Raw genomic sequence first — 56,290 nt, 5'->3', positions numbered from 1 at the left:
GCATCCGCTCGGGATCCACGTAGCGGCTGTAGCGCCGGTCGCGGGTGACGGCGGCCCCGTCGTACCGGAGACGGTCGTAGTTGTCGGCGATGGTGACGATGCGGTGCCCAGGGTCTCTTCGCACCGGGATGCCCCATTGTTGGGCCAGAGCACGCTCGATGCGGTCGACGACGTGCTGGACGGCGTGCTCACCGGCGGCGGGATCGGTCAGATCGCGGCGGGCGAGGGCGTCTTCCAGTTGGGCAGGCGTCAGGTAGGTCATGGCTGGTGGTGTCCTCACGGGAGCAGGGAGACGGGAAAAGAGAAACCCCCGGTTGAACCGGGGGTTAGCTCGTGGTCTCCTGCGCCCGCGAGGGCGCGACTGAGATCAGCGCACGACAGAACACCCACCGGTCACCCGGGGGCAGCTAAATCGCCTCGCCACAAGCCTCACCCACCCAGTGTAAGCCACTGGACTACCCATTTCCTTTGACGCCGTCGCGTCATGCCGGACACCGGCCGCAATGGGCCGTCCGGAGCCGCGCGGCACAGTCGTGCACGACGCTGCGTCATGGCGTTTCGATCAAACCCTTCGACTGCGCGGCGTTCGTGCCGATCGCGGCCGTGTCGTTGTAGTCCGACCCTTCAGCTCCGGGGCTTTCATGCCGATGAGGGCGGTGTCGTTGCGGCCCGAGCCTTCGGCTCCGCGGGTGCCGTGTTGTTGCGGTCCGATGCTTTCGGCTCCGCGGCCTAGTGCCGGCCCGGACCGTGTCGTCGTGGTCCGGCTCTTCGGTTCCCGGGCTTGTGCGCCGACGCGGGCCGCGCCGTTTCGGCTCGGCCCGCGGTGGCCACAACCCATCAGGCCGCGGCGCGGATCTCGGCCTCGATGCGGCGGCGGAGGTCCTCGACCTGGATGCCGGATTCGGTCAGGACCAGCACGCCGAGGCCTTCGCCTTCGCGGATCAGGCCGAGTAGTACGTGTTCGGTGCCGATGTGTTTCTGCTTGAGTCGGAGCGCCTCGCGCAGCGACAGCTCCAGGACCTTCTTGGCGCGTGGCGAGAACGGGCCACCGGTCAGGTACCGCCGACGGCGGAAGCCGAACAGCCCGCGAGAGTGTGTCCGGGTCGGCGGCCGCAGGGCGCCTTTGCCGAACGATGCTTCGACCGCCTTGCGTACCGCGTCCAAATCGATCCCGATCTGCCGCAGGGCCTCGGCGTCGGCGTCCCCGAGCGCTCGGCGACCGACGTGGGTCTCGATGCGGCTGCGTACGTCGTCGGCGGTGACGCCGGCCTCTCGGAGCACCCGCCCGGCGACGCCACCGCCGGCGCCGTCCGGCTTGTCGTCGAGCATCGCGAGCAGCAGGTGCTCGGTGCCGACCTTCTCGTGCCGCAGCGCGTGCGACTCGGCCACAGCCCCCTTGACCACTGCCCGCGCCCGGTCGGTGAACCGCTCGAACATCACGCCTCCTGTGACGGTCGCACTACCGGACGCCCGGCGTGCTTCTTGTGTACCGCCTGCCGGCTCACTTCGAGCGCGGCGGCGATGTCCTGCCACGACCAGCCCTGCGCACGCGCGTTGTCGACCTGCACCGTCTCCAGACTTTCCAGGAGCCGGCGCAGGGCCAACACGGCGCGCAGGCCGACCTTGGGGTCGGTGCTGCTGGCGGCCGCGGCTAGGTCCACTGCCTGAGTCATGATGTCAATCTACGTTGACGCGGTGGCTTGTGTCAACTCGGGTTGACAAGCTGCAGCGGCTCGCCCGTCTCCATGAGCGTCTTGAGGTTGGCGATGATCTGGGGCCAGCCGGTGTTGATGGCGCTGAGGACGGCACTGCCCGGCGCGAAGCCGTCGTGGATCACCGTCAGTTTGACCGCGTCGCCGGCGGGCTCGAGCTCGAAGGTCACAGTGGACCGTGCCTCGGCGGCGAACGTGGCGCGGTCGGCCTCGGCGATGCCGGACGCTTTCGCCCAGTCGTCGGTGAAGGTGTGCCAGGTGTACGAGAGCTTCGTGTGCGGCTCGGAGGCGACGACCACCTGCGCCGGGTCGGAGATGCGGGCGCCTTCCGCGTGCCACGTCATGGGGGAGCCTTTCGACCAGTCCGTCTCGAACTCGACGCCCCAGTAGCGCTTCGTGAAGGCCGGGTCGGTCAGCGCCTGCCAGAGCCGCTCCGGCGTGGTGTTGATGTACGTGGTGTAGACGAACTCGGGCCTGCTCATCGGCGTCTGCTCCAATGCGGTCTTGAGGTCGGCGAGGGTTTGTGCGCGGCCACGGTCGTACCTGCTGATCCAGCGGTCGGCGATCGCGTTGACCGGCGCCGCGTTGAGGTAGTGCAGCTTTTCGCGGCCGCGCCGGACCGTCGTGACGAGCTCGGCGGCCTCGAGTGCGGCGAGGTGCTTGCTGACCGACTGCCGCGCCATGTCGAGACCCGCGCAGAGCTCGCGCAGCGTCTGGCCGTTGCGCGCGTTCAGCGAGTCGAGCAGCTCGCGGCGGCTCGGGTCGGCCAATGCCTTGAACACCAGGTCCACGGGGGGCTCTCACCTCACATGCAGCCGTTTGGCTGCCTTTCCACGATAGGCAGCCTTCTGGCTGCTCGTCAAGGCTTGGCAAAAACTGTCGTACGTACGTTCTAATCTGTCTGCATGGATATGGAGCTGGCCACCCGGGGTGGCGAAGGCGGTCCGTGGGGCGACGGTCCTCAGTGGTGCTCGGTGGCGTCGGGGGCGGTGAGCTGACGATGCGGTCCACGCAGTCGGGGCAGCAGCGCGGGCACCTCGCGCATGTGGTCGGCATAGCCGCTGCGGCGCTTCAGCGACCGGCGGTCCATCAGCGGAATGCTCGCCGCTTTGAAGAGCACCACCATGGCCAGCGGACCGATCGCCGTCCACCACCAACCAGGCGCGGCGGCCAGCCCGAAGAGCCACAGCCCCCACCACAGGGCGATCTCACCGAGATAGTTGGGGTGGCGCGTGCGCCGCCAGACGCCGGTCGCCAAGATGCGGCCGCGGTTGGCCGCCGCGGCCGCGAAGCGGTGCAGTTGCAGGTCCGCCACGGCTTCCAGGGCGATCGCGCCCGCGGTGACCAGCGTGGCGATCACATCGAGCACACCGAAGGGACGTGAGCCGGCGAGGGCGGGCCAGACCGAGAGCAGACCGAGATAGACCACGACCGTGGGCATGAGCTGGATACCGCCGAGGTTGACCAGCCACCACGGCACCCGGCCGCGCGTCGCCCGCAGTTGGTCGTAACGCCAGTCGACCTTGTGCAGGCCCGTCCAGCCGTAGGCCCAGTTCCCGGTGAGCCGCACGGCCCAGACGGTGATGAGCCCGACGACGAGCACCTGCCGCACGACATCGCCGCTGCCCGCGACGGCAACCCACCAGGCGGCGATGAGGGGTGGGGCGACGCTCCAGTAGGGGTCGTAGAGGCTCGCGTTGTCGAACGCCATCGACACCGCGAAGACGACGAGCGTGGCGACCACGTCGGCAACGAACGCGGCCAACAAGGGATGCCAGGAAGGAGGCGCTGCGACGATCACAACCCAGGCTGCCCCGAGTGCGAGCAGATAGGTGCCGAGGACAACGACCATCGACCGGGTCCGCGAAACAACACGCCTGTCCACGCAACGCCTCCCGTCACCAGATCGAGATCATCGCACCGGGCGCGACCACACACCAGGCCCGCATGCGCGGCCACCCACCGCCGCGCGCGGCTGGGCGACGCGGACCGCCTGCGCTGTGGGTACGGCCGGCCGCGTAGGCCGGCGGCTGTGTGAACCAGCGCGGCTGGGTGTCGTGTGGCCGGCGGCTGTGTGAACCTGTGCGGCTGGTATGGCTGTCGTGTGGCCGGCGGCTGTGTGAACCTGTGCGGCTGGTATGGCTGTCGTGTGGGTCGGCGGCTGGGCGGGCCGGCGCTGTGAGGTACGGCGACCGCGTGGGTGGGGCTGTCTAGGCCTGCGGTCCTGGCGTGGGGTGCGCCTGTCGGGTAGGTGCGGGGTGCGTCCGGGCCCGCACTGTTGGCGTGGCGTCGGGCGCGGCTGCCGGACCGGTGCGGGTCCTGTCTGGTTACAGGCCGTTGTGGGATGTCGTAAATGGCACGCGCGTTGGTGTCTGCCGAGGCGGCCCGATCGACTCGGTGCGCCGCGTAGGGCAGTGCGCGTCGAGCGGCTGGTCACGGCATCCGCGGCCCCTTGCCCCGCTCCACGGCAACTCATGCCTGAAAGTGGGGATGGGCACCCGAAGGGAGTTCGGGTCGCCGAAATCGTTGCGGTCCTGCACACTCTGCTGCGTGGAGGTCAGTCAATCCGGGGTGCGCTCGGCCGTCGTGGTTAATCCGGCCAAGCTGGACGACCCTGACGAACTGCGTTCCACCCTGCGCAAGGCACTGGAGAAGGCGGGCTGGCCCGCTCCCGAGTGGTACGAGACGACCGTCGAGGATCCGGGGCGGGGGCAGAGTCGGGCCGCGGTCGAGGCCGGCGCTGAAGTCGTCTTCGCCTACGGCGGTGACGGGACCATCATGGCCTGCGCTTCCGGGCTGGTCGGCACCGATGCCGCGCTCGCTGTGCTGCCCAGCGGCACCGGCAACCTGCTCGCCGCCAACCTGGGCCTCTCCGGTGAGCTGCCCGCGGGCATCGCGGTCGCGCTCGAGGGTGGCCGGCGGCGGCTTGATCTCGGGCTGGTCAAGGGGCGCGACGAGGACCGCTACTTCACCGTCATGGCCGGCATGGGGTTCGACGCTCAGATGCTCGGGTCGACCTCCGAGTCGACCAAGGCGCGGATCGGCTGGCCCGCGTACGTCTTCGGGGGTCTCAAGCATCTCCGTGACCGGCCGATGCGGATCTCCGTGCGCATCGACGACCGGCCTCCGATGCGCCGGCGGGCGCGGTCCGTCCTGATCGCCAACGTCGGCCGTCTCCAGGGCGGGGTGCGGCTGTTCAAGGAGGCCGAGCCGGACGACGGCTGGCTCGACGTCGCCATCCTGACCCCGCGCACCATGGCGCACTGGGCCGCGCTCGGCTGGGCCGTGCTGCGCCGGCGGGGGCGGGTGCCACGGATGGAGATCTACCGGGGGCACCGGGTGCAGGTCACCAGCAACCGGCCGCAGCCGCGGGAGCTTGACGGTGACGTCATTCCCGCCGGGAAGACGCTGTGGGTCGAGGTGCAGCCGCGGGCGATCTGGCTCTGCGTGCCGCGTCCGGCCGACGACGAGGACCTCGCCTACGACGTCGACGCGGCCGCCGCGCGGGCTAAACGGCTGGTGGGATGACCGACAGGGGAGCGGGGGCATGAGTTCGACCCGGATCGTTCCGGAGACGCGGCTGATGTCCGCCGACCAGCTCACCGCCGACGACGCCTGGCACACCCTGCGCCGGCACGGCGGCTGGCATCTGGTGCGCGACGCGTTCGTCCGGTTGCGGTACGGCGACGGGTTCAGCCACGCCCGGGCCTTCGCGTTCCAGCTCTGTCTCGCCGTCGTTCCGTTCCTCATCGCGCTCACCGGTCTGACCACCGACCTCGGGGTCGAGTCCGGCGGGCGGGTCGTCGCCGACACCGTGATCGCGCTGACCCCCGGCGCCAGTGTCGACGTGGTGCGCGAGCTGCTCACCGACGACGAGCGCACCGAGGACGCTGGCGAGCTGGCTCTGGCGCTGGGGTTGATCACCGGGCTGGTCGCGCTCACCATGGCGATGTCGCAGGTCGAACGGGGTGCCAACCGCATCTACGGGGTCGAGCGGGACAGGCCGGCACTGTTCAAGTACCTGCGTGCCGCCGTGCTCGCCGTCGCGGCCGGCCTGCCGATGTTCCTCGGGTTCCTGCTGCTCGTCGCGGGCGGGCCGATCGGTGACTCGGTGCAGCGCCAGTACGGCTGGGGTGGCTGGGTCCACGACCTCTTCGACGTGATCCGGTGGCCGGTCTCCCTCGCGCTGACGGTGTTCGCGATCGCCGTGCTGTTCCGGCACACCCCAAGGCGCCGCCAGCCGGGGCTGTCCTGGCTCCTGTTCGGCTCCGGCATCACCACCGTGCTGTGGATCGTGGCCAGCCTGCTGCTCGCCCTCTACGTCTCTGTGGCGGAGAGCTTCAACCAGACGTACGGCGCACTGACCGGGATCATGGCCCTCCTGCTCTGGGCCAACCTGACGGGCGTGGCCTTCTTCTTCGGGCTCGCCTTCACCGCGCAGCTCGAAGGCATGCGCGTCGGTGTGCCCGAACCCGCCGAACCCGACCTCTGGAAGCCGCTCGAGCAGCGCCGCTCCGACGAGGGTGTGCACGAGACGACTTCCGGGTAACGAACGCCGCATGACGGTCGGCACAGACAACCGAGACACCGCGGCCCGGATGCCGCGTCGCCCGCTGGAACATTTCACCGCGCGCAGCCTCGTCGGGCTCGGCGCGGTCGTCGTCGCCGGCATCGCGTTCGGCGTGCTGCTCGCGTTGGTCCGGTTCCGGTTCGGGCCGCTCTACGACCTCGACCACGGGGTGGCCGAATCCGTCAACGGGTACGTGGCCGACCACGAAGGCCTGCTCAACGTCATCCGGTTCGTCACCGACCTCGGCGGCGGGCTCAAGGTCTGGGTGGTCACGCTGGCCGTCGCCGTGCTGCTGATCCGGCGCCGCGCCCGGCTCGCCGTCTTCGTGATCGTCTCCGGACTTGGCGCCCTCGCCCTGGAGCCGACGATCAAGCTGCTGGTCGGCCGGCTGCGCCCGGTGGTGGACGTGCCGGTCGCCCACGCGCCCGGCAACAGCTTCCCCAGCGGACACTCACTCGGCTCGTTCGTCGTCTACGGCTCGCTGCTGCTGGTCTTCCTGCCCGCCGTGCCGAGGAAGTGGCGGCCCCTGGTGATCGCCGCGGTCGCGACCCTGATCACCGCCATCGGCGTCAGCCGGATCGCGCTCGGCGTGCACTTCGTCTCCGACGTGCTCGCCGGCTGGTTGCTCGGTGCGGCCTGGCTGGGCATCACCTTGTACGCCTTCCGGCTCTGGCGCCGCGAGGAGCACCGCCGGGAGCCGGCGCTCACCGAGGGTCTGGAGCCCGAAGCCGCCCGCGACCTCGAGCCGGCCCCCACCGAACGGGAAGTGCTCCCGCACCCCTGGGTGGAGACGGCCGAGGTGTTGGTCGGCTGGGTGCTCGTGCTCGGAGCGTTGTTCGGATTCGGCACCTGGGCCAGCTATCACGCCGACGGCACGGTGCTGGCGGCCCTCGACACGGAGGTGCCGCGCTGGTTCGCCGAACACCGCACAGCCACGCTCGACGGCTGGAGCCACATCGCGAGCAAGGCCGGCGACACCCACACGATCCTCGCCGTGTCGCTCGTGTTCTGCACGCTCGTTCTGGCACGCTGGCGGCAATGGCGGCCGATCCTGTTCCTCGCGCTGGTGATGGTCGGCGAACTGACGCTCTTCCTCGCCTCGGCCGCCGCGGTCGACCGTCCGCGCCCGGACGTGCCGCACCTCGACCAGAACCTGCCGACCGCCGCCTTCCCCAGCGGCCACATCGCGGCGACGCTGTGTCTGTGGACCACGATCGCGCTGATCGTGATGGCTCGCACCGACCGCTGGTGGCGCTGGCTCACGATCGTCGCCGCTGTGGTGATGCCGCTCGTCGTCGCGACCTCCCGCTTCTATCGGGGCATGCACCATCCCAGCGACCTGATGGGCGCCATGTTGCTGACCGCGCTCTGGGTTGGCCTCCTCTACGTGATCGTGCGCCCCAACGCCGAGGCGGTGGTCGCGGGTGCGGGTGATGACGTACAACATCAGAACAGGGGGGTACGACAAGTCGCGCGGGATGCGGCTTGAGGTGATCGCGGAGGTGATCGGCTCGGCCCTGCCCGACGTGGTCGCCTTGCAGGAGCTGCGCGGTGACTCCGGATCCTGGCTGGCCGAGCGCCTGGGGATGCGGATGATCCGCGCCCGCTCGTCCTGGGGCCAGCCGGTCGCGGTGCTGGTCGGTCCGGAGTGGACAGTCCTGTCCGCCGGCAGCGTCGCCCGACCGTTCCACCACGCCGCCGCCCGGGTCGAGATCGCCACGCTCGGCGGGCCGCTCACCGTCATCTCCGCCCACCTTCACCCGCACTGGGGCTGGCGCCGCCTGCACGAGGCCCGCTGGTTGGTGAACGCCGTCGGGCGTACCCGGCAGGCGTTGGTCCTCGGCGATCTCAACACCCTGGACCCGTGGACCGACCACCGGGAGCGGCTGGCCGCACTCCCGGCGCAGTACCGGGTCCGTCACCTCCGCTGGCGCCCTCTCGGCCGCCCGCCGAGCGAGCGCGACGTCGCCACCGTGGCCCGCGTCGACACCCGCGCGATCGCGGCCCTCGACGCCGCCGGGCTGGTCGACGTCTTCCGCACGGTCGGCGACGGCCCCGCCGAGACCGCACCCACCGCCCTGGGCGGCGCCGAGTTCTCCGGCATGCGGCTGGACTACCTCTTCGCCACGCCCGCGCTGGTCGACCGGCTCCGTTCGTGCCACGTCGTGCGCACGCCGGCCGCCGACCGGGCCAGCGACCACTACCCGGTGATCGCCGAGATCGACATCTGACGACGCCGGCGCCTGCTTGGCTAGGCTGCGCGCATGAGCGACCTGTGGCCCCCCGCTCCGATCAGGACCGAGCGGCTCACGCTCCGTGAGTCGGAGGCCCGTGACCGTAGGGCGTTCATCGAGCTGCTCGGCTCGCCCGAGGTCGGCACCTACGTCGGCGGCCCGCGGCCGCAGGAGGAGCTCGACCGCACGCCCGAGGTCCCCGGGCGGCGCCCGGGCGTGTTCGTCGTCGAGCGCGACGGCGCGATGATCGGCACCGTCATGCTCGAGCGCCGCGACATCGGGCCGCCGAACCGCGTCCGTCCAGAGGCGGGAGAGGTCGACCTCGGCTACCTGTTCCTGCCCCGGACCTGGGGACACGGGTACGCCGCCGAGGCATGCACGGCGGCCCTCGACTGGTTCGCCGGCGCGTTCCCGGGCGAGCCGGTCGTGCTCTGCACCCAGAGCGCGAACCAGAGCTCGATGCGGCTGGCGGCCAAGCTCGGGTTCGTGGAGGTCGACCGCTTCGTGGCCTGGGACGCCGAGCAGTGGTTCGGCATCTGGACGCCGCCGGGCAGTTGATCGACGGCCCAGACGCCGCGCAAAGCCCTGAGAACCCGCTCGACCGTGACATTGACAGTGCTGAAACCCGATGGCAACATGGGAGCGCTTCCAAGGATGACTGTCTATCTCCCACGGGAAGGGACGGCTCGTGACCCGTCAGGCCCGCACCGCCGCCGCCACCGTCATCGTGCTCGTCGCCGCCGGTCTCGTCGGCTCGGCCACCCCCGCGGCCGCCGCACCCGTGGAGCACATCACCAACGGGACCTTCGACGCCGGCACCGCCCCCTGGTGGTCGACCGCCAACACCACCCTGGCGGTACGCGACGGCCGGCTCTGCGTCGACGTGCCCGGCGGCACCGCCAACCCGTGGGACGTCGCCATCGGCCACAACGGCATCCCCCTCACCGACGGCGCCGCGTACACGCTGGCCTTCACCGCCGACGCGACCACCGACACCACGGTCACCGCCAACGTCCAGCTCAACGCCGCGCCGTACACCACCGTCCTCTCGACCGCGGTCACCCCCGACGGCGAGGAGGAGACGCACAGCTTCACCAGCGGGCTGACCGCCGCCGACGGCACGTTCACCTTCCAGCTCGGCGGCAAGGCCGACCCGTACACCTTCTGCCTGGACGACGTCAGCCTGACCAGCGACGGCGAGGCCGACCCGGAGCAGCTCGAGAACGGCGACTTCGGCGACGGCACCGCAGGCTGGTACTCCTACGGCACCACCAGCACGACCGTCCAAAACGGACAGCTGTGCTCCGCGGTGCCCGGTGGGCTGGCCAATCCCTGGGACGGCGGTGTCGGGCAGAACGACGTCCGCCTGACCGCCGGCGCCGCGTACACGCTCAGCTTCGACGCCCACGCCGATCCGACCGCGACCGTACGCGTGGCCGTCCAGCTCGGCGCCGAGCCGTACACCGGCTATTTCAGCCGTGACCTGAGCCTGACGCCGCAACAGGACCATTACGAGTTCACCTTCACCGCCCCCGACGACACCCCGGCCGGGCAGGTCGCGTTCCAGGTCGGCGGCAACGCGGCCGGCTACGAGCTCTGCCTCGACAACGTCTCGCTGCGCGGCGGGGAGCCGGAACCGCCCTACGTGCCCGACACCGGCCCGCGGGTGCGGGTCAACCAGGTCGGCTACCTCCCCGACGGCCCGAAGCGCGCCACCCTCGTCACCGACGCGACCACGGCCCTGCCCTGGCAGCTCAAGAACAGCGCCGGCACGACCGTCCGCAGCGGCACCACCACCCCGCGCGGCGAGGACGCGGCCTCCGGCCAGAACACCCACACGATCGACTTCACCGGGTACGCCGCGGAGGCGACCGGCCTCACCCTGACCGCCGACGGCGAGACCAGCCACCCGTTCGACGTCACGAAGAGCCTCTACGCGCAACTGAGATCGGACTCGCTCCAGTTCTTCTACATCCAGCGCAGCGGCATCGCGATCGACGGGAACCTGGTCGGCCAGCAGTACGCCCGCCCGGCCGGACACCTCGGCGTCGCGCCCAACCAGGGCGACACCGACGTGCCCTGCCAGCCCGGCGTCTGCACCTATCGCCTCGACGCCCGCGGCGGCTGGTACGACGCCGGCGACCACGGCAAGTACGTCGTCAACGGCGGCATCGCGACCGCCCAGCTCCTGAGCACGTACGAGCGCACCAAGACCGCACCGACGGCCAACTTCGGCGCCGCCCTGGCCGACAGCACCCTGCGGGTGCCCGAGCGCGGCAACAAGGTCCCGGACGTCCTCGACGAGGCCCGCTGGGAGCTCGAATGGCTGCTGCGCATGCAGGTGCCGGCCGGCCAACCCCTCGCCGGCATGGCGCACCACAAGCTGCACGACCAGAACTGGACCGGGCTGCCGCTGGCGCCGGAGGCCGACCCGCAGCCGCGCGAGCTGCACCCGCCGTCGACCGCCGCGACGCTCAACCTGGCGGCCGTCGCGGCGCAGGGTGCCCGGCTCTGGGCGCCCTATGACCCGGCCTTCGCCAACCGCGCGCTCGCCGCGGCCAAGACGGCGTACGCCGCCGCCAAGGCGCAACCGGCCGTCTATGCGAGCCCGAACGACGGCAACGGCGGCGGCACCTACAGCGACAACGACGTCACCGACGAGTTCTACTGGGCGGCGTCCGAGCTGTTCCTGACCACCGGTGCCGCGACCTACCGGACCGACGTCGAACAAAGCCCCCACCACACCGGCGACGTGTTCACCCCGACCGGCTTCGGCTGGGGCAGCACCGCGGCGCTCGGCCGGCTCGACCTCGCGACCGTGCCCAACGCCTTGAACGACCGGACCCGGGTCCGCCAGACCGTCATCACCGCCGCCGACACCTACCTCGCCACCGCCGCCGGGCAGGCCTACGGGCTGCCGATGCCGGGCTCGGCCAACGCCTACTTCTGGGGCGCCAACAGCAACATCCTCAACAACGCGGTGGTACTGGCGACCGCGTACGACCTGACCGGCCAGGCGAAGTACCGCAGCGGCGCGATCGAGGCGATGGACTACATCCTCGGCCGCAACGCGCTCAACCAGTCCTATGTGACCGGTTGGGGGGAGAACGCCTCCGAGAACCAGCACAGCCGGATCTTCGGCCACCAGCTGAACGAAGCGCTGCCGCACCCGCCGGCCGGCTCCATCGCCGGCGGTGCCAACGCCAGCCTCGACGACCCGTTCGCCAAGCAGCTCCTGGACGGCTGCGCGCCGATGTTCTGCTACGTCGACGACATCAACTCGTACGCCACCAACGAGGTCGCCATCAACTGGAACTCGGCGCTGGCCTGGGTCGCGTCCTTCCTCGCCGACCAGAGCGTCCAGGGGACCGTCTCCTGCAAGGTCGTCTACACCAACTACGGCACCTGGCAGGACGGCAAGGGCTTCACCGGTCAGCTCGACATCACGAACACCGGCACCGCACCCGTCAACGGCTGGACGGCCCGGTTCGCGTTCGCCGGTGACCAGCAGCTCCGCGAGGCCTGGTTGGCCCAGGCGAGCCAGGCCGGCGCCGTGCTGACCGCCCGCAACGAGTCCCACAACTCTCGCATCCAGCCGGGAGCCACCGTCATGTTCGGCTTCAACGCCACCCAGTCGTCCTCCTACGCCAATCCCGCGCCGAGCCTGGTGACCGTCAACGGAAGCCGGTGCTCGTCATGAGGAGGACAGCGGTCGTGACGGCGACCGCGCTTCTCGGCGCGAGCCTCGCCGCCGCGGTGGGCACAGCCACCGCGGCGGCGGGGTGCCGGGTCGACTACACGGTGCCCAACCAGTGGCAGGGCGGCTTCGGCGCGAACGTGGCCGTCACCAACCTCGGTGACCCGATCACCGGGTGGACGCTGACCTGGAGCTACGCCGCCGGCCAGACCGTGACCCAGGCCTGGAACGCGGCCGTGACCCAGTCCGGTGCCGCCGTCACCGCCCGCGACGCGGGCTACAACGCGAGCCTGCCGACCAACGGCAGCACGGCGTTCGGCTTCAACGGCGCGTGGAGCGGCAGCAACCCGGCCCCGACCACGTTCACCCTCAACGGCACCGCGTGCACAGGCGCCACAAGCCCGAACCCGACCACGCCGCCACCCAGCACCCCGCCACCGAGCACCCCGCCACCCACGCAGAACCCGCCACCCCAGCAAGGGGCCAGACAGGTCGAGGACCTCGACCGCGGCGCCATCAGCGTGAGATCGGGCAGCAACAACCTGGTCTCCTGGCGCCTGCTCGGCACCGAGGCGACCAACACGGGCTTCCATGTCTACCGCGGCTCGACGCGGCTCACGAGCACGCCGATCACGGCCAGCACCAACTACCTCGACGCGGGCGCGGCGGCCGACGCGAGCTACACGATCCGCGCGGTGGTGGACGGCGCCCCGCAGGCGGCCGGCCCGCCCGCGCTGCGGTTCGCCAACGGCTACCTCGACGTGCCGATCCAGCGCCCGCCCGGCGGCAGCACGCCGGCCGGCGAGGCCTACACCTACAGCGCCAACGACGCGAGCGTCGGCGACCTGGACGGCGACGGCGACTACGAGATCGTGCTCAAGTGGGACCCGTCCAACGCCAAGGACAACTCGCAGTCCGGCTACACCGGGCCGGTGTTCGTCGACGCGTACCGCCTCGACGGGACGAGGTTGTGGCGGATCGACCTCGGCCGCAACATCCGCGCGGGAGCGCACTACACCCAGTTCCAGGTGTACGACTACGACGGCGACGGCTCCGCCGAGGTGGCCATGAAGACGGCCGACGGCAGCCGGTCGGGCACGGGCCAGGTGATCGGCGACGCCAACGCCGACTACCGCAACAGCAGCGGCTACGTGCTGGCCGGCCCCGAGTTCCTCACGATGTTCGACGGCCGCACCGGTGCCGCGAGGTCCACGGTGGACTACGTGCCGGCCCGCGGCACCGTGTCCAGCTGGGGCGACAGCTACGGCAACCGGGTCGACCGGTTCCTCGCCGGCACCGCCTATCTCGACGGGACCAGGCCGTCGCTGGTGGTCTCCCGCGGCTACTACACCCGCACGGTCATCGTCGCGTACGATTTCCGCAACGGTGGCCTCCAGCGGCGCTGGACGTTCGACTCCAACAGCGCGGGATCGGCGTACGCGGGCCAGGGCAACCACAGCCTCACGATCGGTGACGTGGACGCGGACGGCCGCGACGAGATCGTGTTCGGCGCGATGGCGATCGACGACAATGGCGCTCCACTGTGGAACACGAGGAACAACCACGGCGACGCCGCCCACCTCGGCGACCTGGACCCGTCGCGCGCGGGCCTGGAGTATTTCAAGGTCTCGGAGGACAGCAGCAAGCCCGCGTCCTGGTTCGCCGACGCCCGCACGGGCCAGGTGCTCTGGTCGACCGCGCCGGCCGGCGACAACGGGCGTGGGGTGGCCGCCGACGTCTACGCCGGCAGCCCCGGCGCGGAGTCGTGGTCGGCGGCCGTTGACGGGCTCCGCTCGACCAGCGGCGCCAACGTTGGTCGCAAGCCGTCGAGCGCCAACTTCGTGATCTGGTGGGACGGCGACCCGGTGCGCGAGCTGCTCGACCAGACCCGGATCGACAAGTACGGCACGAGCGGCGACACCCGCCTGCTCACCGGCTCGGCAGTGGCCAGCAACAACGGCACCAAGGCCACCCCGGCCCTGTCAGGCGACATCCTCGGCGACTGGCGCGAGGAGGTGATCTGGCGCACGTCGGAGAGCACGGCGCTACGCATCTACGCGACTCCGGTCCAGACCGACCGCCGGATTCACACGCTTGTCCACGACCCGCAGTACCGGGTCGCGCTGGCGTGGCAGAACACCGCCTACAACCAGCCGCCCCACCCCAGCTTCTTCATCGGCAACGGGATGGGGCAGCCGGCGCGGCCCAACGTCTACGTGAGCTGACGCACGAGCTCGAAGGAGCGGATCCGGTCCTCGACGTCGTACACCATGGTGGTCAGCATCAGCTCGTCCGCCTTGGTCGACTCGAGCAGCGCGCCCAGCTGGCCGGCGACCGTCGACGGCGAGCCGACCGCCTGCCCGACCAGGCGGTCCTCCATGAAGATCCGCTCCACCTCGGTGTAGGAGACCGCGGCGGCCTCCTCCGGCGTCGCGAGGGGCTGCGGTCGGCCCTGGCGCATGCGCAGAAACGACAGCCCGGCCGGTCCCATCAGGTAGCGGGCCCGCTCATCGGTGTCCGCGACCACGGTGGAGACCGCGACCATGGCGTACGGCTTGTCGAGCCAGCGCGACGGCGTGAACCGGTCGCGGTAGAGGGCCAGCGCCGGCAGCGTGTTCTGGGCGCTGAAGTGGTGGGCGAACGCGAACGGCAGCCCCAGCAGGCCGGCGAGCTGCGCGCTGTAGCCGCTGGAACCGAGCAGCCACACGTCCGGGGTCAGGCCCGCGCCGGGCGAAGCGACGATCGCACCCGGCTCGTCTTCCGTGAAGAAGTTGATCAGGCTGGCCAGCTCCTGCGGGAACTGCTCGGCGGAGAGCCCCTCGACCGTGCGGCGCAGCGCCAGCGCCGTCGCCTGGTCGGTGCCGGGCGCCCGGCCGATGCCCAGGTCGATCCGGCCCGGGTGCAGGGCGCTCAGCGTGCCGAACTGCTCGGCGACCACCAGCGGGGCATGGTTCGGCAGCATCACGCCGCCGGAGCCGACCCGGATCGTGGAGGTGCTGGCCGCGAGGTGGGCCAGCAGCACCGCCGGCGCCGAGGAGGCGATGGCCGGCATGTTGTGGTGCTCGGCCACCCAGAAGCGGCGGAAGCCGAGCTCCTCGGTGCGCCGGGCAAGGGCGGTCGTATGGGCGAGTGCCTCACCAGGCGAGCCGTTGGCGGCGACAGGGGCGACATCGAGCACGGAGAGCGGAACGTCGATCACGAACGAGACCCAACGCCGCCGCGGCCAAATAGCTTCCCGTTACAGGCGTCGGAGTGCCGGGATCAACTCGCTCTCGGCCCAGTCGAAGAAGTCGCGCTGGCTGTCGTCGCCGATCTGGAGCACCGAGACGTGGGTGAAGCCGGCCTCGGCGAACTTCGCGATCGCCTCGACGTGGCGGTCGGTGTCCGGCCCGCAGGGGATGCCGCCTGCCACGTCCTCCTCGCGGACGAACTGCGAGGCCTCCGCGAAGGCGGCCGGGTTCGGCAGGTTCGAGTTGACCTTCCAGCCCAGGCCGAACCACGGGAACTGCTCGTGGGCGATCTTCCGGCTGGCTGCCTCGTCCGGACCCCAGCAGATCGGCGCCTGGCCGTAGCGCGGCTTGCCGGACCCGCCCGCGTCGTCGAAGAGCCGCAGCAGCCGGCTCTCGGGCTGGGTGGCGATCGCGCCGTCGCCGTACTCGCCGGCGATGCCCGCGGACTCCGGCCCGGACAGGGCCACCGCGATCGGCACCCGGGTCTCCGAGCGGTCCCACACGTACGCCTCGGGCACCTCGAAGTACTCACCGGAGTAGGTCAGTGTCTCGCCGTCGAGCAGCGGCCGGATGATCTCCAGCGCCTCGGCCAGCATGGCGTGCCGCTCGCGTACATGTGGCCAGGGTCCGACGACGTGCTCGTTGAGGTTCTCGCCCGCGCCCAGCCCCAGCACGAATCGGCCGTCGGCCAGCAGGTGCACGGTCGCCGCCTGCTGCGCGACGACGGTCGGGTGGTATCGGCGGGTGGGGCAGGTGATGTAGGTCATGAGCTCGGCCCGGGAGGTGGCGTGAGCCACGGCGCCCAGCACCGCCCACGCGTTCGGGGAATGGCCCTGCGCGTCGAGCCACGGGTAGTAGTGGTCGGAGATCGTGATCTGGTCGAACCCGACCTCCTCGGCCCGCACCGCGTAGTCGACCAGGTCCTTCGGTCCCGACTGCTCGCACAGCAGGGAGTAGCCAACGGCGACCATAAGTTGCCTCCTCGCTCCGAACGTCCGCTTACCCCGCTTACGGGAAGGCAACCCCGATATCCTCGCCAGCGTGCTCGCCGACCTGCTGCCGCCCGGCGCCGTCGCGGTGGAGCGTCGTGACGACGACGACCCGGCCCCGCTGTTCCCGGTGGAGGAGGCGGCCGTGGCCGGGGCGGTGGCCAAGCGCCGACAGGAGTTCGCCACGACGCGACGCTGCGCCCGGGACGCCCTCGCCCTCCTCGGGCTGCCGGCGGTGCCGTTGCCCCGCGGCCCCAACGGAGGACCCGTCTGGCCGGACGGCATCGTGGGCAGCCTGACGCACTGCGCCGGCTACCGGGCCGCCGCTGTGGCCCGGGCGAGCGACGTGCCCGGGCTCGGCATCGACGCGGAGCCCGACGAGCCGCTGCCCGCCGGGGTGCTGGACCTCGTCTCCGACCCGGACGAGCGGGCCGGCCTGCCGGAGGGCGGCGGGCCGTGCTGGGACCGCCTGCTGTTCTGCGCCAAGGAGGCGCTCTACAAGGCCTGGTCCCCGCTGACCGGACGTTGGCTCGGTTTCGAGGAGGCCCGCGTGGCGTTCTCGGCCGACGGCACCTTCGACGTGCGCGTGCTGGCGAACGGAGCGGGGGAGCGCACCCGGTTCGAGGGCCGCTGGGAGGCCGCGCCGGGGCTGCTGATCGCATCGGTGACCGTCAACTTAACCGGTTGACCTGTCCGGGTCGGCGGCCCTACTGTGAGTCGACGCCCCAGGGAGCCGGGCGGCAGCTGACGGGCCAGCTGCCAGCCCTTGTCACGTCTCCCTTGTGAAGGCAGGCCTCGTGAAACCGAGACTTCTCGCCGTCGTCACGGCACTGTTCGCGGCCGCGCTCGCGGCCATGTTCGTCCTCACCGTCGGTTCGCCGGCCCGCGCCGCCGCCGGCTTCACCGTCACCAACGGGCGCCTCTACGACGCCAACGGCACCGAGTTCGTGATGCGCGGCATCAGCCACGCGCACACCTGGTACCAGAGCCAGACCCGGGCGTTCGCCGACATCAAGGCGACGGGCGCCAACACCGTGCGGGTCGTGCTGAGCGGCGGCCGCTGGCCGGCCAACGGCGCCTCCGACGTGGCCAACGTGGTCAACCTGTGCAGGCAGAACCGCCTGATCTGCGTGCTGGAGAACCACGACACCACGGGGTACGGCGAGCAGAGCGGCTCCGTGCCGCTGTCCACCGCCGTCGACTACTGGATCGGCCTGCGCGACGTGCTGGCCGGCCAGGAGCGCTACGTCATCATCAACATCGGCAACGAGCCGGTCGGCAACAACGCGGTCAGTCCGACGTGGACCCAGGCGACCACCACCGCGATCCAGCGGATGCGCGATGCGGGCTTCGACCACACGCTGATGGTCGACGCGCCCAACTGGGGCCAGGACTGGCGGTTCGAGATGCGCGACAACGCGGCCACCGTGTTCGCCGCGGATCCCGACCGCAACACCGTGTTCAGCATTCACATGTACGGCGTGTTCGACACGGCGGCGGAGATCACCGACTATCTCGGCCGGTTCCGCGCGGCCGGGCTGCCGATCGTGGTCGGCGAGTTCGGCTTCGACCACTCCGACGGCAACCCCGACGAGGACACGATCATGTCCTACACGCAGGCCAACCGGATCGGCTACATCGGCTGGTCGTGGAGCGGCAACGGTGGCGGCGTCGAATACCTGGACATGGTGACGAGCTTCGACCCAACTAGGCCGACGAGCTGGGGCCAGCGGATCATCGACGGCGCCAACGGGATCCGGTCGACCTCGCGCGAGGCGACCGTGTTCGGAGGCGGCGGACCGACCGGCACGCCGACGTCCACGCCGACCTCGACCCCGACGACGCAACCGACCACGCCACCGCCGGCGCGCGGGTGCTCGGCCGCGTACAAGGTGATCGGCTCGTGGCCCGGCGGGTTCCAGGCCGAGGTCACCGTCACGGCCGGCAGCGCCGCGATCAGCTCGTGGACGGTCGGCTGGACCTGGGCCAACGGCCAGCGGGTCGGCCAGTCCTGGAACACCACGCTGACCACGTCGGGCAGCGCGGTGACCGCGCGCAACGTTTCCTACAACGGCAACCTGGGCGCGGGGGCGAGTGCCACGTTCGGCATCCTCGCGTCGTGGACGGGCAGCAACACCGCACCGACACCCACCTGCACGGCCGGTTGAGCCGGCCCGGTGGCGCCGGGGTCGCTCAGTCGACCTCGGCGCTGCCGGTGACGCGGAGCTTGCGGCGGGCGCGCTCGGAGAACGTCGTGTGGCCGAGGCGGATCACCCGGGCCGCGCCCGGCACCGCGTTGACGTCGAGGCGGTCGCCGGGGCCGACGTAGGTCGCCACGCCGCCGTCGACCTCGACCGCCAGCCGGCCGCTGCGCTCCAGGACGTCGAGGCTCAGGGTCTCGTCGACCGAGAGCATCAGGGCCCGGTTGTACGAGGAGTGCGGCGACGAGGGCACGACCAGCACGCCCTCCAGGTTGGGGGAGACGATCGGGCCGCCGGCCGAGAACGCGTACGCGGTCGACCCGGTCGGGGTCGCCACGATCACCGCGTCGGCGGCGTACCGGACGAACGGGACGCCGAGGATGCGCACGCCGACGGCGGCCGATCCGTCGCCGGGCACGCGTACCAGGGCGATGTCGTTGAAGGCGGTGACTTCCCGGCCGTCCGGCAGCGTCGTGCGGACGGCGAGCCGCTCCTCCAGGGTGTACTGCCGACTGTCGATCGCGGAGAGCGCCCACGGCAGGTCTTCGACGTCGATCTCGGCCAGGTAGCCCAGCTTGCCGAGGTTGACCCCGAGCACGGCGGTCTTCGTGCCTGCGGCGAGGCGCATGCTGCGCAGCATGGTGCCGTCGCCACCGAGGCTGACCAGGATGTTGGACTTGTCGGCCAGCGTCTCAGGGTCGACGGGGATCGCGTTGCAGTCGATGCGGGCGATGTCGTCGGCCAGCCCGAGCACCGAGGCGCCGTGGTTGCCCGCCCACTTGAGGATCGTCTCCAGCGCCGGGGCGGAGTCGCGCTGCGGATGCAGCACGATCCCGACGGTATGCACCATTCCCACAGCGCAACTGTAGTGCCGCATACGACGGAGCGCCCGGCCACCGAAGGACCGGGCGCTCCAACTGATCTTGGTCAGCGGTGGCTGGCCGCCACCTCGTAGAGCCGCTCCGGGCTGACCGCCCCGAAGAACACCCGGCCGTCGTCGGTCAGCAACCCGGTCGCCAGGTGGCTGGTGAACAGCCGCCCGCTGCCCCAGGCGCCGCTGACCTTGGGAAGCTGGCCGAGCAGGCCGGCGATCCCGGGCTCGTCGCCGCCCCCGTTCTTGTCGAGCTTGGCCATCACCACGGTGGTCCAGCCCTCGCCGATGATCGTCGGCGCCTCGCCCTTCGCAGGCTGCTGCCGCTCCTTGGCGATCTTGTCCTCGAGCGCCTTGCGGTCCTTGCCGCCGGTCGCGGCCTTCACGGCGTCCTCGAACTCGGTGACCTTGGTGCCGGCCGGCGGGTTGAAGACGAACTGCGCGTCGTCGGGCCGGTCGAAGTTGACCATCGTGAAGGCGACCTCGAAGGCCGCCTTGTCGGAGGCCGAGGGGTAGACCCGGAACCGCAGCGGCACGTGCTCGGTCGCGTCGATCGCGATCGACACCTGGCCGACCAGCGACTCGTGGTCCTTCGGGGTCAGGTTCAGCTCGTACGCGTCGCGCCCGGCGATCTTCGTCGAGCGCCCGACGCTGATCTGGGTGCTCGGCTCGATCGCCTTCAGCGCGAGGTCGGCCGCCTCCTGGGGAGAGGTCGGCAGCCCGGCCGGCGGCGCCCCGTGGTCGCCGTCGCCGTCCTTGATCTTGCCGTGGGTGGCGGTCTTGGACCGGCTGCTCCAGAGCCAGGTGTCGGAGCCGTTGCGGATCACGTCGGTCTGCGCGTCGCCGCCCAGCAGCGAGACGCGCGCCTTGTCGGGGCCGGCGTACCAGACCCGCAGTGTGTGCTGGCCGTTGACGAGCGAGGCGAAGTTGTCGTCGCCGAGCATGCCGGCGAGGCTCGCGATCGGCGGGAGGCCGAGGTCCGCCCGCTGCACGACGGTGCCCGAGAGCCCGTCCAGGCGGGCGGTCTGCAGGTCGACGAGGAGCTGGGCGGCGGATCGGTCGGGGAGGGTCGGGTCGGCGGCGCCGGCGACGGTCGCCACCGCGGCACCACCACCGATGACGGCGGCCGCGGCGGTGGCCGGAACCAGCCAGCGCAGCACCGGACGTTTGCTCAGGACAGACATGGGCGGATACCTCCTGCGGAACATGATGCCGGGCATCGGCTGTGACGCGGCTGAGAGAGCTGTCAACCGATGCCCTCGGGATGGCACGCTTTGCTGGTGAGATTGCTGGTGGTCGAAGACGAGGCGCGGCTCGCGTCGGCGCTCCAGCGTGGGCTCCAGGCCGAGGGCTTCGCGGTCGACGTGGCCGGCGACGGACCCAGCGGGCTGGAGCTGGCCCGGCACGGCGAGTACGACGCCATGATCCTCGACGTGATGCTGCCGGGGCTGTCCGGCTACCGGGTGGTCCGCGCGCTGCGGGCCGAGGACCGGTGGCTGCCGGTGCTGATGCTCTCGGCCAAGGACGGCGAGTACGACCAGGCCGACGGGCTGGACTGCGGCGCCGACGACTACCTGACCAAGCCCTTCTCGTACGTGGTGCTGCTCGCCCGGCTCCGTGCCCTGCTGCGCCGGGGCGCACCGGCCCGGCCGGCGGTGCTCGAGGTCGGCGACCTGAGCCTGGACCCGGCGCAGCGCTCGGTGACCCGGGGCGGTGCGGCGGTCGGGCTGACGGCACGCGAGTTCGCGCTGCTGGAATACCTCATGCGCCGGCCGGGCGAGGTGGTCTCGAAGACCGAGCTGCTCGACCACGTCTGGGACGCCAGCCTGGACACCGCGCCGAACGCGGTCGAGGTGTACGTCGGCTACCTGCGCCGCAAGATCGGTCGGGAGCGGCTGGAGACGGTCCGCGGCGCCGGCTACCGGCTGGCGCCGTGAAACCCGCGCGGGTGTGGCGCCGGCTCAGCCTGCGCGGCCGCCTGATGGTGGTCGGCGTCTCCGGACTGGTCGCCGGCTTGCTCGTGGGCGGTGTGCTGCTGGTCAGCGTGCTGGGCAGCACTCTGCACCGCGGGGCGGAGGACGCCGCCACCAAGACCGCCGCGGAGCTGGCCCAACTGATCGCCGCCGACTCGTTGCCCGACCCGCTGCCGGTCTCCGGCGACGACGTGCGCGCCCAGGTCATCGACGGCCAGGGCCGCGTGGTCGCGGCGTCGCTGGGGGCCGACCGGCTGGTGCCGTTCCTCTACCCGGACGAACGGGCGGCGCGGGGCAGCGACAAGGCGCACAGTGTCTACATCGACGGGCAGCGGATCGGGGTCACCGGTCCCGTGCAGGTGGTCGCGGTGGACGCGGGCACGCGGGACGAGCCGCGCACGGTGCTGGTCGCGAAGTCGCTCGGCGACCTGGTGCGCGCGGTCGACCTGCTCAAGCACTCGCTGCTGATCGCGTACCCCCTGCTGGTCCTGTTGCTCGCGGCGATCGCCTGGCGGGTGATCGGCGCGACCCTGCGCCCCGTCGAGACGCTGCGGGCCGGCGCGCAGGCGATCACCGACGGTGCCCGGGCCGACCGGCTGCCGTTGCCGGCGTCCCGCGACGAGATCCACCGGCTGGCCGTGACGCTCAACGGGATGCTGGCGCGGCTGGAGGGCGCGCGGGCGCGGCAGCGGGCGTTCGTCGCCGACGCCGCGCACGAGCTGCGCTCGCCGCTGACCAACCTGCGCACCGAGCTCGAGGTGGCGCAGCGGATCGGGGAGGCGCCGGACGCCGAGGAGCTGCTGGCCGACGTGCGCCGGCTCGGCCGCCTGGTCGACGACCTGCTGCTGCTGGCCCGCTCCGACGACCTGGCCGGCCGCCCCGACCCGGTGACCGGCCCCGTCGACGTCGGTGCGCTGCTCGCCGGCATCGCGGCCCGCTATCCGGCCAATGTCACCCTGCGCCCGGTCGCCGGAGCGCCGTGGACGGTCGGCGACGAGGCGGCGCTCGACCGGGTGGTGGCCAACCTGGTCGACAACGCCGTGCGGCACGCCCGCGAGCGGGTCGAGCTGAGCGCCACCCTGGCCGGCGACCAGGTGGAGATCACCGTGACCGACGACGGCCCGGGCATCCCGGAAGCCGACCGCGAGCGGGTGTTCGACCGGTTCACGCGGCTCGACGACGCCCGCGCCAGGGACGCCGGCGGCGCGGGGCTCGGCCTGTCGATCGTGCGGGAGCTCGTCGCCCGGCACGGCGGCACGGTCACGCTCGGCGACGCGGCGCCGGGCCTCGTGGCCACCGTGCGGCTGCCGGCCGCGTCGATCGCCGACGCCGGGCTGGACAACCCGCCACCTCAGCCCCGGTCGGTGCAGACGGGCTTGGCCCGGCCGACCACCCCGGCCGGGTAGTTCACGCCGACGACGAAGCAATAGTCGCTGGTCGGGTCGAGCCCGTAGACGACGAAGTTGTCGCTGCCGGCGGGCAGCTGCTCGATCGGGCGGGGCTGCTGGCCGGTGCGGCCCGCCGACACCACGACCGTCCCGGCCGCGCCGGTCGGGTATTTCCAGCGCAGGGTGACCTGGTCGGTGCCGTCGTCCAGGGCGACACTGCCCGGCGGGGTGCCGGCCTTTGCCGTCGGCGGCGCGGTGGTGGGTGGCGGCGCCGTGCTGGTCGGCGGCACGGTGCGCGGCGTGGTCGGCTGGCTGACCGGGCCGGTGCCGGTGCCGTTGCCGTCGATCAGCGCGAACCCGGCGATCACCGCGGCGGCACCGAGCACGACGACCAGCAGGCCGGCGATCACCAGCGGGGTCACGCGGCGCTTGGGCTTCGCATAGGGGACCGGCAGCTGCTCGGCCGGGCGCCGCTCCGGCAGCCGGGTCGCACGGCGCTCCGCCTCTTCGCCGGCCTCCAGCTCCCGGGGATAGGCCGGTGCACCGGCGGGCAGGGCGGCGGCCCCGGGCTCGGTGCCCCAGGCGGCGCGGTCCCAGTCCTGGTGGGGCGCCATCTCCGGATCCGGGTCCGGCTCCGGCTGCTCGGGCGGCGGCTGTGCCCAGCGCTCGTCGTCGCGGCGCCGGGCCGCCGCCCAGGCCTCGTCGTCCGGGCGAGCGTCCCACCCGGTGCCGTCGTCCCACCCTTGGCCACCGGGATCGTCCCACGTCTCGCTGCTGGTGCTGTCCCAGCTCTCCTGGCGGCGCCAGACCTCGTCGCCGGTCTCGGCGGGCTCCCGCCGGCGAGCCCACTCCGACTGCGCCTGGTCGCTGGCGCGCCCGGACCACCCCGGGCGGCTGCGCGCGTCCTCGGGCCACAGCGGGACCTCCGGGGCGCGCTGAGTGGGCGGGGACCAGGCTTCCAGCGGCGGTTCGGTGTCGGGCGGGTAGGTCTCGGTCGCGTACGCGTCGCGCAGGTCGGAACTTGACGCGAAGCGGGTCGGCACGTCGTCGTCGGCCGCGTGCCGGGGCCGGAGCGGCCCGTCGTCATCGAGCGCGGACCCGCTGGTGAAGCCGTCGCGCAGCGTCGGGGTGACCGGGGCGGGGGCCACCGGCGGTGGGGCGAGCGGGGTCGGCGCCACGGGCGGCGGGGCCATGGGCTCGGGCACGGCCGGCGGGATGTGCTCGGGCACCGGCGTGAACGGGCGGGCGTAGCCGGTGCCGGCCGGGGAGATCGGCGAGCGCGGCGGTGGCGGACCCGAGCCGGCGGTGGCGACCCGTTCGCTGTCCTCGACCGCGCAGACGTGGTCGGGATCGGCCGCCGCCCGGGCCAGCGCGGCGACCTGGGCGATCAGCGGGTGCTCGGGCGGCAGGTGCGTGCGGCACAGCTCCTGGGCCAGCGCGAGGTGGGCGTGCGAGGCCTCGAGTCGGCCGCAGTCGCGCTCCATCGCGCCGAGTTTGGCCAGCATGCGGATGCCGGCCGGCCGGTCGTCACCGTAGACCTCGCGGTGCATCTCCCAGGCGTCCTCGAGCCGGGCCCGGGCGGCGGCGCAGTCGCCACGGGCGTATTCCACGGTGGCCAGGTCGGCGTGGACGGCCAGCACGCGCGCCGACTCGGGACCCTCGGCGGCGGACAGCTCGAGGATCACGTCGTGGTAGAGCCGGGCCGCCCGCTCGTGCGCCCCGACCCGGTGCAGCACCGCGGCGAGCGTGGTGGCGGTGTCGATCGTGCGCGGGTCGTGCGCGCCGTAGAGCCGGGTGGTCGCCGAGTAGGCGTAGGACGCCCAGCCCCGGGCTCCGTGCGCCTCGCCGAGCGAGAGCAGCACCTTGGCCTGCAACGCGGCGGCCAGGGCGAGCTCGTCGGTGGCCGTCGAGGGGGAGGGGTCGGCCGTGGCGAGAGCGCTGCCGAGCAGCTCTTCCGCGCCGGCCAGGTCACCGGCGTGGATCCGGTCCTGCGCCCGCGTGGTGAGGTCACCGAGGCCGATGGACATCGCCTCATCGTGCTTGCCCGGCGACGTTCTGTACAAGAGCCAGTTGGCCGAGATATTGACCGGACCCTACGTGACCAGGGCCTGTGTCGGAGGAAGTCGTCCTTTCGTGCGCATGGCGCACGTGGCTGGCTGGGCGTGCGTATGGCGCACGCCCGTTATGCCCGGTGCTCCTTGAGTCCGCCGAGGATCGCGTCGCTGATCCGCCGCAGCTCGGTGACCTGGCTCGGGCTGAGCTGGTCGAAGAGATGGCTGCGTACGCCCTCGACGTGGCCGGGCGCCGCCTCGGTGAGCCGGCGCATCCCCTCGTCGGTGAGCACCGCGAGCTGGCCGCGGCGGTCCGTCGGGCAGTCCTGACGCCGCACCCAGCCGGACTCCTCCAGCCGCGCCACCGCGTGCGAGAGGCGACTGCGGGACGACCCGCAGGCGTCGGCGAGCTCGCTCATCCGCATGTTGTGCTCGGGTGCCTCGGAGAGCCTGACCAGGATCTCGTAGTAGGCGTGCGGCATGCCGGCCTCGTGCTGCAGCTCGCGGTCGAGGGCATCCATCAGGGCTCGGGTCGCACCGAGGAACGCACGCCAGGTCGCCTGCTCCTGGTCGTCCAGCCATCGCGTCATGGCGACATCATACGCGCTTAGTTGAACTCTCAACTAGATCGCGCTACCGTTGTGAGCATGGGCATCCACCGACTCAACCACGCGGTCCTCTTCGTCAGTGACCTGGAGCGCAGCGTCGCCTTCTATCAGGACGTGCTCGGCTTCCGAAAGGTCGCTATGACGCCCGACGGGTTCGCCGGCGCGGCGTTCCTCCAGGCGAAGGACTCGGCCAACGACCACGACCTCGGGCTGTTCGAGCTCGCCGGTGCCGGGCCGTCGCCGGCCGGGCGGGCCACCGTCGGCCTCTACCACCTCGCCTGGGAGGTGGACACGCTCGACGAGCTCTCGGCGACCGCCGAGCGGCTGGCCGCCGCGGGCGCCCTCGTCGGCTCCTCCGACCACGGCAGCACCAAGTCGCTCTACGGCCGCGACCCCGACGGCCTCGAGTTCGAGATCGTCTGGCTGATCCCGGCCGACCAGCTCGACGACGCCGCCCTCGACGCGCGGCGCCGGATCGGCCGGCTCGACCTCGAAGCCGAGAAGGCCCGCTACGGCGGCCAGACGCGAGGCGGTGTCGGGATCTCCGTTCCGGCGTGAGGTCTTTTCCGCCAGAATTGACGGCATGGGCGGGCCGATCGACGACGTCGTGCGCGAGATCCTCGTGCGGCAGCTCGACGCGTGGGGCCCGGCCGCGCTGCACCGGTCCAAGCGGGCCACCTTCGCGCAGGCCTACGACGGCCCGCCGGACGGGCTCCCCGAGGCGGCACTTCGGGTCTTCGACGAGTTCACCGACCTGCTGCGTGGGCGCCGGCTGACCGCGCCGGTGGTCGCGCCGAGCCCCGACCGGGCTGCGCTCGAGGCGGTCTACCAGGAGCTCGACCGGCCGTCCGGGTTGGACATCCACGCCGTCGACGGCGGCGTCGACACGCTGCCGGCCGTGCTCATCGCCGCGTCGGCGACCGGCGCGCCGCTGCTGGCCTTCCTCGACGCCCCGAGCGGACCGCCGGCCGCGGCCACGCTGGCGGCGGTCGCGCGGGGCAAGCCGGGCGAGCTGCTGCTGGTGCTGGCCGCGGGTTTCCGGGAGCACCGGGCCTTGCTCAGCACGGCCGGGTTCCCCCTGGTCGCCGACGTCGAGCTGGTCGCCCGTGACGGCAGCGCGCGGTTGGTCGCGTTCGCCACCGGCTCGGGGAAGAGCCTCGACACGTTCAAGGACGCGATGTGGGCGGTCGACGAATACGCCGGTGTCCGCTACCGCGACCCGCACGACCCGGAGGGGCACCTGCTCGACATCTCCGAGCGGCCGCATCCGGGGCCGCTGCGCAGGGAGCTGCTGGCCCACCTGGCCGAGGTGGGCCGGGCGACGGTCACCGAGCTGCGCCAGTTCACCGTGACCGACACCGTCTACCGGGCGGCCGACGCCAACCGGGTGCTGACCACGCTCCTCAGCGCGGGCCAGGTGACCCGCGAGCCGCCGTCCGGCCGGCTCGGCGGCGACGTGGTCATTTCTCCTTCCGGCTAGCGCGTACGCGGGCGGTGGCCTGGTTGATCAGCAGTGACGCGCCTGTCGCCAGCACCACGATGTTGAACACCATCTGGAAGATGACCAGGATCCGGGCGCCCTGGCCGGACGCGTGGATGTCGCCGAAGCCGACGGTGAACAACGTGCTCAGTGCGAAGTAGAGGGCGTCGGTGCGGGTCGAGAGTCCCACGAACTGGGTCGGCAGGGAGATCGCCAACACGTAGTCGGCCAGCGCGAACGCGATCGCGCCCGCGACCAATGCGACGGCCAGGCCCTCCAGCGGCAGCTGGTCGCTGCGCAGTCGGCGCCTGATCTGCCAGACCACGAGCGCGATCGCGCCGCCGATGAACACCGCTGACGCCAGCGCGCGGAGCACCAGCCGCCAGCCGCTGTCGCCCCCCTCGACGGGCACGATGTAGTAGAGCGCGACCAGCAGCACGACCGCCGCGCACACCCGGAACCAGGCTGCCCGGCTCATATCGGACAATCTACTCAGGGCAGACGTACTCGTGGCGCCCTTCCGGTGTTATGGGAAGGACGCCACGAGGTGGGGAGGGTCAGCTCTTGTCCTGCTTCCAGGACAGCGGCCCCGGCAGGTCGACGCGGTGCGCGCGTGCCCGGGAGTTCCACGACCAGCGACCGATCTTGATGCTCCAGGAGCTGAAGCCGTTCTCCGTGAAGTTCAGGATGATCGGGCCGATCTTCTTCCGCTTGCGGAACATCAGACCCATGATCGAGCACTCCTTCGTCTCGCCCACGGCGTCCGGTGCGCGCCGGGGTCGGCAGGAATGTTCCCAGTGGGTCTGTTCGCGAAACCGCCTCAGTGGACGGTCAGCCCTTCATAACGGCGGCCCGCGACGCCCACGACATGATCGAGCGCTCGGAGGCGGCCGAGAGCAGCGAGAGGGCGCTCGCCCACGAGCCGATCGAGAACGCCGAGAAGGCGCTGCCGATGGAACCGATGCTGCAGACGGACCCGATCGAACCGATCGAAAGGACCGAGCCCCTCGATCCGATGCTGAGTACGGAGTCCTTCGAGCGGATGCAGAGCATGGTCGGTCTCCCTTCCTCGCCCTCGTAGTGCCCCGTCCGCGCGGCGCTATTCTCGAACGGTGAGCCGGGCTCGGATCGCGTTGACCATGGTCACCGTCGTCGCCCTCGTCGTGGCCGCCCTCGGCGGCATCGCGGCCTGGCGGGGCTGGTTCAGCGAGCCGTCGGTCCCGTCCGCGCCGGACGCGGCGCCGGCCAGCGTGACCGACGTGGTCACCGACCTGCGTGCTCCCTGGGGACTGGCGTTCCGGCCGGACGGCTCGGCGCTGGTCACCGAGCGGGACACCGCCCGGATCCTGACCGTGCGGGGCGGCAGCGCCACCGAGCTCACGGTGGTCGACGAGGCCGCGCCGGCGGGCGAGGGCGGCCTGCTCGGCATCGCGGCGGCCGGCGACTGGGTCTACGTCTACTACACGGCCGACGGTGACAACCGCGTCGCGCGCTTCCATCCGGACCGGCCCGACACCCGCGAGACGATCTTCACCGGCATCCCCAAGGCCGGCAACCACAACGGTGGCCGGATCGCGCTCGGGCCCGACGGGATGCTCTACGTCGGCACCGGCGACGCGGGGGACCGCGACACGGCTCAGGACCGCGGCAGCCTAGGCGGCAAGATCCTGCGCCTGACGCCCGACGGCGCCCCGGCGCCCGGCAACCCCTTCGGCGCCACCCCGGTCTACAGCTACGGCCACCGCAACGTCCAGGGCCTGGCCTGGGACGCGAGCGGGGCGATGTTCGCGTCGGAGTTCGGGCAGAACACCTACGACGAGCTCAACCGGATCGAGCCCGGCCGCAACTACGGCTGGCCCGAGGCCGAGGGCGACTCCACCGACCCGGCGTTCACCAACCCGATCGCCACCTGGCGCACCGCGGACGCGTCGCCCAGCGGCATCGCGGTCGGTCCGGACGGCCGGGTGTGGATGGCCTGCCTGCGGGGTGAGCGGCTCTACATGATCGGCACCGACGGCGGCGGGGCGCAGGCGCTGCTGCGCGATGAGCACGGCCGCCTGCGGCACGTGGCGGCGGCGCCGGACGGGTCGATGTGGGTGCTCACGTCCAACCACGACGGGCGGGGCGACCCGGCCCCGGGCGACGACCGGATTCTGCGCATCACCGTCTGATTCCCCCACCGTCGGGCACGCCGCCGTCCGACACCGGCGATTTCGCCGATGCGCGTCCGCGTGGCCGCGCCAAACACTGGTCAACGTCGATGTCCCCCGACGGACCAGGAGCCCCCCACGTGAAGACAGCCATCCGTCTGCTCGCGACGACCGCCGCGGCTGTGCTCGCCGTCGGCGTCGCGGGCGTGCCGAACGCCCTCGCCGCCGACAACCCGTACGAGCGCGGCCCCGCGCCGACGACCTCGATCCTCGACGCCTCCCGCGGCCCGTACGCCACCTCGTCGACCACCGTCTCCTCGCTGGTCAGCGGCTTCGGTGGCGGTGTCATCTACTACCCGACCACCACCAGCGACGGTACGTTCGGCGCGATCGCGCTCTCGCCCGGCTACACCGCCGCGTGGTCGAGCATCAGCTGGCTCGGCCCCCGGATCGCCTCGCACGGCTTCGTGGTCATCGGCATCGAGACCAACAGCCGCTTCGACCAGCCCTCCAGCCGCGGCACGCAGTTGCTGGCCGCGCTGGACTACCTGGTCAACAGCAGCTCGGTGCGTTCCCGTGTGGACGGCACCCGGCTCGCGGTCGGCGGGCACTCGATGGGTGGTGGCGGCACGCTCGAGGCCGCCTCGCGCCGGCCGTCCCTGCAGGCCGCCATCCCGCTCGCACCCTGGAACACGGACAAGACCTGGTCGGAGCTGCAGGTGCCGACGCTGATCATCGGTGGCGAGAGCGACTCGGTCGCACCGGTGGCGTCGCACTCGATCCCGTTCTACAACAGCATCCCGGCGTCGGCGGAGAAGGCGTACCTGGAGCTCAACAACGCCAGCCACTTCTTCCCGCAGAGCACCAACACGCCGACCGGCCGGCAGATGGTGGCCTGGCTCAAGCGGTTCGTCGACAACGACACCCGCTACGAACAGTTCCTCTGCCCGGGCCCGAGCGGCAGCGCGATCGACGAGTACCGCAACACCTGCCCCAGCAGCTGACCGAACGCGACCGACAAAGGCGCCCGTCAATAGACGGGCGTCTTTGTTGCGAGGAGCTTTCGGATAGGTGACACTGGACACATGCTTGTTGCACCGGCAGTGCATGTTCATGAGCATGCGGTGCTGCGCGGCCGGTCCAGAGAGCTGGCCGCGATCAGCCGGCTGCTGTGGCGGGTCGCGCACGGCTCGGGCGACGTGCTGCTGATCGAGGGCGACCCGGGGTCCGGCCGCAGCGCCCTGCTCGCCCACGCGACGCGGCAGGCGCCCGGGTTCGTCCGGCTCCACGTGCGAGGGCTGGCCGGCGAGACGGACCTGCCGTACGCGGCCCTGCACCGGTTGCCCGCGCCGCCACCCGTCCGCCGGCCCCGGACCGCCGAGCAGCGACTGCGGCTGTGCACCCGGGTGCTCGAGGCGGTCGTCGCCCGCAGCCGGGGCCGACCGGTGCTCCTCGTCGTCGACGACACGGACCGGATCGACCCGCCGTCGCTGGAGGTGCTCGCGTTCCTCGCCCGGCGGGCTCCGGACCACCGGATCGCGGTGCTGTTCGCCGGCACCACCGGGCCGCCGCTCGACGGCACCGCGCTGCGGCTCGCCCCGCTGGACGAGACCGCGGCGACCGAGGTGCTCGCCGACCAGGGCGTACGCGGTGAGCTCGCGGAGGTGCTGGTCGCGCTGGCCGGCGGCAACCCGGCGGCGCTGCACGACCTGGCCCTGGCGCTGACCCCGGCACAGCGGCGCGGGACCGACCCGCCGCCCGATGCCCTGCCTGTCGACGGCGCGCTGCACCGGGCGTACCGGACGCGGTTGGGCTCCCTGCCGCCGGCGACGCGGCGCGCGCTGCTGCTGGTCGCCCTCGACGACGGCCTGGATCCCGCGCTGCTGGCCCGCCTGGCCGGCGGCGCGCTCGCCTCGGCCGAACGGTCCGGGCTGGTCCGCGGCAGCGCCTTCGTGCACCCGGCGGCACGTGCGGCGGTGCGCGCCGAGGCCACGCTGGCGGAGCGGCAGCGCGCGCATCGTGCGCTGGCCCGGCTGCTGACCGGCGAGACCAACCGCCTGCGCCGGCTGCTGCACCTGGCCGCCGCCACCCCGCCGCCGAACGCCGGGCTGGCCGACGAGATCGAGCGCGCGGCGGCGTCCGTCGTGGACTGTCCCGTCGGATCGGTGGCGCTCGAACGGGCGGCCGAGCTCACCCCCGACGCCGGCCCCGCGTCGGCCCGCCGCGTGGCGGCGGCCCACTACGCCTGGCTGGGTGGCGATCCGGGCCGTGCCCGCCGGCTGTTGGCCCGCGCCGGCGCGACCGGCTCGCTGCTCGCGGGCGAGATCGCCCTGCGCGGCGGTACGCCCGGCGAGGCGTTGGACCTGCTGCTGGCCGCCGCCGACGAGCTGGCACCCGGCCGGCCGGAGCAGGCCTGGCGGGCACTGGTGCTGGCCGGCGAGGCGGTGTGCCTGCACGGCGACCACGCGCGCTACCGGGAGGTGCTGCGCCGGGCGGCTCAGCTGCGCCGGGCGGGCCTGGTCGACCCGGTGCGGTCGGCTCAGGTGGCCGGGCTCGCGGCGGCGCTGCGCGGCGACCACGAGCGGGCTCGGCCCGCGCTGCGCTCGGTGCTCGAGCTGCACACCTCGGACCCGGAGGTGCTCGTCTCGACGGCGTCGGCCGGGCTGCTGCTCGGCGACGACGCGGCCGCGCACCGCGCCCTGGAGCGCGCCGCCGAGCTGGCCCGGGCCAACGGCGCCGTCGCGCTGCTGCCGCGGGCGCTGGAGCTGCGCACCTTCGTCGAGTACTGGATGGGCGCCTACGCGGCCGCGGCGGCCAGCGCGCGGGAGGGGCTCGACGTGGCCCGCACCTGCGGCCAGCGAGCCGCCGCGGGCAACCTGGTCGGGCTGCTGGCGCTGCTGGCCGCGCTGCGCGGCGACGCCCCGGAGTGCATGCGGTGGATGCGGGAGCTGCGCTCGGGCTCACCCGCCGGCCGGCCGCGCGCGCTCGTGCAGTGGGCGCTGGCCGTGCTCGACCTGGTCGCAGGCCGCGCCTCGGACGCGCTGGGCCGGCTGGTCACGATGGCCGACCCGGCTTCCGGCAGCGGCACCCTGCTGATCCAGATGACCGCGGCGCCGTACCTCGTCGAGGCGGCGGCCGCGGCCGGAGACCCGGCGGCCGGCCGTGACGCGGCGGCGGTGTTCGGCCGATGGGCGGCAGCGACCGGCGACCCGACCCGGTGCGCGCTGTCCGCCCGCTGCCGGGCCCTGCTCGCACCGCGCGGGGGCGAGGTCGCGCTGGCCGAGTTCGCCCACGCACTGCGGCTGCACCCGGTCGACGGCGGCGACTTCGAACGGGCGCGCACGGAGCTGCTGCTCGGTCGCGACCTGCGCCGGGCGCGCCATCCCCGGGACGCCCGGCCGCACCTGCACCGCGCGGCGGAAGGCTTCGCCCTGGTCGACATGCCGGTCTGGGCCGCGCAGGCGACGGCCGAGCTGCGGGCCGCGGGCGAGGCGTCGGACCAGCCCGCGGCACCCGGGCTGTCGTTGACCGCGCAGCAGCAACGGATCGCCCAGCTGGTGGCGAGCGGTGCGACCAACCGGGAGGTGGCCGCCCAGCTCTTCCTCTCGACCCGCACGGTCGACCACCACCTGCGCAACATCTTCAGCCGGCTCGGTGTCCGCTCGCGGACCGAACTGGCCAACACGCTCTAGCTCGACGTGAACGCCGCCAGCAGGCGGCGCACGGCGGTCGCCAGGTCGGCCCGGTTCTCCGGTGTGCCCGGCGGTGGGGCGGTGAGTGCGCCGGCGCCGACCATCCGGTCGAAGAGCAGGCCGTCCACACAGGCCACGAAGTGGTCGCCGGCCTGGGCCGGGTCGGCCACGCCGGCCGCCGTCATCAGCGCGCGCGCCTGGTCGCGGGACGACCGCCCGTACTCCAGGATGGTCCGAAGCTCCGGGTGGTGGGTCGCCTCCAGCAGGCAGGCGTAGCGGGCCAGGGTGCGCTCGCGGCCGACCGTCAGCCAGGTGTCGAGCACCCGGGCCACGCCCTCGGCGAAACCCTCCGAGGCGTCCAGCTCCTGCGCGGCGACATCGGCGTTGTCGAGGTCGGCGAGCCGGCGGACCAGCCCCTCGATCAGCGCCTTGCGGGTGCGGAAGTACGCCGACGTCGTGCCGATGGACAACCCCGCGCGCGCGTCGACCGCGCGGTGGGTGAGGCCGCGCATGCCCTGCTCGGCCACGACGGAGATCGCGGCATCGGTGAGGTCGGTGAAGCGGGTCACGGACGGCTCCTGTTCTTCTACAGCTGTAGTATGGCCTTCTACAGCTGTAGAAGGGTGGGAAGGGTCATGGCGACTGCCGTCGTGGTCGGTGCGGGGATCGGTGGGCTCAGCGCGGCGATCGGCCTGCGCCGGCGGGGCTGGGAGGTCACGGTCCTGGAGCGGGCCGCCCGGATCGCCCCGGTCGGAGCCGGGATCACGCTGTTGGCCAACGGCATGCGCGGGCTCGACGCGCTGGGGGTCGGCGACGCGGTGCGGGCCGAGGGCCAGATCGAGGCGTCCGGCGGGCTGCGCACCCCCGACGGCCGCTGGCTCAGCCAGATCGACGGCGCCGACCTGGCCCGGGTGCTGGGCACGTCCGCGGTCGGCATCCACCGCGCCACGCTGCACCGGGTGCTGCTGGATGCGCTGCCGGAGGGCACGGTGGTCACCGGGGCGGAGGTGCACGACGTGGTGTCCGGCCCGCGTCCCCGGGTCGACGGCCGCGAGGCCGACCTCGTGGTGGCCGCCGACGGCATCGACAGCGCGGTCCGCCGGCGGCTGTGGCCCACCGTCCCGTCGCCCGCCTACGCCGGCACGACCGCCTGGCGCGGCGTGACCGCCGAGCCATGGCGCGGTCCGCTGGTCGTGGCGATCACCTGGGGGCCGGGTGCCGAGTTCGGCATGGTGCCGCTCGGCGACGGCCGGGTCTACTGGTTCGGCGCGGTCAACGCCCCGCGCGACACGCACTACGACGACGAGCTCGCGCAGGTGCGCGCCCGGTTCGGTGACTGGCACGACCCGATCCCGGCGCTGATGGCCGCCACCGACACCGTGCGGCGCGACGACCTGCGCTACCTGCGGACACCCGTGCCGTCCTATGTGCGGGGCGGGGTCGCGCTGCTCGGTGACGCCGCGCACGCGATGACCCCGAACCTCGGCCAGGGCGCCAACCAGGCGATCGAGGACGCGGTGGTGCTGGCGGCCTACTGCGACCCGGCCGGTGACCTCGGCGCGGGGCTGGCCGCCTACGACACGGCGCGGCGGCCGAGGTCGCAGCAGGTGGCGCGGGCGGCGTACCAGATGGGTCGGTTCGGCCAGCAGTTGCACAACCCGGTGGCGGTCGCGCTGCGCAACGCGGTGATCAGGTTCACGCCGCCGAAGGCCAGCCTCCGCTCGATGGCCCGCTTCGCCTCCTGGACCCCGCCCGCGACCTAGGGTTGACCGATGGGCGACGTGGAGGAGCGGCTGCGGGCCGAGCGCGCCGGCACCGTCGCGCAGATCGAGACGTTGAGCCGGGTGGTCGAGGGGATCGTCACGGCGCAGACGGGCACGGCGACCGACGACGAGCACGACCCCGAGGGCCAGACGATCGCGTACGAACGTGCCCAGGCGGGAGCCATGCTGCAGCGCGCCCGTGACCGGCTGACGGCGATCGACGCGGCGTTGGCCCGGGTGGACGCCGACAGCTACGGCCGCTGCGAGCGCTGCGGTGAGCCGATCGACCCGGAACGCCTGGCCGTCCTGCCGGCGGCGCGCACCTGCGTGGCCTGCGCCGCCGGAAGACGTTGAGGATCAGGCCTCGCGGACGACCGAGAGCTGGTTGAGCATCTGGGTCTCGCTGCCGACGTTGGCCGGCGTCTCGACGCCGAGCGCGCGGAGTTGACCCTGCATGAACGCGACGAGCTGCGCCCGGTATTCGCGGTCGAACTGCTGCAGCGACTCGATCTCCTGCTGCAACGCCTCGCGCTGCGGCTGGAGGCTGCCGACCTGCTCGTCGTAGCGGCGCTGCGCGTCCTGCTCGAGCGCGTCGGCGGCGTCCTGGGCCTCCTGCGCGACCTGCTCGGCCGTCGCGTGGGCCTCGGCGACCATCCGCTCCGCCGCCTCGGTGGCGTCGGTGACGACCTGCTCGGCCGTGGCCTGTGCCTCGTTGAGCACACGCTCGCCCTCGGTGCGGACGTCGTCGGCGTGCGCGGCCGCTTCGCGGGCGGACTGCTCGGCCGAAGCGCGCGCGTCGGACAGCACCTTGTCGGCCTGCCGGCGCATCTCGTCGGAGTAGCCCTGCGCCTCGCGGGCGACCTGGTCGGCGGCCCGGCGGGCCTCCGCGAGGAGCTGCTCGGACTGGCGCTGGGCGGCCGCGATGTGCTCGTCGGCGGTGCGCTGGGCAAGGGTCAGCACGGAGAGTGCTTGGTGAGAGTTGGGTTCCACGAGCGCCTCACTGGGGGTGGGCTCGACCACATGGTGGCCATTGTCCGGAGTCGTCCCGCCGAACAACCCTTTTACGCGGCCTTTAACCCGGTTGTCGGTCACCGGTCGACCTCCGTCCTTGAGCGGCCCGGTCGGCCGGACGCTACCAGGCCCGGCGCCCTTTGTTCGAGGGGGAAGGGCACAGGAACCACCCTTGACCAGGTGCGTTCGCCCTTAATGTCCACGATGAGCTGAGTGAATTCGGCCGGGTTGGTGGACTATCCGGTCAGCGAGCTCGGCGGCCAACCGGTCAATGTCGGGAAGTAGACCACGGTGGACCGCGGCGCGTTCGGCGACGAGCTGCTCCCGGCCGGCGGCGACGATCGCGTCCGCCTCGGCGCGGGCGGCCGCCAACGCGTCGGCCCGGGTCTGCGCCGCCTCGGCCCGCGCCTGTTCACGGATCGCCGCGGCCTCGGCGCGTCCCTCGGCCAGCTTCTCGCGATAGCTGTCGCGGAGCCGCTCGGCTTCGCTCCTGGCCGCTTCGGCCCGGGCGAGGCCACCGTCGATCGCGTCGGCGCGAGCCTCGAACGTGCGCTCCATCCGCGGGAACACGACCTTCATCAGCACGAGCGCGAGCAGACCGAACGCGACGAGACCGATCAGCACCTCGGGCAGGAGCGGCGTGATGGCGAGATACGGGTTGTCGATGTCGAACACTGCGACCTCCGGACCGGGACATCGAACCTATCGGATGTCCACCGCGCCCGTCAGCCCGCGACCGGGACGAGCTCGCCGGCCGCCCAGAGCGGAAGCTGGTCGGCGTAGTGCGGATCACCGGGCCGTCCGCTCGCCCCGAACGGCACGATCCAGCGGCTGGCGGCACGGTCACGCAGATCCCAGACCCAGCGGGCGACCGGCCCTCGCCAGCACGCGTCGGACACACCGGGCACGCTGGACGTGGCGAGCACGCAGTCGGTGTCGCCGCTGAGTGCGGCCGTCGGCGCGCCGCCGGGAACCGCCTGGATCGGTGCCAGCACGTGCGTGGCGCCCCACGGCCGGGCCGGCTCGGCGGCGGCGTCTTCGAGCGCGGCCGCCGCGACCGCACCGCACACCTCGGGGCCGAGCCCGGCGACGACGCTCTCCAGCGCGACGCCGATCCGGCCGAGTGGGTCGGTCCACGGCGCGAACAGCTCGTCGTACGCGGACGGCGCACGCAGCGACGCCAGCGCCGGGTGGTCGTGCAGCCGCCGGACCAGCGCGGACCGCCACGCGGCATAGCCGCCGGCCGCCACGCTGGACGCGTCCATGTGACCGTCCCAACGCAGCAACCGGTCGCGCAGCAGCGCGGCCGGCCCGTCGACGACCGCCGCCGCCAGCAGGGGTGTCAACACCGGTGTCCGGCTGTCGGTGTGGATCGCCCCCGCCGGGGCACCGGAGTCGACCAGCTCGCGGATCCGCCGTGCCCGATGCCTCGGCGCGAAGTCGAGGCCGAGCGCCGCGACCTGTGGACGGCGGTCGTTGGCATGCACGGCCACGCCGGACACGGGCGCGGCCGGCGTGGGTGCGTAGCCCTGCCAGGCGTACCGGGACTCCCAGGCCGGCACCGGCTCGCGCCGGCAGCGTTCGTCGCGCACCGGCACCAGCCCGGCGACCAGCTCACGCACGTCGCCCGTCGGGTCGGCGACCAGCACGCTGTTGACCGGCTCGACCCAGCGCCGCAGCGCGTCGACCACGTCCGCCGTGGACCCGGCCCGCAGCAACGGCAGCAGCGCGTCGAAGCCGAGCGCGCCCTCGACCCGGCTCGGCGTGCGCAGGCTCAGCGCCTCGCCGGTGCGCCGGTCGACGTCGACCACGGGACCGCGCGCGGTCTCGACCACCTCGACGGGCTCGGACGCGCCGCCCCGGACCGCGACGTGTTCGACGTGGACGGCGACCGGCTCCCAGCCGGACGGGCCGCGCGCCGACGTCGTGCCGCCGCGCCGCCGCAGCTCCTCGCGATAGAGGTCCTGGTAGTCGGCCATCGCGTTGGTGATCCCCCAGGCGACCCCACCCGCGTGCCCGAAGTGCGGCACGCCGGGCACGCCGGGGAACGCCAGCCCGATCACGTCGAACTCGGGGCAGGCCAACCCGACCTGCTGGTAGACGCCGGGCAGCTCGAGCAGCCGGTGCGGATCACCCGCGAGCACCGGCCCGGCCGTCGCCCAGGCGTTGCTGCCGGACCCGCTGGTGGCGAACAGCTCGGTGTCGCCGAGGGCGGCCGCGAGGTCGGCGCGCCACAGCTTGTGCGGGAACGTGCCGAACAGCGCGTGCTGCACCAGGAAGACGCCGAGCGGCGTCCACGGCCGCCAGTCGTCCGGCCGGTGCGCGGTGGCGGCGAACTCGGGAGCGTCGGTGACCCGCAGCCCCTCGTTGACGCCGTCGACGTACGCGGCCACCCAGCGGCGGGTCTCCGGATCCAGCCGGGCGAAGCACCGCCGCGCGGTGTCGTCCAGCCGCGCCCTGCGGGCGAACCGGTCCCAGGGCACCTCCGCCGGGCCGAGCACCGAGGCCGACCGGCCCTCCGAGCGCAGCCGTTCCACCTCGATCTGCCAGGCCCGGTCGGTGGCGGTGACCCGGCCCTGGAGGAACGCGAGCCGGTCGGCGTCGGCGGCCCAGAGGTGCGGGATGCCCCAGTCGTCGCGCCGGACCTTCACCGGGCGGCGATCGGGTTGGCCAGCGTGCCGGCGAAGATGAGCGACCCGGCTTGGTCGGTGAGGTCGACCATCTGGAGCGTGTTGCGCAGCTGGAGCCGGTTGAGGCAGGAGTGCCTGAACTCCGGCCGGGCCAGGGCGAGGCGCCCCCGCAGGTCCGGATGGTCGGACGCGTGTTCCTCGACGCAGTCGGCGACCAGCGCCCAGAACCGGTCCCAGGGCAGCACCCCGTCGCCGTCGAGGATGCCGGCGAGGTGCCGCAGGAAGCCGTCGAACACGTCGGTGTGCAGGGCCAGCGCCTTGACGTCGTCGGACACGTCGATCCGGATGCGCTCGATCTCCGGCGGAAGCGGCCGCTCGACGCTCATCACCGCGACCTCCTCGCCGATGTCCTTCATGAACACCCGCGTCGGCACGTGCCCCTCCAGCACGAGGATCAGGTTCTCGCCGTGCGGCATGAACGCCAGGTCGTGCTTCAGGACGCAGTGCACCACCGGGCGCACGTACGCGCGTAGGTAGGTCCTGACCCACCTCTCGGCCGGCAGCCCCGACGCCGCGACCAGCTCGGCGGCCAGGAAACGGCCGGACCGGTCGCGGTGCAGCAGGCTCGCCATCGTGGCCAGGCGCTCGCCGGCCGCGAGGCGCGGCACCGGGCTCTCCCGCCAGAGCGCGGCGAGCATCCGCTGGTGCGCGGAGGGGAAACCGCTGCGGTGGTACGCGTCGCCGGTGTAACCCACCGAGGCCAGCTCGCGCAGCACGCTGAAGCCGCACTCCCGCAGGGTCTCGTCGCCCTCGACGACGCCCGCCACCCAGTCGTTGATCGGCGGTGTCGCGCGCATGTAGCCGGGGGAGAGGCCGCGCAGGAAGCCCATGTTCTGGATGGCCAGGGCGGTCTTCACGTAGTGCCGATCAGGCCGGTCGGCGTTGAAGAAGGTCCGGATCGACTGCTGCGCCCGGTAGCGGTCCGGTCCGCTGCCGAGCGGCACGATCGCCCGCCGCGCCACGTCGGGCGCGAACGTCACCGCGTGCTTGTGCTCCCACTGCCAGGGGTGGGCCGGCAGGTAGCGGTAGTCGGCGGGGTCCAGGCCGAGCGCGCGCAGCCGGCCGGCGAACCGGTCCAGCGTGTCCTGGCCGAGCTCGTCGGCGTAGAGCGCGTCCTCGGTCACCCCGGCTCCCGCGGTGAACGCGCTCTCGGACCGCAGCACCGCGAGCCAGACCAGCCGCACCGGTCGGCCCGCCTCGGGGGCGTACGCCTCGTGGTCGGCCAGCCCGAACCCGATCCGCCCGTTGTTGGCGACGAAACCGGGGTGTCCCTCGGTCATGGCGGCCTCGATCGACTGGAAGTCGGCGTGCACCAGCGCGGCGGCGTCGTGCCGCTCGTGGTGGTGCTTCCAGGCGGCGCCGGCCAGGGTCGCCGCGATCTCCTCCAGGTAGGTGCCGACGAGCCGGTCCGGGATGCCGAGCGTGCCCGCGAGGCCCGCGACGAACGCCATCGCGTCCAGCGGCCCCTCGATCGAGTCCGGGTCGACCACCCAGTGCTCCAGCGGGTATCGGCGGGCGCGGAAGCGATGGTCGCCCAGGACCCACCCGTCGCCGTCGGGCTCGGGTGTGACGATCCGTTCGTGGCTGAACTCGGCGATCGCCTTGGCGATCAGCCGCCGGTGGGCGAAGGCCATCGTCTCCGGCGTCAGGTGCGCCGGCGGTTCCGGTCTCGTCAACACGTACGCGTCACGCGTGCAGAAGCTCAGGTTGGCCACCTTGTCGGAGAGCTGGACGCGTCGCTGGACCACGAAACCGACCTCGGCGTTCTTGCGGGCGATGGCGTCGTTGCGCTCGTCGGGCTCGACCACCACCCGGCGGGCTCGCGGGTCGGCGAAGACGAACTCCATGACGGCCCGCATCACGCCCGACGTGAGCCCGTGTTGTCTCTTCCCGCCCGGCGGGGCGACCAGCACGTGCATCCCGACGTCGCCGTCGGCGACCGGGTAGTGCGCCGCGAGCTCACTGTGCGCCGGGTCGTAGGTCTCGGCCAGGAACGCCGGCTCGCCCTCGATGCGGCCGAGCCAGGCGTGGTGGTGCGGGTCGGCCGCGATCTCCGCGTACGCCTTGCGCACGGTGTCCACCGAGGCGCCCCGCATGCCCCAGTAGACCGACCGCGGGTGGGTGACCCAGGCGTGCAGCAGGTCCGCGTGCGCGCCCGGGTCGAGCGGTTCGAGGGTGAACGTCACGGTGCCACCTCCGCGAACGCCGGTGCCGGCGCGCCGAACTCCTGGAACGCGATGCGCTCCTCGACCGGGTAGACCTCGCGCCCGGTGAGGGCGCGGATGATGACCGAGTTGCGGTAGGCGCCCATGCCGAGGTCGGGCGCGGTGAGGCTGTGCGTGTGCTCCTCGGCGTTCTGCACGAAGATCTCGTCGCCGACGCGGTCGACCGCGTAGTCGAGCGAGACGTCGTAGCGGCCCCGCTCGTCCCACCGGATCCGGTCGCGCACGGGTTCGAGGAACGCCGGCACCCTGGGCGCGTAGCCGGTGGCCAGCACCAGGCCCTGCGTCTCGGCGGTGAACGAACGGTCCTGCTCGCGGTGGTGCAGGTCGAGGGTGTAGCGGTCGCCGTCGTGGTGGGCGCCGGTGACCTCGACACCGGTGCGCAGCGTCGTGTTGACCGGGCTCGTCAGGCTCTGCTCGTAGAGCGTGTCGAAGATGGTGTCGACCAGGTCGCCGCTGATCCCCTTGTAGAGGTTGCGCTGCTCGCGGGCGAGCCGGTCGCGGGTCGCGGCGGGCAGGGCGTGGTGGTAGCGGATGTAGTCCGGCGACGTCATCTCCAGCGTCAGCTTCGTGTATTCCATCGGGAAGAACCGCGGCGACCGGGTCAACCAGGTCAGGTGGTAGCCGTGCTCGGTGGCGCCGGGCAGCAGATCCAGGTAGATCTCGGCCGCGCTCTGTCCACTGCCGACGATGGTGATCGAGTCGAGCCGCTGGAGCCTCTTTTTGGCGGGCAGGTAGTCGGCGCTGTGCACGATCGGCAGGTCGCGGAGGGCCGGGGGAACGTGCGGCGCGGTGCCGATGCCGAGCACGAGCTTGCGCGCCAGCACCGTCTCGACCGCTCCGGCCGAGAGGACCCGCAGGGCGTACACGTCGCCGTCGTGGTCGATGCGCTCCACCCGGCTGCCGAACCGGATCGGAAGCTGCGCGGCCGCCCAACGGCAGTAGTCGTTGTACTCGGCCCGCAACGGGTAGAAGCTTTCGCGGATGTAGAAGCGGTAGAGCCGGCCCGTCTGCTTGAGGTAGTTGAGGAACGAGAAGCGCGAAGTCGGGTCGGCCAGCGTGACCAGGTCGGCGACGAACGGCACCTGGATCGTCGCGCCCGGGATCATCAGGCCCGGATGCCAGTCGAAGCCGTCGCGCTGCTCGAAGAAGACGCCGTCCACATCGGAGAGTCCGGCGGTCAGGCAGGCCAGCCCGAGGTTGAACGGGCCGACCCCGACGGCGGCGAAGTCGTGGACGCGCATCAGACCACCGCCGTCGCGAGCCGGGTGTCGTCGTCGGCCAGGAGCGCCCAGCCGGTCTCGCGTACCAGATCGAGCACCGCACGCAGGTGTTCGGTCGTGGTCATCGGGTTGAGCAGCGTGAACTTGAGCCACTGCCGGCCCTCCCGGGTGGTGCCGGCGATGATCGCCTCGCCGCCCGCGAACAGCCTGGCCCGCAACCTCGGGGTCAACTGGTCGCAGGCGTTCTCGTCGAGCCGGGCCGGGCGGTAGCGGAAGAGCACCGTGCTCAGCGTCGGCTGCGCGGCGACCTCGAACTCGGGGTCGTCGGTGAGCAGCCGGTGCGCGTCCTCGGCGAGGTCGACGACCCGGTCGAACATCGCCCCGAGCTGCTCGGCGCCGACGGTGCGCAGGGTCATCCAGAGCTTGAGCGCGTCGAACCGGCGGGTCGTCTGCAGGCTCTTGTCGACCTGGTTGGGCACGGTCGCCGTGCGGGGGTTGAGGTAGTCGGCGTGGTGGGCCATCCGGCGCATCGCGCTCGCGTGGCGGACGATGATCGCGCTCGAGCTGATCGGCTGGAAGAAGCTCTTGTGGAAGTCGACCGTGACGGAGTCGGCCCGCTCGATGCCGTCGAGCAGGTGCCGGCGGCGGGTGGAGACCAGCAGACCGCAGCCGTACGCGGCGTCGACGTGCAGCCAGACGCCCCGGCGCGCGCAGGCCTCGGCGATCTCCGCGATCGGGTCCACGCAGCCGAGATCGGTGGTGCCGGCGGTGGCGACCACGGCGATCGGCACCAGCCCGTACGCGGACAGGTCGTCCAGCGTACGGGTGAGCGCGGCCGGGTCCATCCGCCCGGCGGGGTCGGTGGCCACGGTGACGACGGCGTCCTTGCCGAGACCGAGCAGGATCGCCGCCTGGGTGACGCTGAAATGCGTCTCGGTGGTCGCGAGGACGCGCATCCGGGACAGGTCGGTCGCGGGGCTGGCCTCGCGGGCGAGCAGCAGCCCGTGCAGGTTGGACTGGGTGCCCCCACTGGTGAAGACGCCGTCGGCGTCCGGGCCGAAGCCGATCCGGCCGGCGGCCCAGTCGACCAGGCGGCGCTCGATCAGCGTGCCGGTGGTGCTCTGGTCGTAGGTGTCGACGGACGAGTTGACCGCCGCCAGCAGCACCTCGGCGCTGAGGGCGGGCAGGGCGACCGGGCAGTTGAGGTGGGCGACGTAGCCGGGCTCGTGGAACCAGACCGCGTTGTCGAGGTAGAGCCGGGCGACCTCGTCGAGGGCGGCGTCGGTGTCGCCGAGCGGCCGGTCGAGGTCGACGGCGTCGACCATCCCCTGCAGGTCGGTCAGGCTCGCGCCGGAGTACGGGCGGCGCACGGTGCGTACCCGGTCCGCCACGGCGGCCGCGGCCCGCTCGACGTCACGCTGGAACGTTCCCACAGTGGACCGACCGAACAGGTGTGGAGATGACCCCTCCAACACGACCTCCCTTAGGTTAGCCTTGCCTAACTCGGGCAAGACGTTACCTGGAGGAAGCGTGAAACGGAACTGGGAGTCGGTGGTTCTCAAAGCATTGGTGTGCATCCCACGATGTGGGTCCGGCTCTGGTTCGACGGGGCGGCAAGCCGCACCAGCGGGCCTTCACGCTCGTCGACCTTCGGTCTCGACGGGGCAGTTCAGCCTCGAGTTCGCCCTGCACGACGGCACGGCCGCCCGGTGGGCGCAGGCTGCGGTGCCCGGTGACACGGTTGACGCGACGGTCCAGGGCAGTGCGTTCGTCGTGCCGGCTCCGCTTCCGGTCCGGTGGTACGGAGTCGGTGACGCGGCCTCGGCGCCGGCCCTGAACAGCCTGTTCGACACGCTGCCGGACCAACCGGCGACGATCTGGCTCGAGTACGCCCACGACGAGGAGCGCGAGTTCCCGCTGCGCGCCCGCGACGCGCACGAGGTGGTCTGGCTGCCCCGGCGCGACGGCGGCGCCCACCTGGTCGCGACCGTGTGCGAGGCGGTGCCCGCGACACCGGAGGCGTTCTACTGGGTCGCCGCCGAGGCGGCCAGCACCAGGGCGATCACCAAGCACCTCCGCCGCACCCTCGGCGTCGACAAGACCCAGGTCAACTCCCTGGCGTACTGGCGGTCGTAGAGTCCATTCATGCGGATCATTGGAGTGGGTTTCGGGCGCAGCGGCACGCTGTCGCTGCGCTCGGCCATCGAGCGGCTGGGCGCCGGGCCGTGCCTGCACATGCAGGATCTCCGGAGCGGCGACCAGGCCGAGCGCTGGAAGCGGGTCGCCGACGGTGAACGGGTCGACTGGCGGGAGATCTTCGAGGGCTGGCAGGCCACGGTCGACTGGCCGGCCTGCAGCCGCTGGCGCGAGATCTGCGCCGCCTTCCCGTCCGCGACGGTCCTGCTCAACTACCGCCACTTCGACGGCTTCTACCGCAGCGTCGAGCGCACCGTCTGGGCTGTGCGCCAGGCAGCCCGGGCCGGCAAGCTCGGCCCGCGCCCGGACGGTCTTGTGCCTCCGCCGGCGTTCCGGCACGTGATCGAGGCGCTGATCTGGCAGGGGGACTTCCAGGACCGGTTCGAGGACCGGGACTGGATGGAGCGGATGTACGCCGAACGGATCGCGGCCATCCGCCGGGAGATCCCGGCCGGGCGGCTCGTGGAGTGGCGGCTCGGCCACGACGGCTGGGAGCCGTTGGCGCGGGCGCTGGGCGTACCCGTACCGGACGAGCCCTTTCCCCACCTCCACGACACCGACGAGTTCCGCGTGCAGGCCGGCCTGGCTCAGTCGGCTACGTAGCGCTGCCCGAAGGACCGGTCGCCCAACGCCCGCAGGAACTCGAAGCTGTCCGCCGTGTGCGAGCCCGGCTGCGGGCGGAAGATGACCAGGCGTTGGGCGGTGGTCTCGCTGCGTACGAAGTCGCACTGCACGTCGAGGTTGCCCGCCCGTGGGTGGACGATCAGCTTGCGGGTGCTGTGCAACGGGGCGACCCGCATGTCGCTCCAGTAGCCGGCGAACTCCGGACTGGCCGCTCGGAGGTCGGCCACCAGGCTTTCGGCGTCGGAGCCCGCACGGGCAGCGGTGGCCCGCAGGTCCGCCGCATAGCCGCGACCGATCGACTCGTGCTCCTCGGGGGCGTTGAGGGCGCGTGACTCCGGATCGGTGAACCAGCGCCAGATCACGTTGGCGGCCCGCCCCTCGCCGTCGGTCCATGGGCCGAGCAGCGCCCGGGCCAGCGCGTTCTGCGCCAGCACGGTGGTCAGGGCGTCGATGACCTGAGCGGGCACCTCGGCGAGCGCGTCGAGCAGGAACAGCAGCGCCGGGTCGACATAGCTGGTGACGGCGCCGGCCGGGGGCGCCGAGTGGCCGGCCAGGCGGTAGAGGTAGTCGCGTTCCTCGACGGACAGCCGCAGCGCTCGGGCGAGCCCGGCGAGCAGCGCCTCCGACGGCGTGCCGGCCCGCGACTGCTCGAGCCGCTCGTAGTAGTCGACGGACAGGTTGGCCAGCAGCGCGACCTCTTCGCGCCGTAGGCCGGGGGTGCGGCGCCGGCCGCCCGACGGGATGCCCACGTCGGACGGCCGGAGCGCCTCCCGGCGGTTCCGGAGGAAGTCGCCGAGCTCGTTGCGTGCCACTGCTCACTCCTCGATGGCCGCCATGGCCTGGGGTGTGTAGCGGGCGCCCACCGCCGCGCCGACCGGCGCCGCCACGCTGAGCTCCGCGAGCACCGCCGGGCTCAGGTCGATCCCCGCGGCGGCGACGTTGTCCGCGAGGTAGCTGCGGCGCTTGGTGCCCGGGATCGCGGTGGCGCCCTGTCCCAGCACCCACGCTAGTGCGATCTGGGCGGGAGTGACGCCTTCCCGGTCGGCGATGGCACTGATGCGGTCCACGAGAGCCAGGTTGAGGTCGAGGTTGCCGTCGGCCAGCCGGGGCCAGGTCCGGCGGAAGTCACCCTCCGGCACGTCCGTGAGGTTGCGGATGGTGCCGGAGAGGAAGCCCCGACCCAGCGGCGAGTACGCGACGAAGCCGATCCCGAGCTCGCGCGTGGTCGCCAGCACGCCGTTAACCTCGACGTCCCGGGTGAACAAGGAGTACTCGGTCTGCACCGCCGACAGCGGCGCGGTCGTGTGAGCCCGGCGGATGCTCTCCGGAGACGCCTCACTGATGCCCAGGTAGCCCACCTTGCCCTCGGCGACCAGCTCACCCAGTGCGCCGAAGCTCTCCTCGACCGGCACGGCCGGGTCCACACGGTGCAGGTAGAGCAGGTCGAGGCGGTCGACGCGGAGCCGGCGCAGGGACCGTTCCACGGCGGCGCGCAGATAGGCCGGGTGTCCGTTGGCCGGGCCGACCCACCGGTCGTCTTCGTCCATCGTCTGGCCACCGACCTTGCTCGCGACGACGGCCTCGGCGCGTCGCCTCGCCAGCGCGCGGCCGAGCAGTCTCTCCGCCCCACCGAGTCCGTAGAAGTCGGCGGTGTCGAACATGGTCACCCCGAGGTCGATCGCGCGGTGGATGGTGGCGGTGGCCTCGTCGTCGTCCGGTGTGCCGTAGGCGGCGGTCAGGCCGAACGTGCCGAGACCTTCGACAGAGGCATGGAGACCCTGGCTGCCGATGGCGTGGGTTCGCAGTGTCATGAGACCACCGTGCGTCGGCGCGGCGGCCATAGCGGCGCCCTCGTTATCCCCGGTCCGCCAGGGCGACCCTGTCGCAATTGTCGAGCGCATCTCAACCAGCCTCGCCGCGGTTGACACCTCGGCGCGGCCGACCGTAGCGTCCCGGTCAGAAGTGACGATGGTAGGAAGCCGGTGAGATACCGGCACGGTCGCGCCACTGTGACCACGCCCGCGTGGAAGTCAGACCCTCCGCCGTCACGGAAACCCATCGTGGGACGCGTGATCCCGAGGAGGTTCGCCCCGTGTCCAGCATTTCTTCTTCCGCCACCCCCCGCCCGGCCGTCCAGCCGGTGGCCATCCCGTGGCGTCAGCTCCAGCCGTGGCTGCTGTTCGGAGCCGTGCTCGCCATCGCCCTGCTCTACTTCGTGGGCACCGAGCAGGGTGTCTTCCACCTGATCGGTGGCAGCGGCGTGCACGAGTTCGTGCACGACGGCCGCCACCTGCTCGGCTTCCCCTGCCACTGACGGCGGGGGCGATCATGCTGTCCCCCCGTTCGTTGCTGGTTCGCGGCATGCTGGTGGGGCTGGCCGCCGGCGTGCTCGCGTTCGTCTTCGCCTACTTCGTGGGCGAAGGCCCGATCAACGCCGCGATCGCCTTCGAGGAAGCACACAGCGAGGCAGGCGAGCCCGCGCTGGTGAGTCGCACCGTGCAGAGCACCATCGGCCTGCTCACCGCCACGCTGATCTACGGCGTGGCGCTCGGCGGCATCTTCTCGATGGCGTTCGCCGCCGCGTACGGCCGGCTCGGCCACCTGGGGCCGCGGGCGACCGCGGCGCTGGTCGCGCTGGCCGGCTTCCTCGTCGTCGCGTTGGTGCCGTGGCTGAAGTATCCGGCCAACCCACCGGCCACCGGCTCCGAGGACACCATCGGCCGGCGTACGTCGCTGTACCTCCTGATGCTGGTGATCGCGCTCGCGTCACTGACGCTGGCCGTCTATGTCGGACGGTCGCAGGTGGCCCGGTTCGGCGGATGGAACGCGGCCGTTCTCGGTGCCGGAGCGTTCGTGGCCGTGATCGCGGTCGCGCACGTCCTGCTGCCGTCGATAGAGGAGATCCCGGAAGGGTTCTCGCCGGTCCTGCTGTGGAACTTCCGCCTCGCGTCCCTCGGCACGCAGGTGGTCGTCTGGACCGCCCTCGGCCTCGGGCTGGGCGCGGTCGTCGAGCGCGGCCTGCGTCGCGAGGCCGTGCTGTCCACTCAGTGATGGTGGTGGTGGTGGTCGGCCGGGTGGTGGTGGGGTAGCTGGGCGGCGCCGACGGACTGCTCGTGGAACGGCAGGGCGATCCGGTACCTGCAGGTGTCACAGTTGGCCCGGATGTCCCCGCCCAGCGCCTCGTGGTAGCGCTCCACCACGATCTCGGCCAGCCCCGCACAGTCGCCGATCACGTCGGCGGTCCGCACGTCAGTGCCGCGGGCCGCCGACCATTCGGCCGCCTGAGCCTCGACGCGGCGGGGCAGGACGCCGGTGAAGAGGAAGTACGGCAGCACCACGATCTTTCCGGCGCCGAGGGCGCGGCACCGGTCCAGGCCGGCCGGCACACCGGGTTCGGCGAGCGAGACGAACGCGTACTCGACGCCCGCCACCGACGTGGTCTCGGCCAGCAACCGGGCCACCTTGGCGACCTCGGCGTTGGCATCGGGGTCAGTCGAGCCGCGGCCGACGAGCAGCACCGTGGTGTCGGCGTCCGCGTCGTGGAGGCGCTCCCGCAGGAGCGCCAGCACCCCGGGGTGCGGGCCGAGCGGCCGACCATAGGCGAACGACAACCCCGGGTGCCGGGCGCGTTCGGCGGCGAGCGAACCCGGGATGTCGCCCTTGGCGTGGCCGGCGGCGACGAGCATCAGGGGTACGCAGGCCAGCCGTCGCGCGCCGGTTTCGAGCAGCGAGGCGACCGCGTCCTTGACCGGTGGCGGTGACAGCTCGATGAAGCCGCCCGCGACGGGCACGTCGATGGTCTCGCCGACCCGGGCCACGAAGCGGCGGAAGTCCTCGGCGCCTTCCGGGTCGGTGGTGCCGTGGCCGGCGATGAGCAGTGGGATGGTCATGCGAGGGGATCTCCGTACAGCAGGGCATTGACGGCGGCGGCCGCGACGGCCGCACCGCCGCGAGCGGACCGGTTGGACAGTTGGGGGAGTGCCGTCTCCCGCAGGGTGGCCTTGGACTCGGCGGCGCCGACGTAGCCGACCGGCAGGCCGATCACCAGCGCGGGCCGGACCTCACCGGCGGCGGCCAGCCGCAGCAGCTCGGTGAGCGCGGTCGGCGCGTTGCCGACCACCCACACGGCGCCGTCGGGGTGGTCCGCGGCGGCCAGTCGCACTCCGGCGGCCGACCGGGTGAGGCCGGCTGCCTCCGCCGGCATCCGGCAGGTGGCCGGATACCGGGTGATGCCCGCCGCGACCATCGTCACGTCGGTGACCAGCGCGGCGCCGCCGGCCAGCGCCGCGGCACCGGCCGCCAGCGCCTTCTCGTCGACGACCAGGTCGCCGAGCCAGTCCGGGTCGGCCGTGGTGTGGATGATCCGTTCGACCACGTCCCGGGAGTACGGCGGCAGGGCGGCCGTGTCGGCCTCGCGGCGCAGGATCCGGTAGGACTCCGCCTCTATCGGGTGCACGGTGCGCGTTACGACAGCCACGTGTACTCCCTCGGCGTGACCATCCGGCCGGCCACCACCCGGGTGCGGCTGGACCCGACCAGCACCACCGACCTCATGTCCACGATGGATGGATCGGCGGTCAGCGCGGCCAGCGTGGTCAGGTGCACCCGCTGGCCGTCCCGTGACGCGTCCCGGACCACCCCGACCGGTGTCTCCGGCGGGCGGTGCCCGCCGAGGATCGCCAGCGCCTCGGCGAACTGCGCGGTGCGGGCCTTGCTGCGCGGGTTGTAGAGACAGGCGACCAGGTCGGCGCCGGCCACCGCGCGGAGCCGCTCGACGATCACCGGCCAGGGGGTGTGCAGGTCCGAGAGCGACACGTAGGCGTGGTCATGCCCGAGCGGAGCGCCGAGCAGCGCGCTGGCGGACAGGGCCGCGGTCACCCCCGGCACCGTGTCCACGTCGACGTCGGCACCGGCGAGCTCCAGGGCCGGTGAGGCCATCGCGTAGAGCCCGGCGTCGCCGGAGCCGATCAGTGCCACGGCGTGCCCTTCGGTCGCGAGCTCGACCGCTTCCCGCGCTCGCTTGGACTCCTCCCCGAGCACCGATTCGACGATGCGCGCGCCGGGGGAGAGGAGGTGGCGCACCTGGTCCACGTACTGGTCGAGGCCGACGACTACGGACGCTCGCCGCAGCGCGGCGGTTGCCCTCGGCGTTCGCAGGTCCTCGGCCCCGGGACCGATCCCGACGATGGTCAACCGCCCACGCGGCACGAGCCGAGCCACGGCCGCGGTAGCGGTCGGCGTCACCTGCTTGGCCATCACCAGTTCCGCGTCCCGGCCGGCGTCCCGGGCGGCCCGAAGCGCGGCCGCCTCGGCGACGCTGGGCGTGCCGACCGCGGCCCGCACCACCTCGGAGGGCGTGGGCACGTCCTCGACCGCGAGCTCGGCGGCCGGGAAGGTCAGCACCGGCCACCCCCGGTCGGCAGCGACGGCCAGGATGCCCGCCTCGTCGGCCTTGACGTCCACAGTGGCCAACGCCCGCACCGATGCCGGGTCGAGTCCACCGGCCGTGAGCGCGGCGTCCACGACGGCGGCCACCGCTTCGGCCGTGACACCCCGACTGGCTCCGACGCCGACGACGAGCGAAGGAGGGCGGTAGACCAGATCACCGCGCGCGTCGACCCGATCCGAGACGACCAGCCGCACCGGCTCGCCACCCGTGGGCACGGCCGGAACGGGCCAGGTCACGTCGGAGACGACGGCCGCACCGGCACCGTCCAGCACCGCCCGGGTGACCCGCGCGACCGGCGCCGGGTCGGCGAGCCGGAAGCCCAGGTCGGCGCCGAATCCGTCGAGCGGCGGGAGCCCGACGCTGTCGGTGGCGGTGGTGACCACCGGCTCGGCACCGAGCAGTGCCGCGATCCGCCTGGCCGCGTCGTTGGCGCCGCCGTCGTGGCCGCCCGTGAGCGCGATCGCGAACCGGCCGGCCTCGTCGACGCAGACCACGCCCGGGTCGGTGTGCTTGTCGGCCAGCAGCGGCGCGATCAGTCGCACGGTCGCACCCGTCGCCAGGAAGCAGACCACGACGTCGCTTCCGGCCCACGCGTCCTTGAGCTGGCCGAACACCCGAACCTCGTCCGGCCAGGCGACCGCGAGTCGCGCGGCGAAGCCGCGACCGGCGGCCGTCGGTGCGACGATTCCGATCATCGGGTCCCCCAGACCAGCGTCACCGGGTTGGTGGCGGCCAGGCGGTGCCGGCCGGCGATCTCCACCAGACGGTTGGTTTGCAGCTGTGCGCCACCGGTCGCGTAGCCGGCCGTGGCCAGTGCGTCCGCGGCCGGACCGACCGGCTCCACGGCCGCATAGGCGGCGACGACCTGGGACGGACCGCGTGCGATCACCGCGGCGAGGACCTCCGGCCCACCGCCGCCCACGAAGACCGCGTCGGGATCCGGCAGGTCCGTAAGGGCGGTCGGGGCCGCGCCGGTCACGACCCGGACGTCAACGTTGTGCTCGGCCGCGTTCGCCCGCACCAGGTCCGCCGCAGCCGGGTCGCGGTCGACCGCGACCACCGCGGCACCGAACCGGGCACATTCGACGGCGACCGAACCCGATCCCGCGCCGACGTCCCAGACCAGCGTGCCGGGCGCCGGGCGCAGGTGGGACAGCGCCACCGCCCGCACCTCGGCCTTGGTGATCATCGAGGCGCGATGCCGGTACGCGTCCTCGGGCAGCGCCCACCCGTCCGGCGGCCGCACGCCGCCCGCGAGCCAGCCGGCCGGGCCGTCCGCCACCTCAGGCGCCAGGACGATCGTCACGTTCGGGTCGGCCCAGTCGCCGTCCGGGCCGGTCAGTCGTTCCTCGGCCGTGCCGAGCCGCGACGCGACGACGACGCGCCGCCGCCAACCCCGCAATCCTGACGCCAGCGCGGATGGCTCCGAGCCGGGGCCGGTGAGCACGGCGACCTTCGGGTGCGCCCGGCAGACGTTGAGCGCCCGCCGCAGGCCACCGTCGCGCCCGTGCGCCGACACCACCACCGCGTTGTCCCATGGCAGTCCCAGCCGCGCGAAGGCCAGCGCGACCGACGACACCGCCGGCCGGACCACCGGGTCGAGGCCGGCCCGGCGCAGTGCCCGGACGATGCCGAAGAAGCCCGGGTCGCCGCTGGCCACCACCGCGACCGGTCCATCGTGGACCGAGATGCGCTCGACGGCGGCGGCGACGGAGCCCATCACGACGTGCTCCGCCTCGGACGCGATGCCGTCGAGGTGCCGTGCCCCGCCGACGAGCAGGGTGGCGTCCGCGACCGACGAAGGCAGGGGGCCGCCGTCGTATCCGTACACGGTGACGTCAGGCATGTCGGGCTTTCAGCTCCGTGCGGGCCGTGCGCTCGGCCTTGCGATGCCCGTGGAAGTGGCCCGGGTGGTACAGGTGGCTGCGCGTGCCCGACGCCGACAGCGCCGGACCCACGAGGAACAGCGTGTGCTTCCACAGCTTGTGCGCCCGCACCGTCTCGGCCAGCGTCTCGATCGTGCACCAGGCCAGCAGCTCGTCCGGCCAGCTCACCCGGGAGCCGATCACGACCGGGGTCTCGGGGGCGTAGCCACCGCTCAACAGGTGCTCGGCCAGCTGCTTGGCCCGCGCCGCCGACAGGAACACCGCCATCGTCGTGCCGTGCCGCGCGAAGTCCGCGATCCGCTCGCCCGACGGCATCGGCGTCTTGCCGCCCTCCAGCCGGGTCAGGATCACCGACTGGGCCACCTCCGGCACGGTCAGCTCCCGGCCCGCGGCGGCGGCGACCGCGGCGAACGCGGAGACGCCCGGCACGATCTCGGTCGTCAGGTCGAGGTCGGCGCAGGCGTCGAGCTGCTCGGCCACCGCGCCCCACAGGCTCGGGTCGCCCGAGTGCAGCCGCACCACGTGCAGGCCCTCGGCCGCCGCGCGGTGATAGATCTCCACCACGGCCTCCAGCGGCACGGCCGCCGAGTCGACCACCTCGGCGCCCGGCCGGACGTGTTCGAGCACCTCGGCGGCGACCAGGCTGGAGGCCCACACCACCACGTCGGCCTCGGCCAGCCGGCGGGCCGCGCGCAGCGTCATCAGGTCCGCGGCGCCCGGGCCGGCGCCGACGAAGGTCACGCGACCCGTCACAGTTTTCCTCCACGTCGTGCGCGCAGGGCCGGGATCAGCACCGTCGCCAGGTACGGCAACGGCCCGTCGACCGCGTCCAGCGGCCGCACCTTCTCGTCGCGCAGCCCGAGGTGGCTGCCGACGACGGCGCCCCGCCCGGCGGCCGCCTCGGCGATCGCCGCCATGTGCCGGCCTCCCTTGTAGACGACCACGGTGGCGTCGCGGGCCAGCGCCGCGTGCAGCGGCTCCAGGTCGCCGCGGGCCATCGGCAGCAGCACCAGCTCCTCGCCGCCCTCGACCAGCGGGCGTCCGGCCGCGGCGGCCAGCGCCTGCATCGCGGTGATGCCCGGCACGGTCTCGAGCTCGACCGACGGGATCAGGGCGCGTACGGTCTCCGCCAGGTAGCCGAAGGTGGCGTACACGTTGGGGTCGCCGATCGTCGCGAACGCGGCGGTGCCGCCGGTCTCCCGCAGCCAGTCGGCCACCCGGCGCCCGGCCGCGTCCCAGTGGTGCTCGCGCCGTCCGGCGTCCTCCCGCTCGTTGAGCGCGAACACGAGCCGCTCGATCCGGTCGTGCGCGGCGTGCGCCCGCACGGTCGCCTCCGCCCGTCCGACGTCGGCGGCGTCCAGCACGGGCACGAAGACCCGTCCGGCGGTGGCCAGCGCGCGTACCCCCTTGAGCGTCATCAGCTCCGGATCACCGGGCCCGACGCCGACTCCGATCAGGCGCATGCCGCCACCAGCCGTTCCGCGATCTCGGGCGTGCCCGCCCAGTGCAGGTGCAGATAGGAGGCGTGCACGTTGCCCGCCACGAAGCCGTCGGCCGGCTGACCGCGCCAGGCCCACGCCGGGGACTCGCCCGCCGCGGGGCTGGTTGCCGTCCGGTGGAACTCGTGCCCGGTGACCCGCGTGCCGATCGGCGCGAGCCAGCTCGGCGAGATGGCCACGGCGTCGCGATAGCCGAGGGTGAGCCGGCCGGTCATCGCGGCGTCGGTGGGCAGCACGCCGCACATCGGGGCGCCGTCGAGGCTGCGGGCCAGCCAGAGCAGGCCGGCGCACTCGGCCACGATCGGCGCACTTGCCGCGGCGAGGGCGGCCACGGCCGACCGCAGGGGTCCGTTGGCCGACAGCTCGGCCGCGTACACCTCGGGGAAGCCGCCGCCGACGACCAGGGCCGCCGTGCCGGGCGGCAGGGCCTCGTCGTGCAGCGGGTCGACCGCGACGACCTCGGCGCCGGCCGCCGTCAGCAGCTCGGTGGTCTCGGCGTAGCCGAAGCTGAACGCCGGGCCGCCGGCCACCGCCACCACCGGCCGGCGCGAGGTCGGGACGACAGGCGGCTCCCAGGGCGACACCGCGAGCGGCGGTGCGGTGGCGGCCGCGGCCGCCACCTCGTTGAGGTCCACACTGGACGCGATCAGATCGGCCAGCGCGGCCATGGCGGCGGTCGCCTCGGCGCGGCGCTCCACGACCGGCACCAGGCCGAGATGCCGCGACGGCGCGGCGACCGCGTCGGAGCGGCGCAGCACACCCAACACCGGCGTGCCGGTCTCCTCCACGGCCTCGCGCAGGATCGCCTCGTGCCGGTCGGAGCCCACCTTGTTGAGCACCACCCCGGCCAGCCGCAGCGTGGGGTCGAAGCTGCGGAAGCCGTGCACCAGCGCGGCCACCGACCGGCCGACCGCCGAACCGTCGACCACGAGCAGCACCGGCGCCCGCAACAGCTTGGCCACCTGCGCGGTCGAGCCGTGCTCGCCGGCGTGCGCGCGCCCGTCGTACAGCCCCATGACGCCCTCGACGACCGCGAGGTCGGCGCCGGCCGCGCCGTGGGCGAACAGCGGCGCGATCCGCTCCGTGCCGACCATGACCGGGTCGAGGTTGCGCCCCGGCCGGCCGCTGGCCAGCGCGTGGTATCCGGGATCGATGTAGTCCGGGCCGACCTTGAAGCCGGCGACGCTCCGGCCCCGGGCCGCGAACGCCGCCAGCAACCCGCCGGCGACGGTCGTCTTGCCGTGCCCGGATGCCGGTGCGGCCACCACGATCCGTGGGGTGGCTACCACTCGATGCCCTGCTGTCCCTTGCGGCCGGCGTCCATCGGGTGCTTGACCTTGGTCATCTCGGTGACCAGGTCCGCCGCGTCGACCAGCGCGGGCGCCGCGTCCCGGCCGGTGACCAGCACGTGCTGGTTGCCGGGCCGCCCGCGCAGCGTCGCCACGACCTCGTCGACGTCGACCCAACCCCACTTCATCGGGTACGTGAACTCGTCGAGCACGTAGAACCGGTAACGCTCCTCGGCCAGGTCGCGCTTGACCTGTGCCCAGCCCTCGGCCGCCTCCGCCGCGTGGTCGCGCTCGTCGCCCGGCCGGGCCAGCCACGACCAGCCCTCGCCCATCTTGTGCCAGGTCACGGGAGCGCCGCCGCCGGTGTTCACGTGGTGCTCCCCGAGCGCCTTGAGCGCGGTCTCCTCGCCGACCCGCCACTTGGGGCTCTTCACGAACTGGAAGACCACGATCGGCCAGCCCGCGTTCCAGGCCCGCAGCGCCATCCCGAAGGCGGCCGTCGACTTGCCCTTGCCGGTGCCCGTGTGCACGGCCAGCAACGGCTGCCTGCGGCGTTCGCGGGTGGTCAGGCCGTCATCGGGTACGCGCTCCACCTTGCCCTGTGGCATGGCGCTTCACACCGCCCTCAGGGTGGCCGCGGACAGCGCCGCGAGCGGAAGGTACTCGGCGTCCAGTGCGCCCGCCAGTGTGCGCGCCATGCCGAGCCGGACCGGGCCGCTCTCGCAGTCGACGACCACGCTCGGCACTCCGGCCAGCGCCGGTGCCACGGTGCGCGGGTCGGGGCCGCGCGTGTAGCGACCGTCGGTGACCACGACCAGCAGCGGTCGGCGAAGCGGGTCGCGGCGGCGTTCCCCGGCCAGCGTGCGGGCGGCGGCGGTGAGCCCGGCGGCGAGCGGCGTGCGTCCACCCGTGCGCAGGTCGGCCAGCCGCCGCACCCCCACCTCGTGGCTGGCCGTCGGGCGCAGCACCGTGGTGGCCTCGGTGTCGCGGAAGGTGATCATTCCCACCGTGTCCCGGCGCTGGTACGCGTCGCGCAGCAACGAGAGCACGGCGCTCTTGACGGCGGCCATCCGCGCGCGGGCGGCCATGGAGCCGGACGCGTCGACGACGAACAGCACGAGGTTCGCCTCACGTCCGATGTGGACAGCCTCGCGCAGGTGGGACTGACGGACCGCGATCCGCCCGCCGCGGTGGTCGCGGGCGGCGGCGAGCACGCTGTCCGGCAGGTGGACGGCGCCGATCCGGCCGCGCGGAGCCCGCGAGCCGGCGACCCGGCCGCGCGCCGCGTAGGCCGGCGACCGCCGTCCACTGTGGCCGTAGCGGCCACGCGAGCGGGCGGTCAGGGTCCGGGTCCGGTAGGCGGTGCCGACCGGCGCGGCGGCCGGCGGCGGGGGAGTGGCCTTGGGGCCGCCCGGCCGGTCCTCGGCATCGGGTGCGGCGGTCGCGTCGCCACCACCAGGGCCACCGTCGTCCGGCGGCGGATTGTCGGGACCGGGACCGTCGGCATTGCCCGGATCCTCGTCGGGATCCGAGGCGCCCGCCTGGTCCAGCGCGTCGTCCAGGGCCCGCTGGTCCGCGCCCGGCGGGTCGAA

Annotated in this window: 51 protein-coding genes, 3 pseudogenes and 1 riboswitch (2 of these 55 cut by a window edge); of the genes and pseudogenes, 23 read left to right on the top strand and 31 right to left on the bottom strand. The window is 72.9% G+C overall.

The window, feature by feature from the left end; all coding sequences use genetic code 11:
* The 5 genes and pseudogenes from AB0J88_RS18090 to AB0J88_RS18070 form a co-directional block, all read right to left on the bottom strand.
* On the bottom strand, nt 1-262 hold the 5' end (the start) of the coding sequence (locus tag AB0J88_RS18090; RefSeq protein WP_364343091.1) for a hypothetical protein. 836 nt of this gene lie to the left of the window's left edge; only the first 262 of its 1,098 coding nucleotides appear in the window; the start codon lies at nt 260-262; its stop codon lies beyond the left edge, outside the window.
* A 602-nt stretch (nt 263-864) separates the two neighbouring features.
* A pseudogene (locus tag AB0J88_RS18085) lies at nt 865-1,437 on the bottom strand (Clp protease N-terminal domain-containing protein); the annotation flags it as partial.
* Nucleotides 1,437-1,673, bottom strand: a complete 237-nt coding sequence (locus tag AB0J88_RS18080) for a helix-turn-helix domain-containing protein (protein ID WP_089248094.1) — start codon at nt 1,671-1,673, stop codon at nt 1,437-1,439. The pseudogene AB0J88_RS18085 and the gene AB0J88_RS18080, both read right to left, overlap by 1 nt.
* A 32-nt stretch (nt 1,674-1,705) precedes the next feature.
* Entirely contained in the window at nt 1,706-2,503 is a 798-nt protein-coding gene (locus tag AB0J88_RS18075) for a metalloregulator ArsR/SmtB family transcription factor (protein ID WP_364343094.1), read from the bottom strand.
* A gap of 170 nt (nt 2,504-2,673) precedes the next feature.
* Nucleotides 2,674-3,477: a DUF1295 domain-containing protein gene (locus AB0J88_RS18070; RefSeq protein ID WP_364343097.1), complete on the bottom strand. Its 804-nt coding sequence runs from the start codon at nt 3,475-3,477 to the stop codon at nt 2,674-2,676.
* A gap of 785 nt (nt 3,478-4,262) precedes the next feature.
* Here AB0J88_RS18070 and AB0J88_RS18065 point away from each other — a divergent pair.
* The 7 genes from AB0J88_RS18065 to AB0J88_RS18035 all read left to right on the top strand — a co-directional run bounded on the left by AB0J88_RS18065 (nt 4,263) and on the right by AB0J88_RS18035 (nt 14,438).
* The gene (locus tag AB0J88_RS18065) at nt 4,263-5,240 is read left to right on the top strand and encodes a diacylglycerol kinase family protein (RefSeq protein WP_364343100.1); all 978 of its coding nucleotides are present in this window, start codon (nt 4,263-4,265) and stop codon (nt 5,238-5,240) included.
* 19 nt (nt 5,241-5,259) lie between these two features.
* Nucleotides 5,260-6,261: a YihY/virulence factor BrkB family protein gene (locus AB0J88_RS18060; protein WP_364343103.1), complete on the top strand. Its 1,002-nt coding sequence runs from the start codon at nt 5,260-5,262 to the stop codon at nt 6,259-6,261.
* 10 nt (nt 6,262-6,271) lie between these two features.
* Nucleotides 6,272-7,771: a phosphatase PAP2 family protein gene (locus AB0J88_RS18055; RefSeq protein ID WP_364343106.1), complete on the top strand. Its 1,500-nt coding sequence runs from the start codon at nt 6,272-6,274 to the stop codon at nt 7,769-7,771.
* A complete protein-coding gene (locus AB0J88_RS18050; RefSeq protein WP_364343109.1) occupies nt 7,716-8,513 on the top strand; it encodes an endonuclease/exonuclease/phosphatase family protein in 798 nt (265 codons plus the stop codon). Before AB0J88_RS18055 ends, AB0J88_RS18050 begins: the two co-directional genes overlap by 56 nt.
* A 33-nt stretch (nt 8,514-8,546) precedes the next feature.
* Nucleotides 8,547-9,074, top strand: coding sequence for a GNAT family N-acetyltransferase (locus tag AB0J88_RS18045; protein ID WP_364343112.1), 528 nt, complete (start codon nt 8,547-8,549; stop codon nt 9,072-9,074).
* 130 nt (nt 9,075-9,204) lie between these two features.
* The gene (locus tag AB0J88_RS18040) at nt 9,205-12,216 is read left to right on the top strand and encodes a glycoside hydrolase family 9 protein (protein WP_364343115.1); all 3,012 of its coding nucleotides are present in this window, start codon (nt 9,205-9,207) and stop codon (nt 12,214-12,216) included.
* On the top strand, nt 12,213-14,438 hold the full coding sequence (locus tag AB0J88_RS18035; protein ID WP_364737922.1) for a cellulose binding domain-containing protein: 2,226 nt from the start codon (nt 12,213-12,215) through the stop codon (nt 14,436-14,438). Before AB0J88_RS18040 ends, AB0J88_RS18035 begins: the two co-directional genes overlap by 4 nt.
* On the opposite strand, the gene AB0J88_RS18030 is transcribed toward AB0J88_RS18035, so the two are convergent.
* Together AB0J88_RS18030 and AB0J88_RS18025 are read right to left on the bottom strand one after the other, a co-directional pair.
* Nucleotides 14,426-15,412, bottom strand: coding sequence for an LLM class flavin-dependent oxidoreductase (locus AB0J88_RS18030; RefSeq protein ID WP_364343121.1), 987 nt, complete (start codon nt 15,410-15,412; stop codon nt 14,426-14,428). The genes AB0J88_RS18035 and AB0J88_RS18030 overlap by 13 nt on opposite strands.
* Before the next feature lie 39 nt (nt 15,413-15,451).
* A complete protein-coding gene (locus tag AB0J88_RS18025; protein ID WP_364343124.1) occupies nt 15,452-16,414 on the bottom strand; it encodes a TIGR03557 family F420-dependent LLM class oxidoreductase in 963 nt (320 codons plus the stop codon).
* 70 nt (nt 16,415-16,484) lie between these two features.
* On the opposite strand from AB0J88_RS18025, the gene AB0J88_RS18020 reads away from it, so the two are divergent.
* Both AB0J88_RS18020 and AB0J88_RS18015 read left to right on the top strand, forming a co-directional pair.
* Nucleotides 16,485-17,120 carry a 4'-phosphopantetheinyl transferase superfamily protein gene (locus AB0J88_RS18020; protein WP_364343126.1) on the top strand — a complete coding sequence of 212 codons (636 nt, stop codon included), beginning with the start codon at nt 16,485-16,487 and terminating at the stop codon, nt 17,118-17,120.
* Between the two features lie 166 nt (nt 17,121-17,286).
* Nucleotides 17,287-18,600, top strand: a complete 1,314-nt coding sequence (locus AB0J88_RS18015; RefSeq protein WP_364344537.1) for a cellulase family glycosylhydrolase — start codon at nt 17,287-17,289, stop codon at nt 18,598-18,600.
* Between the two features lie 25 nt (nt 18,601-18,625).
* On the opposite strand, the gene AB0J88_RS18010 is transcribed toward AB0J88_RS18015, so the two are convergent.
* Nucleotides 18,626-19,483, bottom strand: a complete 858-nt coding sequence (locus tag AB0J88_RS18010; protein ID WP_364344540.1) for an NAD(+)/NADH kinase — start codon at nt 19,481-19,483, stop codon at nt 18,626-18,628.
* Nucleotides 19,484-19,560: 77 nt separating this feature from the next.
* A complete protein-coding gene (locus AB0J88_RS18005) occupies nt 19,561-20,688 on the bottom strand; it encodes a hypothetical protein (protein WP_364343128.1) in 1,128 nt (375 codons plus the stop codon).
* 96 nt (nt 20,689-20,784) lie between these two features.
* Between AB0J88_RS18005 and AB0J88_RS18000 the strand changes: the two genes are divergently transcribed.
* Nucleotides 20,785-21,441 (top strand): response regulator transcription factor, encoded by a 657-nt coding sequence (locus tag AB0J88_RS18000; protein WP_364343130.1) that lies wholly within the window; start codon nt 20,785-20,787, stop codon nt 21,439-21,441.
* Between the two features lie 44 nt (nt 21,442-21,485).
* Entirely contained in the window at nt 21,486-22,883 is a 1,398-nt protein-coding gene (locus tag AB0J88_RS17995; protein ID WP_364344543.1) for an ATP-binding protein, read from the top strand.
* Here the strand turns inward: AB0J88_RS17995 and AB0J88_RS17990 are convergent.
* Nucleotides 22,829-24,892, bottom strand: a complete 2,064-nt coding sequence (locus AB0J88_RS17990; protein ID WP_364343132.1) for a tetratricopeptide repeat protein — start codon at nt 24,890-24,892, stop codon at nt 22,829-22,831. The two genes, AB0J88_RS17995 and AB0J88_RS17990, sit on opposite strands and share 55 nt — an antisense overlap.
* Nucleotides 24,893-25,047: 155 nt before the next feature.
* Nucleotides 25,048-25,506, bottom strand: a complete 459-nt coding sequence (locus AB0J88_RS17985) for a MarR family transcriptional regulator (RefSeq protein WP_364343134.1) — start codon at nt 25,504-25,506, stop codon at nt 25,048-25,050.
* Nucleotides 25,507-25,563: 57 nt separating this feature from the next.
* Between AB0J88_RS17985 and AB0J88_RS17980 the strand changes: the two genes are divergently transcribed.
* Both AB0J88_RS17980 and AB0J88_RS17975 read left to right on the top strand, forming a co-directional pair.
* Nucleotides 25,564-26,082, top strand: a complete 519-nt coding sequence (locus AB0J88_RS17980) for a VOC family protein (RefSeq protein ID WP_364343136.1) — start codon at nt 25,564-25,566, stop codon at nt 26,080-26,082.
* Nucleotides 26,083-26,107: 25 nt separating this feature from the next.
* Nucleotides 26,108-27,004: a hypothetical protein gene (locus tag AB0J88_RS17975; RefSeq protein WP_364343138.1), complete on the top strand. Its 897-nt coding sequence runs from the start codon at nt 26,108-26,110 to the stop codon at nt 27,002-27,004.
* On the opposite strand, the gene AB0J88_RS17970 is transcribed toward AB0J88_RS17975, so the two are convergent.
* Both AB0J88_RS17970 and AB0J88_RS17965 read right to left on the bottom strand, forming a co-directional pair.
* A complete protein-coding gene (locus AB0J88_RS17970; RefSeq protein WP_364343140.1) occupies nt 26,985-27,482 on the bottom strand; it encodes a potassium channel family protein in 498 nt (165 codons plus the stop codon). The two genes, AB0J88_RS17975 and AB0J88_RS17970, sit on opposite strands and share 20 nt — an antisense overlap.
* Nucleotides 27,483-27,561: 79 nt before the next feature.
* A complete protein-coding gene (locus AB0J88_RS17965) occupies nt 27,562-27,735 on the bottom strand; it encodes a DUF4236 domain-containing protein (RefSeq protein ID WP_089248056.1) in 174 nt (57 codons plus the stop codon).
* Between the two features lie 92 nt (nt 27,736-27,827).
* On the opposite strand from AB0J88_RS17965, the gene AB0J88_RS17960 reads away from it, so the two are divergent.
* From AB0J88_RS17960 to AB0J88_RS17945, 4 genes are all read left to right on the top strand, one after another.
* Nucleotides 27,828-28,085: a hypothetical protein gene (locus AB0J88_RS17960; RefSeq protein ID WP_364343143.1), complete on the top strand. Its 258-nt coding sequence runs from the start codon at nt 27,828-27,830 to the stop codon at nt 28,083-28,085.
* A 31-nt stretch (nt 28,086-28,116) separates the two neighbouring features.
* Nucleotides 28,117-29,175, top strand: coding sequence for a PQQ-dependent sugar dehydrogenase (locus tag AB0J88_RS17955; RefSeq protein ID WP_364343146.1), 1,059 nt, complete (start codon nt 28,117-28,119; stop codon nt 29,173-29,175).
* A gap of 161 nt (nt 29,176-29,336) precedes the next feature.
* On the top strand, nt 29,337-30,158 hold the full coding sequence (locus tag AB0J88_RS17950) for an alpha/beta hydrolase (RefSeq protein ID WP_364344546.1): 822 nt from the start codon (nt 29,337-29,339) through the stop codon (nt 30,156-30,158).
* 81 nt (nt 30,159-30,239) lie between these two features.
* The gene (locus tag AB0J88_RS17945; protein ID WP_364343149.1) at nt 30,240-32,846 is read left to right on the top strand and encodes an AAA family ATPase; all 2,607 of its coding nucleotides are present in this window, start codon (nt 30,240-30,242) and stop codon (nt 32,844-32,846) included.
* On the opposite strand, the gene AB0J88_RS17940 is transcribed toward AB0J88_RS17945, so the two are convergent.
* Nucleotides 32,843-33,415, bottom strand: coding sequence for a TetR family transcriptional regulator (locus tag AB0J88_RS17940; protein ID WP_364343152.1), 573 nt, complete (start codon nt 33,413-33,415; stop codon nt 32,843-32,845). The two genes, AB0J88_RS17945 and AB0J88_RS17940, sit on opposite strands and share 4 nt — an antisense overlap.
* A gap of 66 nt (nt 33,416-33,481) precedes the next feature.
* Between AB0J88_RS17940 and AB0J88_RS17935 the strand changes: the two genes are divergently transcribed.
* On the top strand, nt 33,482-34,609 hold the full coding sequence (locus AB0J88_RS17935; protein WP_364343155.1) for an FAD-dependent monooxygenase: 1,128 nt from the start codon (nt 33,482-33,484) through the stop codon (nt 34,607-34,609).
* A gap of 9 nt (nt 34,610-34,618) precedes the next feature.
* Nucleotides 34,619-34,963, top strand: coding sequence for a TraR/DksA C4-type zinc finger protein (locus AB0J88_RS17930; protein ID WP_364343158.1), 345 nt, complete (start codon nt 34,619-34,621; stop codon nt 34,961-34,963).
* Nucleotides 34,964-34,966: 3 nt separating this feature from the next.
* On the opposite strand, the gene AB0J88_RS17925 is transcribed toward AB0J88_RS17930, so the two are convergent.
* The 6 genes from AB0J88_RS17925 to AB0J88_RS17900 form a co-directional block, all read right to left on the bottom strand.
* Nucleotides 34,967-35,569 carry a hypothetical protein gene (locus tag AB0J88_RS17925; RefSeq protein ID WP_364343161.1) on the bottom strand — a complete coding sequence of 201 codons (603 nt, stop codon included), beginning with the start codon at nt 35,567-35,569 and terminating at the stop codon, nt 34,967-34,969.
* Nucleotides 35,570-35,812: 243 nt separating this feature from the next.
* Nucleotides 35,813-36,295: a F0F1 ATP synthase subunit B gene (gene atpF, locus AB0J88_RS17920; RefSeq protein ID WP_364343164.1), complete on the bottom strand. Its 483-nt coding sequence runs from the start codon at nt 36,293-36,295 to the stop codon at nt 35,813-35,815.
* 50 nt (nt 36,296-36,345) lie between these two features.
* A complete protein-coding gene (locus AB0J88_RS17915) occupies nt 36,346-38,271 on the bottom strand; it encodes a penicillin acylase family protein (protein WP_364343167.1) in 1,926 nt (641 codons plus the stop codon).
* Complete coding sequence (locus AB0J88_RS17910) at nt 38,268-40,496, bottom strand: GNAT family N-acetyltransferase (protein ID WP_364343170.1); 2,229 nt, start codon at nt 40,494-40,496, stop codon at nt 38,268-38,270. The genes AB0J88_RS17915 and AB0J88_RS17910 overlap by 4 nt, the downstream gene beginning before the upstream one ends.
* Nucleotides 40,493-41,776, bottom strand: coding sequence for a lysine N(6)-hydroxylase/L-ornithine N(5)-oxygenase family protein (locus AB0J88_RS17905; protein WP_364343173.1), 1,284 nt, complete (start codon nt 41,774-41,776; stop codon nt 40,493-40,495). Before AB0J88_RS17905 ends, AB0J88_RS17910 begins: the two co-directional genes overlap by 4 nt.
* Nucleotides 41,776-43,188: an aspartate aminotransferase family protein gene (locus AB0J88_RS17900; RefSeq protein ID WP_364343176.1), complete on the bottom strand. Its 1,413-nt coding sequence runs from the start codon at nt 43,186-43,188 to the stop codon at nt 41,776-41,778. The genes AB0J88_RS17905 and AB0J88_RS17900 overlap by 1 nt, the downstream gene beginning before the upstream one ends.
* Nucleotides 43,189-43,323: 135 nt before the next feature.
* Between AB0J88_RS17900 and AB0J88_RS17895 the strand changes: the two are divergent.
* Nucleotides 43,324-43,891: pseudogene (locus AB0J88_RS17895) on the top strand (siderophore-interacting protein); the annotation flags it as partial.
* A 9-nt stretch (nt 43,892-43,900) separates the two neighbouring features.
* Complete coding sequence (locus AB0J88_RS17890) at nt 43,901-44,554, top strand: sulfotransferase family protein (RefSeq protein WP_364343179.1); 654 nt, start codon at nt 43,901-43,903, stop codon at nt 44,552-44,554.
* On the opposite strand, the gene AB0J88_RS17885 is transcribed toward AB0J88_RS17890, so the two are convergent.
* The gene (locus tag AB0J88_RS17885; RefSeq protein ID WP_364343182.1) at nt 44,539-45,387 is read right to left on the bottom strand and encodes a helix-turn-helix transcriptional regulator; all 849 of its coding nucleotides are present in this window, start codon (nt 45,385-45,387) and stop codon (nt 44,539-44,541) included. The genes AB0J88_RS17890 and AB0J88_RS17885 overlap by 16 nt on opposite strands.
* 3 nt (nt 45,388-45,390) lie before the next feature.
* On the bottom strand, nt 45,391-46,386 hold the full coding sequence (locus AB0J88_RS17880) for an aldo/keto reductase (protein WP_364343185.1): 996 nt from the start codon (nt 46,384-46,386) through the stop codon (nt 45,391-45,393).
* A 110-nt stretch (nt 46,387-46,496) separates the two neighbouring features.
* Nucleotides 46,497-46,634, top strand: a riboswitch (cobalamin riboswitch).
* 33 nt (nt 46,635-46,667) lie between these two features.
* Here AB0J88_RS17880 and AB0J88_RS17875 point away from each other — a divergent pair.
* Together AB0J88_RS17875 and AB0J88_RS17870 are read left to right on the top strand one after the other, a co-directional pair.
* Nucleotides 46,668-46,889 carry a CbtB domain-containing protein gene (locus tag AB0J88_RS17875; RefSeq protein WP_364343188.1) on the top strand — a complete coding sequence of 74 codons (222 nt, stop codon included), beginning with the start codon at nt 46,668-46,670 and terminating at the stop codon, nt 46,887-46,889.
* Nucleotides 46,890-46,903: 14 nt separating this feature from the next.
* Nucleotides 46,904-47,626 carry a CbtA family protein gene (locus tag AB0J88_RS17870; RefSeq protein WP_364343191.1) on the top strand — a complete coding sequence of 241 codons (723 nt, stop codon included), beginning with the start codon at nt 46,904-46,906 and terminating at the stop codon, nt 47,624-47,626.
* A 68-nt stretch (nt 47,627-47,694) separates the two neighbouring features.
* Here the strand turns inward: AB0J88_RS17870 and AB0J88_RS17865 are convergent.
* The 9 genes and pseudogenes from AB0J88_RS17865 to AB0J88_RS17825 form a co-directional block, all read right to left on the bottom strand.
* Nucleotides 47,695-48,465 (bottom strand): annotated as a pseudogene (locus tag AB0J88_RS17865) (sirohydrochlorin chelatase); the annotation flags it as partial.
* Entirely contained in the window at nt 48,462-49,052 is a 591-nt protein-coding gene (locus AB0J88_RS17860; protein ID WP_364343194.1) for a precorrin-8X methylmutase, read from the bottom strand. The pseudogene AB0J88_RS17865 and the gene AB0J88_RS17860, both read right to left, overlap by 4 nt.
* A complete protein-coding gene (gene cobJ, locus AB0J88_RS17855) occupies nt 49,040-50,719 on the bottom strand; it encodes a precorrin-3B C(17)-methyltransferase (protein ID WP_364343197.1) in 1,680 nt (559 codons plus the stop codon). The genes AB0J88_RS17860 and cobJ overlap by 13 nt, the downstream gene beginning before the upstream one ends.
* The gene (cbiE, locus tag AB0J88_RS17850) at nt 50,716-51,870 is read right to left on the bottom strand and encodes a precorrin-6y C5,15-methyltransferase (decarboxylating) subunit CbiE (protein WP_364343200.1); all 1,155 of its coding nucleotides are present in this window, start codon (nt 51,868-51,870) and stop codon (nt 50,716-50,718) included. The genes cobJ and cbiE overlap by 4 nt, the downstream gene beginning before the upstream one ends.
* Entirely contained in the window at nt 51,863-52,663 is an 801-nt protein-coding gene (gene cobM / locus AB0J88_RS17845) for a precorrin-4 C(11)-methyltransferase (RefSeq protein ID WP_364343203.1), read from the bottom strand. The genes cbiE and cobM overlap by 8 nt, the downstream gene beginning before the upstream one ends.
* Entirely contained in the window at nt 52,660-53,373 is a 714-nt protein-coding gene (cobI, locus tag AB0J88_RS17840) for a precorrin-2 C(20)-methyltransferase (RefSeq protein ID WP_364343206.1), read from the bottom strand. The genes cobM and cobI overlap by 4 nt, the downstream gene beginning before the upstream one ends.
* The gene (locus AB0J88_RS17835) at nt 53,364-54,698 is read right to left on the bottom strand and encodes a cobyrinate a,c-diamide synthase (protein ID WP_364343209.1); all 1,335 of its coding nucleotides are present in this window, start codon (nt 54,696-54,698) and stop codon (nt 53,364-53,366) included. Before AB0J88_RS17835 ends, cobI begins: the two co-directional genes overlap by 10 nt.
* Entirely contained in the window at nt 54,692-55,306 is a 615-nt protein-coding gene (gene cobO / locus AB0J88_RS17830; RefSeq protein ID WP_364343212.1) for a cob(I)yrinic acid a,c-diamide adenosyltransferase, read from the bottom strand. The genes AB0J88_RS17835 and cobO overlap by 7 nt, the downstream gene beginning before the upstream one ends.
* Nucleotides 55,307-55,312: 6 nt before the next feature.
* Nucleotides 55,313-56,290: the 3' portion of a VWA domain-containing protein gene (locus tag AB0J88_RS17825; protein ID WP_364343215.1), read on the bottom strand. It continues 951 nt past the right edge of the window; 978 of the gene's 1,929 nt are visible here — the last part of the coding sequence; its start codon lies beyond the right edge, outside the window; it ends in the stop codon at nt 55,313-55,315.

Source organism: Asanoa sp. NPDC049475, from assembly GCF_040676915.1.
In the GTDB taxonomy this organism is placed as follows: domain Bacteria; phylum Actinomycetota; class Actinomycetes; order Mycobacteriales; family Micromonosporaceae; genus Asanoa.
This window is presented reverse-complemented; position numbering and strand designations above follow the sequence as displayed.

Coding starts and splice junctions, on each gene's coding strand:
- AB0J88_RS17945 (WP_364343149.1), top strand. CDS start 30,240: ATGCTTGTTGCACCGGCAGTGCATGTTCATGAGCATGCGGTGCTGCGC.
- AB0J88_RS17985 (WP_364343134.1), bottom strand. CDS start 25,506: ATGACGCGATGGCTGGACGACCAGGAGCAGGCGACCTGGCGTGCGTTC.
- AB0J88_RS17870 (WP_364343191.1), top strand. CDS start 46,904: ATGCTGTCCCCCCGTTCGTTGCTGGTTCGCGGCATGCTGGTGGGGCTG.
- AB0J88_RS18035 (WP_364737922.1), top strand. CDS start 12,213: ATGAGGAGGACAGCGGTCGTGACGGCGACCGCGCTTCTCGGCGCGAGC.
- cobJ (WP_364343197.1), bottom strand. CDS start 50,719: ATGATCGGAATCGTCGCACCGACGGCCGCCGGTCGCGGCTTCGCCGCG.
- AB0J88_RS18060 (WP_364343103.1), top strand. CDS start 5,260: ATGAGTTCGACCCGGATCGTTCCGGAGACGCGGCTGATGTCCGCCGAC.
- AB0J88_RS17930 (WP_364343158.1), top strand. CDS start 34,619: ATGGGCGACGTGGAGGAGCGGCTGCGGGCCGAGCGCGCCGGCACCGTC.
- AB0J88_RS17890 (WP_364343179.1), top strand. CDS start 43,901: ATGCGGATCATTGGAGTGGGTTTCGGGCGCAGCGGCACGCTGTCGCTG.
- AB0J88_RS17990 (WP_364343132.1), bottom strand. CDS start 24,892: ATGTCCATCGGCCTCGGTGACCTCACCACGCGGGCGCAGGACCGGATC.
- AB0J88_RS18080 (WP_089248094.1), bottom strand. CDS start 1,673: ATGACTCAGGCAGTGGACCTAGCCGCGGCCGCCAGCAGCACCGACCCC.
- cbiE (WP_364343200.1), bottom strand. CDS start 51,870: ATGCCTGACGTCACCGTGTACGGATACGACGGCGGCCCCCTGCCTTCG.
- AB0J88_RS17880 (WP_364343185.1), bottom strand. CDS start 46,386: ATGACACTGCGAACCCACGCCATCGGCAGCCAGGGTCTCCATGCCTCT.
- cobO (WP_364343212.1), bottom strand. CDS start 55,306: ATGCCACAGGGCAAGGTGGAGCGCGTACCCGATGACGGCCTGACCACC.
- AB0J88_RS17905 (WP_364343173.1), bottom strand. CDS start 41,776: ATGCGCGTCCACGACTTCGCCGCCGTCGGGGTCGGCCCGTTCAACCTC.
- AB0J88_RS18015 (WP_364344537.1), top strand. CDS start 17,287: ATGTTCGTCCTCACCGTCGGTTCGCCGGCCCGCGCCGCCGCCGGCTTC.
- AB0J88_RS17980 (WP_364343136.1), top strand. CDS start 25,564: ATGGGCATCCACCGACTCAACCACGCGGTCCTCTTCGTCAGTGACCTG.
- AB0J88_RS18055 (WP_364343106.1), top strand. CDS start 6,272: ATGACGGTCGGCACAGACAACCGAGACACCGCGGCCCGGATGCCGCGT.
- AB0J88_RS17965 (WP_089248056.1), bottom strand. CDS start 27,735: ATGGGTCTGATGTTCCGCAAGCGGAAGAAGATCGGCCCGATCATCCTG.
- AB0J88_RS18010 (WP_364344540.1), bottom strand. CDS start 19,483: ATGGTGCATACCGTCGGGATCGTGCTGCATCCGCAGCGCGACTCCGCC.
- AB0J88_RS18050 (WP_364343109.1), top strand. CDS start 7,716: ATGACGTACAACATCAGAACAGGGGGGTACGACAAGTCGCGCGGGATG.
- AB0J88_RS18005 (WP_364343128.1), bottom strand. CDS start 20,688: ATGTCTGTCCTGAGCAAACGTCCGGTGCTGCGCTGGCTGGTTCCGGCC.
- AB0J88_RS18025 (WP_364343124.1), bottom strand. CDS start 16,414: ATGGTCGCCGTTGGCTACTCCCTGCTGTGCGAGCAGTCGGGACCGAAG.
- AB0J88_RS17995 (WP_364344543.1), top strand. CDS start 21,486: ATGGTGGTCGGCGTCTCCGGACTGGTCGCCGGCTTGCTCGTGGGCGGT.
- AB0J88_RS17935 (WP_364343155.1), top strand. CDS start 33,482: ATGGCGACTGCCGTCGTGGTCGGTGCGGGGATCGGTGGGCTCAGCGCG.
- AB0J88_RS17970 (WP_364343140.1), bottom strand. CDS start 27,482: ATGAGCCGGGCAGCCTGGTTCCGGGTGTGCGCGGCGGTCGTGCTGCTG.
- AB0J88_RS17975 (WP_364343138.1), top strand. CDS start 26,108: ATGGGCGGGCCGATCGACGACGTCGTGCGCGAGATCCTCGTGCGGCAG.
- cobI (WP_364343206.1), bottom strand. CDS start 53,373: ATGCGCCTGATCGGAGTCGGCGTCGGGCCCGGTGATCCGGAGCTGATG.
- AB0J88_RS18045 (WP_364343112.1), top strand. CDS start 8,547: ATGAGCGACCTGTGGCCCCCCGCTCCGATCAGGACCGAGCGGCTCACG.